Here is a 57,671-nt window from a genome sequence, read left to right as displayed (position 1 = left end):
GTCGCCTTACCGTACCCCCGGTCTGTGCCTGGTCTTTGTCGAGGATGTGACCGAGCATCGTCATCGCGAGCGCTTTCACCTGGCCCGGCTGGACGATGCCACCACACAGCTGGCCAAGGAGGTGGCGGAACATGCCCGCACCGAAGCCCAGCTGTTGCAACTGCAGAAGATGGATGCCTTGGGCAGCCTCACCGGGGGCATCGCCCACGACTTCAACAACCTGCTGACCGGTGTGATCACCAGCCTTGAGCTGATTCGCAAGCGTGTCACCGAAGGCCGAACGGAAAATGTCCCCAAGTACATCGAGGCCGCGCTGGGTTCCGCCAGCAGCGCTGCCGTGCTGACTCACCGCTTGCTTGCCTTCGCCCGTCAGCAACCGCTGGATACTCGGCCGGTGGATGTCAACCAGCACATCCGCTCGCTGGAGGTACTGTTGACGCGGACCATTGGCGAACGCATCACCCTCAATCTGGATCTGTCCGAGCAGTCAGCCATTGCGCTGGTGGACCCGGTGCAGCTGGAAAGCGCCGTGCTCAACCTGGTGATCAATGCCCGCGATGCCTTGCCCAAGGGCGGGCATATCTGGGTCACCACCTGCACGGCGCGGGTCCAGGGCGACCCAAACCTGCGTGACGGGCCTTATGTCTCGGTGACGGTGCGTGACGATGGCTGTGGGATCGACGCGGCGCTACTGGACAAGGTGTTCGACCCGTTCTTCACCACCAAGCCGGTGGGGCAGGGCACGGGCCTGGGGCTGTCGACCATCTACGGTTTTGCCCGCCAGTCGGGTGGTCACGTGGCGTTGCACAGTGTGCTGGGCGAGGGGACCGACGTAACCCTGATGTTGCCCGCGACGGGTGACTGCGCTGTGGCCCCGCACCGTCAGGCAGCAGAAGATGCCCAGGGCAATGGTGAGCGTGTGCTGATTGTCGAGGACATGGCTTCGGTGCGCTTGTCGGTGGCCGAAGCGCTGGCCGACGCGGGGTACCGCTGCACATTGGCATCGACCATTGATGAAGCGCTTGAACAGTTGCGGCAAGAGCCGGGGCCGGATTTGCTGTTGACCGATGTGGGCTTGCCGACCTTGAGTGGGCGCGAGTTGGCGGACATGGCCAGGACCTTCAGGCCCGGGTTGCCAGTTTTGTTCATGACCGGGTATGCCGATGAGGCGCTGGACCGGCAGGCGTTTCTGGGGGTAGGGATGGATATGCTGGTGAAGCCATTCCGCTTGGGTGAGTTGTTGGAGAAAGTCAGGTTGGCGATGGCAGCAGGGCGAGGCTAAAGCCTCAGTTCCGGCGTACGCATACCCCCATCAACGGCCGCCACGACATCAGGGGGTACGGTCTGCCACAGGCGTAAACTGAGCAAGTCCTGCTAGGCACGCCTTCACCGCATTGGGTGATCCTGTCGCTGACCGCATAACCAGGAGCTTGCGCCCGGTGCCCGATATTCCGACTGTCTACGCCAAACGCTTCGATGCCGTGCTTGCTTACATCGATGGCCATCTTGAGGGTGACCTCTCGGTGAACACACTGAGCGAGGTGGCGCATTTTTCGGCGTTTCACTTCCATCGGCAGTTCACCGCCTATGTGGGGGTGCCGGTTGCACGTTATGTGCAGCTGATGCGCTTACGGCGCGCAGCGCATCGTTTGGCGTCCGCTTCGCAATGCTCGGTGTTGGACGCCTCGCTCGAAGCCGGCTTCGACAGCCCCGAGGCATTCAGCCGGGCGTTTCGAAGGGACTTCGGCATGACGCCCAGCGCCTTCAGACGGCAGCCGAACTGGCAGACCTGGCATGCGGTTTTCACTGTTCCCCACTTTTCCAGGAGCATTACCATGCAGGTACGTATCGTCGATTTCGCCGAAGTGCGGGTCGCCGCCCTTGAACACAGCGGCTCTCCCGCGCAGCTCGACGCGAGCGTGCGCCAGTTCATCCAGTGGCGCATGGGCAGCGGGCAGTCACCGGTAGGCGCGAGCCGCACCTTCGGCATTCCCTATGGCAACCCCGACACAACGCCGGCAGAAGAATTTCGCTTTGATCTCTGCGGCGAGATCGACGGGACAGTGGCACCGAACGACTACGGCGTCCGCGAGCTGATCATTCCCGGTGGCCGTTGCGTGGTCGTGCGCCACATCGGCTCGCCTGATCACATCGGCGAGAGCATCTATCCGATCTATCGCGACTGGCTGCCCGGCAGCAACGAAGAACTCCGTGACCACCCGCTGTTCTTTCACTATCTGAGCGTCTTTCCTGAGACGCCGCTGGACGAGTGGCAGACGGATATCTATATCCCGCTGCGGTAGCGCGGGGCGCCGTCAAACGCTGCACAAGGCCGCTCCCATAGATGGCTGCTGGAGTGGGCTGAGGTCATGGCTGCTTCATCATGCCGAGTTCGGCGTCATCCAGCAGGGCTTTGGCCAGGGCGCAGAGGTAGTGCGAGGCCCAGAGCAACTGAGGTTTGTCCTCCATCAGCCCGTCGATGGAAAGGTCGCGAGCGTAGCCCATCAGTTCCGAGGCCTGTTCGCGGGCGGCCCGGCAAGGGATGCCGGCTTCAATGCGAAACAGTGGGTGGGTCTGGTTTTCACCTTGGAAGAAGGTGGTTTGGCCGACGGTGAATCTGTTTTCTTCGGTGGGCATAGTTTGATCTCCCTGAGGTCATAGTTGCCTGGCCTGGCAGGCCAGGCGGATCATGATGCGGATCAGTGCAGTGTCTGCGGATCGGCGGGCTTCTGGATCTGGGCCAGCGCCGTTTCGAGCAATCTGCGCAAGCTATCGAGCTCGTGCATTGACGTCATGATCAGCAGCGACACAGGTGACTTTGGCTGCATCAGCATTGCTTGCTGGGCGACGGCTTCGGCGCATAACGCGTAGTCGGCGGCCATCATCAGCGTGTCTTCCAGGGAGTGGAGGAGGTGGGGTGGATCGGGGACTATCTTCAACATGATTGCTTCCATTTCAGGGCCGTCGCCTTCTGCTGTCAAACAGAGGGTGGCAGCTGTACGCGGGTTGACAGACCGGCGGAAACAACAAGTTCCGGCGCACGCACAGCCGCCATAACGACGAACCGTTTTGTTGTTTACCGTTGCGACCTGTCAAAGTCATGCCGTTGATGTGCAACGACCCACCGAGACTAGAACCCAAAAAAACGGACGGCAACGGAAAACTGGGGCAGAGAGTATCTTTTGGAAATGGCCTACAAGAAAGGGGGCAAATCTGATTATTCGCTGCATTTCGAAACAATCTGTAACGCCTTTATGGCAGAGTTCGGATTATTTCAGACACAAAAAAAGACGCCCAAGGGCGTCTTCTTTTTTGGTGCCGGGTAATCTGAATTGATAGCTTATCATGTTGAAAAATAATAAAAAATATTGGTTTGAAATTCCCTTGGAATACCATTTGGAATACCTGGCAGCTGAAATTGAGCTTAAGGGGGCGAGCAGTGCCTGAGCACTGCTCGAATGTCTTACCAGTCACGCCCGGGATTTTTGATGCGTTCCTTTGCCTCAGCTTTTTCAGCCTTGAGCTGCGCTTTTTTTATCAACCCTTCCAAGGTTTCTGAAATTGTTTTCCCTTGATTTCGAGCGAGGCGGTCAAGCTGCTGCTTCACACGCACGTCGAGCGTGAAGCTATACGCCTTTCTCTCCGCTAAGCCATCCCTGTACTGCTTCTGCCGCCATGCTGCTTTCATATTTTTGATAAGCAGTTCCATGGAAGGGCTATATCGTCGCCCTCTGCTCCACTCAATTATTACCTCTCGCGGGGAGGCGAGTCTGAGCTGGCTATCGATAAACCCCTTCCCCCTCAGGTAATCGACTGCCCATCGAGCCTTCTTTTCATCGAGAAGGCCAAGCCAAGACTGGAACAGCTCCTCTAGCTCGGTACTTTCATTACTACCAGCCCGATTATCGCGCATACAAGGTTACCTAATAGTTAACTGCGATAGGTTACCGAGTTGTGCTACCTAGTTACAACACTTGTAGTGGAACTTGGTTGCGTTACGCCGTAACGAATTTTGGTTTTTTTGGCTTCTTTATGGCGTTACGTTACTGCGTAATGAAGCGTGTTTTAATGTGGCGAAAGGTCATGCGGGCTTGGGTGTTTCCATCCATTTTAGAGATAATTTGCATCCGAATTGACTATTTTTTAGGCATTGCGGGCATGCCAATTGTTATCTGATTTTTCAAGAAAATCGCTTGATCCCAATCAGTCGTCTTCCTTTGCAAGCCGCAAGAGATCCTGAATATGACTGAATGGTCCGCTGCTGGCTGCCGCGTTGTCCTGATAGCAGTTCAGAGCTGCGCTTGGATTAGGCGTCGAGTTTGAGAGCATTTACTCCAGCGGGAGGGGCGATTTCGCTGTGGTCCATAGTCATTCCGCTCGATAGGTCGGGTCTGAGGTTTCATCGTTTTTTTTTACCATTTCTGCAGATCTTCTGAGCCAATTACAGGAGACCGCTCATGAGGATCATTCGTCTGAAAGAAGTCATCGATTCGACCGGTTTGGCCCGGTCGACCATCTACAAATACATGGCGGAAGGCAATTTCCCCAGACCGTTGTCACTAGGCGACCGCTGTGTCGGCTGGGTTGATAGCGAAGTGCACGATTGGATCCTGGCAAGGATAGAGGAGCGCGACTTAGCTAACGGTGCTTAGCCACGAGCGTGGCTAGCTGAAGGAGCCCTGGGCGCAGTGACTGGCTACAGCCAGTCACTGCGCTTATGCCGTTAGGAAGAAGGCATTCTCAGTTAACTCTCTCAACATGCGCTTTCTGTGAATATCACGGCTGGTTCGGTTATGTAGCACCCTATTGTCAGACCAGGCTGGGATTGCTACAGGTGATTGGATCGGGATCTAGTTATATAGCTATAAATAGCTATAAAGATTTCGCCTATCAATTACTAACTATTCAATAGGGGTGGCTGTGAGCTGAGCAGTACCTTCCGGTCTATGAGTAGCGCATAGGTAAAGAAATACACATTTCGTACTTAGTATGGGAATCACCTACAGGTACACAATCATGGCAAAACTAAGCATCAACATTCTGCAGTCTCAGTCTGATACCGCCATCCGAATTGAGCGCCTCATCAGTGCTATTCAGCGTACAGACAACAAAGCCTTCCGAAAGACATATTCGAAGTATGGAGATGAACAGGTCCGTGATACCAAACTGTCCAAGTACTACGGTGGGGTCGAGCAGATGATCACGCTGTTCGAGGGAGATGTGGATTATCAGTACAGCTGGCAGTTGGGGATTTTTCAGCAAGCCTGCCAGGTCATTGGAATTGAGCTCAGTCCATATGGAATTACCTGCTTAAGCGAAGATGAAACTCGCTATCTGAGTGCCAGCGAGACACTGGATGAGCTGACCAAGTGTATCCGTACTTTCCTTGCCAAGAAGAGATTCAAGCGTCGGGAGCATGATCAGCGCTACCTGGCCATTCAGCAAGAGATCGAGATTGGTCGTTACGTAGATGCCGTGCTTGATCGCTACGCCCGTACATGTGTGGTCAGGGTCGACCTGTATTACCGTGCGGAGGCTCAGACGAGATTGCGGGTGGAGCGAGTATTCGACGATCTGAGTCAGCTGATTGCTGAGCGTGAACGCAACCCGATTTTTGAGGGTGAAACTGGCTATATTTGCACCGTTGAGCAAGGTGAGGAGCGTGGGTATCACATCCATGCTGCCTTCTTCTTCAACGGCTCTGAGGTGAGTGCCGATGTCTACAGGGCAAAGCGGATCGGTGGGCTGTGGGAGCACATCACCCGTGGTCGGGGCTACTTCAACAACTGCAACCTTGATAAAGATAAATACCGAGGCAGGCTAGGGGTTGGGCTGATCCATCGGTGGGATCTAAGCGCGCGGAGTAAGGTGCATTACGCCATGCGCTATCTGGTCAAAAACAATCAGCATCTGCGGCTGAAACCGGCAGGTGCTCGCTGCTTGCGTAAAGGGCAGGCAAGAAGGGCCCCCCGGGGTAGTCATCAGTCCACCCCGTAGTGAGCGCGATTAATCTCCGAGGTCCTACAGATGTCTAGTACTGCCTGGGCCCAGACATGTAATTAGCGCTGGTTTGATCTATTTCGTTTGGTTATCATCATTTTTAGTATGACATCTGAGCTGAACGGAAAAAGCCTCCCTCGCATGCCCAATATCGCACTTGAAAATGCTTCGCCCAACCAGCGAGAGCGGCTGTGGCAGATCGACTTTCTGGCGCGTTTTCGTGGCCAGGTGACTCGGCAAGACTTAGTGAGGCGCTTTGGAATCGCGCTGTCTAATGCCACCCGTGATTTCACACTGTATCGCCACCTGGCACCGGACAATCTCGACTACGACCATCGCGAGAAGGTCTATCGAAGCACTCCGGAGTTCCGGCCGCTTTTCGCCTATGACCGCGAGCACACCCTTCAGGCCCTGACCTTGGGGCAGGGCGTGGGGTTCGAAGCTTGTGCTCAAACGATCATGGTTGATGCCGCACCGACGCTCAATCAGCCTGATCTTGAGACTCTGGCTTCGGTGTCTCGTGCCATTTACGCCGGCAAGGCCTTGGCTATTGGTTATGTATCGGTCAGTAGTGGCGAATCCAGCCGAGAAATCGTGCCGCATAGCCTGGTTAACACCGGCCTGCGCTGGCATGTCCGTGCCTACTGCAGAACTCATGCTCAGTTTCGTGACTTCGTATTAACCCGTATCACCCAGGTCCATGAGCTGGATGGCGATGTAGAAACCGCAGCCGAGTCTTGGGAGCGGGATAAAGAGTGGAATCATGAGGTTGTACTGGAGCTGATTCCCCACCCCAATGCTCCGCATATCCACGCCATCGAGCTGGACTATGGGCTGACGCCTGGGCAACCCATTCGAGTGCAGGTGCGGGCCGCTACAGCGGGTTATCTGCTGCGGCGTTGGGGAGTGGATTGCAGCGTGAGTGCCGGCTTAAACCCGGGCGAGTATCAGTTGGCTCTGCGCGAGCCTAAGAGCGTTGCGCTGCAGGCCAACCTCTCCATTGCTCCAGGATTTACCTCAGAGACCGACTGTCGATGACCAGTAACGCGACACAGCAGAAATTTGGCTTCAAGTTTGGCCGCAATGGTGCGCATGCCGCGCGCACCATGATGCTGGCTGAGCTCACCGAGTTGTTCCAAGGCCGCGAAGCTGAGGCGAGTACGGCGCAGTATCAGGAAGACATCGAGCTCTTCAATGTACTGCATAAACCGACAGAAAAGGCCCGTAAGCTGACCTGGCGTCACCTGGTTGATCTATACACGATGGACAAAAACGTCGTGCTATTCCGAGCCTTTCGCCGCTTGTGGGAGAGTGACGCGAGCGCACGCGCCTTGCTGACCTGCCAAATAGCCTTGGCTCGGGACCCACTGCTTAGGCTGTCGCAAGAAAAGGTTTTGTCGCTTGTGCTTGGGCAGTTGTTGCCGCGCGAGGAAATGGAACAGGCCTTTGAGGAACAGTTCCCCGACCGCTACAGCCCGGCAACACTCAAGTCTTTGGCGCAGAACGTCAACGGCACGTGGACCGATGCCGGCTACTTGCAAGGCCGAAGCAAAAAGCGTCGCACCGAGCCTGACATCCGCCCGGTGAACGTCGCCTTTGCGCTGTTTATGGGCTACCTGCAGGGTGCAACAGGTAACCGCCTGTTCAATACCGAGTGGACCAAATTGCTCGGCTGCCGTCAGGAGCGCCTACTGGAGCTGGCTCGTCAGGCCAATCACAGCGGCCTGCTGAATTTCAAACATTCCAGCGAAGTTGTGGAAGTCACCTTCCCCGACCACCTGACCAAGGAAGAGGAGGCTTGGTTGCATGAGTAACCGCCTGAACCGTTTGCTGAAAAGCTACAGCAACCACATTAGCCTGCCGTGGATCAGCGGCTTGGCCAATGAGCAGCGGGTGCTCTTTGCCGTCTACCACAAGGAGGATGAGCTCAAGCTGCGTGCCCGCATCGAAGAATTTCGCCTGGCTACTGAAAGTGCCGGCCACCCCTGGCTGGAGCTGGATATTACGCGCCTGTTTCCAGAGTGGATGGCGCAGCAAAAGTACCGCGAGGATTATTTCGAGGACCCCGACTCGCTCACCTCGAAGTACAAAACCTTTGCTCGCCAGTCCGTCGTAGCACTGGCAGAACGAATCCAGAACCAGGCCGACAGCAACACCTTGGTCGCCCTGGTTGGCTGCGGCACCCTGTTCGGGTTCGCCTCGGTCTCCGATTTCGTCAAGCAACTGGCCGAGCATGTGCCGGGGCGTTTGCTGGTGCTGTTCCCTGGGGAATACGTCAACAACACCTATCGCCTGCTGGATGCCCGTGATGGCTGGGGCTACCAGGCAACGGCCATTACCGCTGACAACTGAATACCGGCAGCAGCTGCCGCTTCGAATTGAATCGCGCATATGCGCACAGGGAGTACGCTCAGGATGTTGAACCGCGAGATTTACGATCTTGACCCGCAACAGAACCGTCTGGAAAACAACGGTGTCGCCGAGGTCAAAGACGACCAATCCCAGCAGGCCCTGAAAACGCTGCGCTACGAGCTGCAGACATTTGTCTGTGATGGCGAGTACCAGGCGGGTCTCGACAAGATCCTCTCTGCCTATCTGCGGAACCTGGGTGACGGCCATGAGCAGCCGGGTGTCTGGATTTCCGGCTTCTTCGGTTCCGGTAAATCGCACCTCGCCAAAATGCTTCGCGCCCTCTGGACCAACCAAAAGTTCAGCGACGACGTTGCTGCGCGCGACATTGCCGAGCTCCCGCAGGAAATCAAAGACTACTTCAAAGAGCTGAGCATCCAGGCCACGCGCTACGGCGGTGTGCATGCAGCCTCCGGTACCCTGGGCGCCGGCGCTAACAACAATGTGCGTCTGGCCCTGCTTAATATCGTCTTCAAGTCCGCCGGCCTGCCGGAGCAATACCACCAGGCGCGCTTTGTGCTCAGGCTGCAAAAGCAGGGCATCTTTGATCAGGTCAAAGCGCATGTCGAAGAGGCAGGGGACAATTGGGAAGACGAGTTGGAAGACCTTTACGTCTCCAGCAGTATCGCCCGTGCCTTGCTAGCCATCGATAGCACCCTGGGTGATGACGTCAAACAGGTGCGCCAGCTGCTGCGCGAGCAGTATCCCAATGTGCAGGATGTGACCAACCAACAGATGGTCGATGCCATCTACGACGCCTTAGCTAAGGATGACCAGTTCCCGCTGACACTGGTTGTGCTCGATGAGGTGCAGCAGTACGTAGGCTCTGATTCGGAAAAAGCCCATCAGGTGCAGGAGGTCGTCGAAACCTGCTGCAAGAGCTCCAAGTTCAAGAGCAAGATGCTGTTCGTCTCTACCGGCCAGAGCGCACTGTCAGGTATGGCCAACCTGCAGCGTCTGCTTGGCCGTTTCCAGATTCCTGTGCAGCTGTCGGATACCGATGTTGAATCCGTGATTCGCAAGGTCATCCTGCGCAAGAAGGCCTCAGCCCGTCCGCAGCTGGAGCAGGTCATGCAGTCCCACCTGGGGGAGATTTCCCGCCAGCTGCGTGGGACCAAGATTGAGCATCACCGCGACGACGAAAAGATCATGCTCGCCGACTACCCGCTGCTGCCCGTTCGCCGGCGCTTCTGGGAAAAGGTCCTGCGCATTGTCGATACCACCGGTACCGCTTCGCAGCTGCGTAATCAGCTCAAAGTCATCCATGAAGCCGCGCAGGCCACTGCGGATCAACCTATTGGTCATGTGGTAGCCGCCGACTTTATCTACAACCAGATTTCGGTCAACCTGCTGCAAACCGGGGTGATCTCCAAAGAAATCGCGGAAACTATCGGTCGCCTGTCAGCCGGCACTGCTGACGACAAGCTCAAGTCCCGCATCCTGGCCTTGGTGCTGTTGATCGGCAAACTGCCCACCGACCCGACGGCCGACTGCGGCGTGCGTGCCACCGCCGAGATGCTGGGTGACCTGCTGATTGATGATCTCAACCAAGGCAAAGAGATCATCCGCAGCCAGGTGCCCAAGCTGCTGCAAGAGCTGGCCGACGACGGGCTGGTCATGGCGATGCAAACCAGCAGCGGTACGGAGTATCGCCTGCAAACCCAGGAAAGTGCCCAGTGGTACGACACCCTGCGCCAGCAAGAGGCCGACTTGCGTGGCAACCTGCAGCGCGTGGAAAACATCCGGGTGGATCTGCTGCACAAGGAGCTGCGCAGCCAGATTGCCAAGGTGCGTCTGATCCAGGGCAAGTGCAACGAGCCGCGCCAGGTTATTGCCTGCTTTGAGCCCGAACTGCCCAAAGACGCCAGCGAGAAAATCTACGCCTGGGTTCAGGACGGTTGGGCCTTGGATGAAAAAAGCTTCACCAGCGAAGCCCGCAGCCGAAACCCCAGCGAGCCGACCATCTTCATTTATGTGCCGGCGCGTAATCGTTCCGAGCTGACCAACGCCATCATCGCTGAGCACGCCGCTCAGGCCACCATCGATAATCGTGGCTTGCCAGGGACCGATGCCGGTAAAGATGCGTATAGCGCCATGCAAACGCGCCAGCGTGAGGCGCATAAGCAGGTGCAAACCCTGTTGAGCGAAATCTTCGACGGTGTGCAGGTCTTGCAAGCCGGCGGTAACGAGGTGGATGGCAACAGCATCAGCGAGCGGGTGGATACGGCCGCCAAGGCCTCCCTGGTGCGCCTGTACCGTGAGTTCGATCAAGCCGACCACCCGGCCTGGGGTAAGGTCTTTGAACGGGCCAGCAAGGACGGTGGGCAGAACGCCCTGGAAGTGCTGGGCTACAAGGACGATGCCGAGAAGCATCCCGTCTGCGCCGCCATCAAGCGCTTTATCGGCGTATCGAAAAAGGGCAGCGAGATCCGTGAGTACTTCCTCGCCGCGCCCTATGGCTGGCCGCAGGATGCCATCGACGGCGCGCTCTATGTGCTGCTCGCCAGTGGCATCCTGATTGCCACCGACAACCGCAATAGCCCGGTCACCGCCAGCACCCTTGAACGCAAGCAGATCACCCAGGCCAGCTTCCGCCCGGAAAGCATCACCATTCGCGTGGCGGAAATGATCAAGATCCTTAGCCTTCTCAAAACCTGCGGCATTGACTGTCAGCGGGGCGAGGAGGCGAGCAAGCTCGCTCTGTTGGCCGAAAAGGGCAGAGAGCTGGCCAAGCGCGCGGGTGGCGCTGCGCCCCTCCCGGTAGCACCGGATACCAAGGTCTTTGACGAGCTGGCGCGTCAGTCCGGCAATGCCCAGCTAAAGCAGGCGCTGGATGAGCAGGAGGCGATCAAGCAAGCGATCAAGGAGTGGAGCGAAACCGCCAAGCTGATTGAAGCCCGTCGGGGTGATTGGACACTGCTGAGCAGCCTGCTGGAGGTCAGCCGTGGCTTGGCCTTCCACGCGACGATTCAGACTGAAGCGGATGCCATCATTCAGCAGCGCTCGCTACTGGATGAGCCCAATCCGACCAGCGCACTGATTAAGCAACTGGTGAGCAAACTGCGCGATGCCGTTCAGTTCCACGTGCAGGCCTATCTGGAGCGGCATGCCAGCTGCCTGGCCCAGCTGCAAGCCGATAGCCACTGGCAAAAGCTGAGCGATGAGCAGCAGCGCGCCATCCTGGAAAAACGCAAGCTGCTGACCTTGGAACAACCCACGTTGAACGATGCCGAGGCCATTCTCGACAGCCTCGGGGAGGTCAGCCTGGAACAGTGGACGGACCGTACCGACTCCCTGGCCAGCAAGTTCGACAGCGCCCGCCTGGAGGCCGCCGAACTGCTGCAGCCCAAGCTGCAACGCATCAACCTGCCGCGCCAAACCTTTGAAAGTGAGGCCGATGTGGATGCTTGGCTGGCCGCGGTCAAGCTACAAATTCTCAGCAAGCTCAATGACGGACCGGTGACTTTCTAATGACCCAAGCCCAACACCGCCAGCCCCTCGACAAAGCCCTGCGCCGGGCGCTGGAAGCCACCGTCATCAAGGCGCGTGATATTGCTGAACAGGCGGCTGCCCAGGCGCTTACGCGCCTGAGCGTGGCGGATGCCAAACCTGCGGATTACCTGAACGATGAGCAGCGCCGCCTGCGTACCCGGCTGCGTGCCCATGGCCGCCAGCTCGGCGATATCAAGCAGGACAATGACAAGCAAAGCATCAACAAGCTGATCACCGAGGTGGCCTACGAGCATTGGCACCGCATGTTATTTACTCGTTTTTTGGAGCAGAACCAGCTGCTGATGTACGACGAGCATTGGTCGCTGACCTTGGATGACTGCTCCGAACTGGTACAAGACCCTGACAGCCTGCGTGATGAGCTGGAGCGTCGTTGCCAAAGTGGTTGGGAGCTGGCCGGCGTACTTGCCTCAAAAATGCTGCCGCAGATCTTCCGCGTTGATTCGCCGGTGTTCGAGCTGGAGTTTGCCCCTGAGCATCAGCGCGAGCTGGAAAGGCTGGTCATTGGTTTGGCGGTAGAGATCTTCAAGGCACAGGACAGCCTGGGCTGGGTCTATCAATTCTGGCAAAGCAAGCGCAAGGACGAGGTCAACAAGTCGGAGGTCAAGATCGGCGCCGACGAGTTGTCACCGGTCACCCAGCTGTTTACCGAACCCTATATGGTCAGCTTCCTGCTGGATAATAGCCTGGGTGCCTGGTGGGCTGGCCAGCACCTCACGGCGGATGACTGGCAAACCGCGCAAAGCGAACAGGAACTGCGTGAAAAAGTTGCCATCCCCGGTATGCCGCTGAGCTACCTGCGTTTTGTCAAAGAGGAAAGGGCTCAGCAGTGGCAGCCGGCCTCCGGCACCTTTGACGCCTGGCCAAAACGGCTCAGTGAACTGAAAGCGCTCGACCCCTGCTGTGGCTCAGGCCACTTCCTGGTGGCTGCCTTCCTGATGCTGGTGCCCATGCGCATGCAGGCCGAGCAGCTGACTGCTCAGCAAGCGATCGATAAAGTACTCAGTGAAAACCTGCACGGCCTAGAGCTGGATCAGCGTTGCGTCGAACTGGCCGCCTTTGCCGTGGCGCTGGAAGCCTGGCGCTTCCCGGATGCTGGCGGTTACCGCAGCCTGCCAGAGTTGCACCTAGCCTGCAGTGGCCTGTCCATCGCCGCCGCCCGCGACGAATGGAAAGAGCTGAGTCGCAAGGCGGGCAAACAGAACCTGACCATTGCGCTGGACTGGATGTACCAGACCTTCAAGGATGCCCCAGTCCTTGGCAGCCTGATCAACCCACGCCGCAGCAAGGCTGCCCAAATTGCCCAGTGGAGTGAGTTGCAGCAACTGCTGGGCGAGGCTCTGACTCAGGACCAGGCCAATCAGCAAGGTCAGGCCGATGGCGAAACCCTTACCCTGAATAATCGCCTGGAAGCCGGCATTGTTGCTCAAGGCCTAGTCAAAGCCGCTGAGCTACTGGCTGGCCAATACACCTGGGTAATCACCAACGTGCCTTACCTGGCGCGGGGCAAGCAGCACGACACCCTCAAGAACTACTGCGAAAGCTATTACCCCGCAGGTAAGAACGATCTGGCCACGGTATTTCTCGACCGTTGCCTGGAGTTCTGTGTGCAGGGTGGCACCGCTAGTATTGTGCTCCCGCAAAACTGGCTATTCCTTACCAGCTACCGCAAGTTCCGCGAGAAGCTGTTGCAGAATGACAGCTGGCATTTGATTGCCCGTATGGGTGAAGGAGCGTTTGAGTCCTCAGCCGCTGCAGGCGCATTCGTTGCGCTGATTACTCTGAGTCGTGGCAATGGAGTGGGGCAGTCGGCGGATCTGCTGCGCAGTGGCGAGCCGGGCAACTGGATTCGTGGAGTGGATGTGTCCGAGCAACACTCTGCGCAAGAAAAGGCAGCTCAGCTCCAGCTAGATGAAATGAAATCCATGCTGCAGGCCAAGCAGCTTGAAAATCCTGATGCGCGGTTGTCGTTTGATGAAGCTAGAGACATCTCGCTGCTTAGCCAATATGCGGATGGCTTGGTAGGACTTCAGACTAGTGATGATCCGATGTTTGTATGCGCCTTCTGGGAACAGTCGGATATTGATCGGGCTATCTGGGAACTTATGCAAGGAACCCCTACTGAGTTAAAGCCTGACGCAGGGATGACCTGGTTGGTTCGGTGGGAACAAGGAAATGGATTATTACTGTCTTTGCCTACTGCTTATCCTACAAAGGGGCTTAAAGCTATTGGCAAAGAAGGTGTGGCTATCCATCGGATGAGGCAATTATACCCGTACACCTACGCCAAGGAGCGCTTTCATCAAAACGTTGCAGTGATAGTCCCAAAAGACGGATCACACCTACTTGCTATTAGGTGCTTCTGCGCTTCTCCTACTTACACCGAGGCCGTCCGGCGAATTGATCAAAAACTAAACGTTACTAACGCCACGCTCGTTAAAGTCCCCTTTGACTTGGAGTACTGGACAAAGGTTGCCGAAGAGCAATACCCCAATGGTCTGCCCCAACCCTACACGAACGACCCCACCCAATGGATCTTCCACGGTCATCCTTGTGGTTCGGTGATTTGGGACGAAGACAGCAAATGGACCGCCCATGGCGAACTGCGCGTTGATGACACCGTGCTGCAAGTGGCGGTGGCGCGTTTGTTAGGTTATCAGTGGCCAGCTGAATTAGACGCTGAAATGGAACTGGCCGCCGAGCAGAGGGCGTGGGTGGATCGCTGTGCGGAGCTGGCAGGGTTTGTCGATGACGACGGCATTGTCTGCCTGCCGCCAGTGCGCGGTGAAAAGGCTGCCGATAAGCGCCTGGATGCCCTGCTGCAAGCCGCCTATGGCGAGGCTTGGACTACGCCGCTAAAAAACCGTCTGCTGGAAACCGTCGGCAGCAAGTCCCTCAGCCTGTGGCTGCGCGACAAGTTCTTCGAGCAGCACTGCAAACTGTTCCAGCACCGGCCCTTTATCTGGCATCTCTGGGATGGCCTCAAAGACGGCTTCAGCGTGCTGGTCAATTACCACAGGCTCGACAAGGCTATCCTTGAGCGCCTGATTTACGTCTACCTGGGTGACTGGATCCGTACTCAGCAAGCAGGTCTGGTCAATGGCGAAGACGGCGCCCAAGAGCGCCTCGCTGCCGCTGAGGTCTTGAAGAAACAGCTGGAAGCCATCCTGGAAGGTGAAAAGCCTTACGATATCTTCGTCCGCTGGAAGCCCCTGGCCGAGCAACCTATCGGTTGGACTCCCGACCTCAACGACGGCGTGCGCTTCAATATTCGCCCGTTCATCTACGCCCGCGACGTCGGCAAAAAAGGCTCCGGTATCCTACGTTGGGCTCCTAACATCAAGTGGGCCAAGGACCGAGGTAAAGACGTCGAATCCGCTCCCTGGTTCACGCTCGGTCTGCAGTACGACGAAAGCGAAGGTGCGCGGATCAATGATCATCACCTGAGCTTGGCGGACAAGCGGGCGGCAAGGAACTAGCTGATGATCAAATCCGTCCACAACTACCCCGTCTCCACCTTGCTCGATATTGAAAGTGGGGTGATCTATGCCATCCCACGCTACCAGCGCGAGTACACCTGGACCCGCGCCCAGTGGGATGCACTGTTTGACGACCTGCTGGATAACGAGGCTAATTACTTCCTCGGCTCGATCATCTGCATCAACCAGTCGCAGGATGCTTTGTCGGTGCAAAGCCTGGAGCTCGTGGATGGCCAGCAGCGTATGACGACGTTGTCATTGCTGCTGGCTGCGATTTACGAAAGCTACAAGGCGCAACCCAATCTGGGCATGGAACAACAGATCGAGCTTTACAACCTTAAGCACAAACTGGTGCTGAAGAAAAAGCCAGATCAGGCCCGGATGATTCCCCAGGTACAGAACAACAACCAGCAGGATTACTTCGCGGTGCTCAACAGGGCTGGGATTTTGGAGGATGTGGAGCTGGTGCCGAATGCAGGTAACCGCCGCGTGCTGAAAGCCTACCGGCACTTTCTGTGGCGCATTGAGCAGTATCTGGTAGGGCTTAATGATCCGGTAGCTAGCCTGCAAGCTCTGCTTGAAAAAGTGAACACCGCCAACTTGGTCAAGATCGAGGTAGCAGGGCATTCCGATGCCTATACTTTGTTTGAGTCGCTGAACAATCGTGGCGTACCGCTAACGGCCATTGATCTGATCAAGAACAAGCTGCTGGCGGTATTGGAGTCCAAGGATCCTGGCTCTATCGACAAACAATATAACCGCTGGAAGAAGGTCATCGATGCTCTGGGTGATGACTACGCGGTGCAGGAGCGTTTTTTCCGGCAGTACTACAACGCGTTCAAGCCGGAGCTGAAAACTATTGTCTCGGTGCCGGTGGCGACCAAGTCGAATCTGATGCAGGTTTATGAGAAGCTGATCGCCCATGATGCTGAGAACTTTCTGCAGGCGATGATTCGGCTCTCGATCCATTACGCGCAGATTGTTGGCTACTGTGCCGTATCGGATCAGCCGAAGTTGTCCCGCCTGCTACTGTCGCTGGACCGTATCCAAGGTGCGGCGGCTTATCTGTTGTTGATGGTGCTGTTTGAGTACCGGGAGGCTTTGGCGCTTGATCATTCTCAGCTAGAGCAGGTTGTTCACTACTTGATTGCCTTCTTTGTGCGCCGCAATACCACCGACCTCCCACCTACCCGAGATCTGACACGCATCTTCATGGATGTGGCTGAGGCAATCATGGCGTTGAGAGGGGATGCTGTTGTCAGTCAAATCAAACATCGTCTGACCGCCGAAAGCGCAAGCGATGAGCAGTTTGAGAAGAGCCTCAAGGGACCAATCTACGAGGACAACAAAGCCGTTTGCCGCTTTGTACTTTGCGCGCTGGAAGAAAACCGTATGACCCGCGAGACGCAGGTTGATCTCTGGGCCTTGAAAGGCAAGCAATACGTCTGGACCATCGAGCACATCTTCCCGCAGGGGGAGAACATCCCTGATACCTGGGTGCAGATGATGGCCAGCGGTGACTCCGCCCTTGCTGAGCAGTACCGTCAGACCTATGCCCATTCTCTGGGCAACCTGACCATCTCTGGCTACAACAGTGCGCTTGGCAACAAGAGCTTTGCCGAGAAGCAGAACCGCGTGGATAGCCAGGGGCGGAAGGTTGGCTACAACAATGGTCTGTACTTGAACCAGGCGTTGGCCAACGAAACCAGTTGGACCGTGGATAAGCTCAAGGTACGAACGGATCTTTTGGTGCAAGAGTTGCTGAAGACGTATCCTCTGTCGGTTTTGTGATTATGTATTCAACCTTGTTTTGACTGGTACGAAGCCAACCGCCAAGGACTACTATGAAACTGATTGACCTGTTGGCCAACGAAGTCCGTGCCAGCGCTGCCTACAACTCTAACGTTCAAGCCGCACCCAACGTCATTCTTTGGACCGATAAGCTGCGCCAGTGGGAGCCAGCCTTGCCCTTGCTTCAGGCTGCCATGCCCGAGCTGATTGTGCTGGGTGACTATGCGCCTGAACGTAAAACCGGACCGGCTATCTGGATCAAATGTGTGGTAGAGGATGTCTTACCTGGCATTGAACTGCCCGCCGACCGTACACCCATTGTCTATTTGCCAGGCCATGAGCGGCGAGATTTACGCGCTATAGCTACGTGCCCGGAGGCGCTCAAGCCGCTGGCTGAGTTGCAGTACCGTGGTTGCTGGTGGATCTACAGCAATTCCGGTCGGGATTGGACGGTGAATGCCTTCCTGATATCTAGCAACGGCGGCGCTGGGCTGGATGTGGCTAAGGATGAAAAAAGCCAACAGGTCATGCTGCGTGTGCTGCCCGAGATTCTTGAAAGCGAACGCGATGAGTTGAGTAATCGCCGTCTGGAGGCAGCGGACTTCAACAAGCTTGTCAGCAGCGACCCGGTTCGAGATTTGCTTAGCTGGATGAATGACAGCCAAGCCAGCCGTGAGCGCTGGGAGCTTGCTCGTTGGCAGGCGTTGGTCGGTATTTGCGATACGGAATACCACTTTCATCCGGAGCAGGATGGCGAACTCACCGCTGCGGAGTTGCTGTGCCAACGCCAGGGCGTTTGGGATTCTGTCTGGCAGCGTTTTGTAGAGTCTTGTGCCCATTATCCCCAGTTACCGCAGTTGCTCTTGAAGGTTCAGGCCGATCTCGCTGCTAGCGGTGACAGCTACCCGTCGATCAATGCCAGTGAAGAACAACAGCTTGAGCGGGATTTAAGCGGGCTACTTCAGCAGGAGCCAGCCAAAGTGCGCTTGGCCATTGGGCAGCTTGAGGCTCGGCATGCTGACCGCCGTGAGTGGGTTTGGTTCTCGCTTGATATGTCCCCCTTAGCTGGGGTGCTACAGCATCTAGGTGAGATCGCGAAAGCCACTTCAACCACCTTCTCAGGTGCTGCCCCAGAGGAAATGGCAAGTCAATACAAAGACCACTATTGGCGGGCGGATGATCATGCCCTACGGGCGTTGGCTTATCCGCTGTCTTCAATGCAGCAGGGATTGGTCCAAGGCATCCTGGATTTGATTTATACCCCGTGGCTAGATGGAATTACATCCAATTTCCAGAACCTGGTTCGCAGCAAGGGCTACCCGGGGTCTGATCAGGTCAATGAAGCTACTGCTGACTATGCCGTAGCGGGAGAGGCGGTTTTCTTTGTAGATGGCTTGCGCTTCGATACGGCTCAGCGCCTAGCTGGCAAACTACAAGGTTTGGGCGATATTCAGCTCGCTTCTAACTGGGCGGCGCTGCCTTCGGTTACCGCGACTGCCAAGGCCGCGGTCACGCCAGTGCATGATCGCTTGACCGGTCGTTTGACTGATCGAGACTTTGAACCAAGTCTGTTGGATGATGATAAAGACTTTTCGGCCCACTATCTGCGCAAGCTACTGCAGGAAAAGGGCTGGCAATACCTGGAAGAAGGGGAGTCAGGCGACCCATCTTCGAATGCCTGGCTGCAGAGTGGTGATATCGATAAGGAAGGCCACGTAAAAGGGCTGAAACTTGCCGCGCGAATCGACATCCTGCTTGATGAGGTTGTGGAGCGGGCTGAGGAGCTGATTGCGGCCGGCTGGCGGAAGATTCGGATTGTCACCGACCATGGCTGGGTCCTGACGCCCAGACCGATGTCGAAAGTCGATTTGCCCAAGCATCTGACAGAGACTCGCTGGGGCCGCTGTGCGGTCATCAAGGACTCTGTTGAAACGGGTTATCAGCAGGTGGGTTGGTATTGGAATAGCGCTGTTAGCATCGCTGTAGCGCCAGGCGTCTGTAGCTTCAAGGCCGGTCAGCACTATGATCATGGTGGTTTAAGTCTGCAGGAGTGTCTAACCCCGGTCATTGAAGTTCGTAGCGCACAACCCGCTGTATCGGTATCTGCAGTTACCGCGACCCTGTCGGATATTCGCTGGTTGGGACTGACCTGCAAGGTACAGGCTGAAACCCAAGCAGACGGCATATTGGCGGTGCTGAGAACGCATCCGGGGGATCCGGATTCGGAAATCAGCAAACGCAAGCCACTCAAAGAATGCAAGTGCAGCCTAATGGTGGATGACCAGTATGAGGGCAGCTCTGCGGTGTTGGTGCTGCTGGATGATCAAGGCAATGTGCTAGCGAAGAAGCCGACATTGGTAGGAGACGAATAAGTGGAAATGGACACGCTGGACCGAAAGGCTGCTGAGGCCTTCGAGGGGTATCTGGTCCGCAAGGATCTGGTCCGAACTTTTGCCCGCCAGTTTCCGGTACCCACCTATGTAGTTGAGTTCATGCTGGGGCGGTACTGCGCGTCCACCAATCCTGAGGAAATCGAAGAGGGGCTGGAGATTGTGCAGCGCCAGCTGTCTTCCAGAACCGTGCGTGCGGGAGAGGAAGAGCTGTTCAAGGCGAGGGCCTACAAGACGGGTTCAGCAAAGCTAATTGATATTGTCAGCGTGCGCTTCGTGGAAAAGGAGGGGGGCTATCTGGCTAGTCTGCCCAGCCTGAACCTGAACCGGGTGCGTATCCCAGACCAGATTGTCGATGATAACGAGCGCCTGTTGACCGGTGGATTTTATGCTGAGGTCACCCTTGAGTACGACGGGGTAATTGCAGAGGAGAAGGGCAACGCCTTCGGTATCTCCGAATTGCGGCCGATCCAGATGTCCAAGCGCAATGTGCTAGATATCATGGCTGAGGCGCGCAGCAACTTCAGCAGCGAGGAATGGCGTGACTTTCTGGTTCGCTCCATCGGCTTGGAGTCCAGCGCTCTGACGCAGCGTGTCAAGGATGCCATCTTGCTACGGATGATCCCTTTCGTAGAGCGCAACTACAATATGGTCGAGTTAGGGCCGCGGGGTACCGGCAAGAGCCACCTGTTTCAGCAAGTATCGCCTTATGCTCACCTGATTTCCGGTGGCAAGGCGACTATCGCCAAAATGTTCGTGAATAATGCGAGCGGCCAGCGCGGCCTGGTATGCCAGTACGACGTGGTTTGCTTTGACGAGGTGAGTGGGATCTCCTTCGATACAAAGGAGGGGATCAACATCATGAAGGGCTACATGGAGTCCGGTGAGTTCAGTCGTGGCAAGGAAAGCATTCGTGCCGATGGCTCGATGGTGTTTGTCGGTAACTTCGATGTAGACGTAGAACATCAGCAACGCGTTGGCCACCTGTTTGGTCCGCTGCCCGCTGAAATGCGCGATGACACTGCGTGGATGGACCGTATTCATTGTTATCTTCCCGGCTGGGATGTGCCGAAGATGAACAAGGATCTAACCACTGATCACTTTGGTTTGGTAAGTGACTTCTTTTCCGAGTGCATGAGCCGGCTGCGGTTTGAGAGCCGCGTATCCGTTATGCAAAACCGTGTTCACCTGGGAGGGGCACTGAGTGGTCGTGACACCAATGCTGTTAACAAGACGGTGTCTGGTTTGCTCAAGCTGATGTACCCCAAACAGGATATGGCAGTCTCCGATGAGGATCTTGAGTGGGCAACCCGCTTGGGCCTTGAAGTTCGTCGGCGGGTGAAAGAGCAGCAGAAACGGGTAGGGGCTGCCGAGTTCCGCAATACCCATTTCAGTTACTTCATCGGCGGTGATGGCGTCGAGAAGTTCGTTGCAACCCCTGAGCTAAGAGCCGACAACGAGATCGGTGACGATCCGTTGGAGCCTGGTCAGATCTGGACCATCAGCGAAGGTGGGGCCGATATTGATGACAATGCCGGCCTGTATCGCATTGAGGTCAATGAGGGGCCGGGTTCTGGGGTGAAGATCCTCAACAACCCCGCACCACCCGCGTTCAAGGAGTCAGTACGCTACGCTGAACAAAACCTGTACTCACGCGCAGGGCAGTTTATTGGTGACCGCGATCCGCGTTCTCATGAGTTTTCCATTCAGCTGCGGGCTTTTGATGCAGCGAAGCGTGGCTCTAAGTTGGGCATGGCAGCGCTAATCGCCATGTGTAGTAGCTTGCTGAAGAAATCCGTCAAGGGCGGGCTAATCGTCGTCGGTGAAATCAACCTAGGCGGCTCCATAGAACCGATCAGCAACGCAGTAAACATCGCCGAACTGGCTGTGGAGAAGGGCGCCAGCGCATTATTGATGCCGGTGACCGCGCGCCGCCAGCTCTACGATCTCTCGGATGACATGGCCACCAAGATCGACATCCAGTTTTACCAGGATGCACGTGATGCTTTGTTTAAAGCGGTTGTGGAGTGACCGCTTAGCCATTTGTGATCTAGCGTTGAGACAAAAAAAGAAGAAGCTAGCCCACACCAACGTGAGCGGCCAAATGGCCGCTCACGTTGGTGTGGGCTGTTTACCGCGGGGTATGTTGTTCTGGGTTCCGCAGCCGAGCGAAGATCCAGCAAGCCAATATCACCGCGATCAAGAGTGGCGGAAAGCGCACCATCAAAATCACCAGCAGCAAGCTTGCCAAGGAGCCAGCAAGGATGCCGGCGAACACGACCACCGCTGCGAAGGTGCGTAGCAATATCTCCATGCAGCCTCCTTACAGGTAGCCCTGTTCTGCCAGCGAAACACAGCCTTCTTGGCCCACCACGATATGGTCTAGGGTTCGCACCCCAACCAGATCCAGTGCCTCCTTCAGTTTGCGGGTAAGGTTGCGATCCGCCAGGCTTGGCTCGGGATCTCCAGATGGGTGGTTGTGCACCAGGATCATTGCAGCGGCGTTGTGCTCTAGAGCTAACTTCACGACCTCGCGTGGGTAGACGCTGGCGCCGTCCAGGGTGCCCCGGAAAAGCTCGTGAAAGACGATGACGCGGTTTTTGCTGTCGAGCATGAGTAGGGCGAAAACTTCATGTTCATACTCGGCCAGCAGGGCTTGCAAGTGGCAGGTTACCTCCTTGGGTGATGTCAGTGCACGTCCTCGACGCAGGCGCAGATTCGCCAGCTGGCGGGCCATCAGCAGAATGTCGGTTTCGGTGACCGGCGACTCGACTAGGTAGGTGCCGGTCGAGTCACTGGCCTTCAGCTTGTGCAGTCGCATGCTGGGCTCCTTGGTAATGATCCAGCAGTGGGGTATGGCGCAGGGCTTGCGCCTCCAGCTTTTCGGCCAGGCTGTTTTTCACGGATCGCTGGGGAGTCTTGGCGATAGGGGATTGGCTCTCCTCGACGGGGTAGAACTCCTCGACGATGGTGCCGGCGTCTTCCTCGCTGTCCTCGAACGCGCCATTGGCGAAGCCACGCTGCGCCGCTTCATCCAACGCAGCTTGATCGAAGCCTGCTGCTTTCCGCTTCGCATCGAGCTCATTGGCGGCTTGTAGCCCCTCAGCCATGTCCATACCGCCGCGTACTGTCAGGTCGACGTAGAAGATCGGCGTGCCATGACTCTGACGAGTCGACTTGCCACGTAGGCGCAGCTCCAGCGGCAGGCACGCCAAACGGTTGCCGGAAATGGCCTGGAAGTAATACAGCCGGGCAGCTAGCGTGCGGATGCTGTTGAAGCCGGTGGTGCGGAACACAAAGCTACCTAGCGGATCCTCATCGCCAATGATCACGTTTAGCCGTCCGTAGGGCCTACAGGCATTACCCTTGGCCAGTGGGCAGGCATCCGGCGAAGGGCAGGGCAGAGACTGCATACCTTCTTGAGTGACGCGCTTGCAGGTCTCACCATTGCCCACGCACAGCGGTCGTCCGGACTGTCGATCAAATAGGGTGTAGTCGGCACGAAGGTTCAGCTCAGGCTCGTTGAACAGCAGGCGCACCGGAATGCTTCGCAGTTTGTCGTCCTTACCCTGACGAAGCCCGTCGTTGAGAGGGTGCAACAGCCAGCCGTCCTTGGCTTGTACCTGGGAGGTGATGGTGAACTGGTCATCCTTCTCCGGCAGACGCTTGCCATTTTTCTCGATGACCTTACCGATGGAGATGCGCCCGAGCACTGGGGGCGTCAGGGCTAAGCCTTTCAGCATGGTGGTTCTCCTGAAAATGAAAAAAAGCCAGCCACGCAGCGCGAACTGCATGAACTGACCAAGGGGGATGGAGTGAGGAATGTGAAAATCAGCCGACCAGGAAGTGCCGAGCACCAGCTTTCAGTAGTGGGTACTTGGCCTGCAAGTAAGGCTTGTCCTGGAGCAGTTGAGCGACATTAAGGCCGACGCTGTCCTTGGCTTTGCGCCAACTGACATAGCCGCCGGTGAACTCTGCCCGGCTGGCGTCGCCCATGGCCTGCTGTAATATCTGCTTGAGCTCGGCCTCGCGCTTTTCCTTGTCGGCAATCGACTGGCGGACGGCCTTGAGCTCGATGAAGGCAGCGCTCAGTCCGGCATGGTCACTGAAGTCTACGACTTGGCCGTTGTCCTCCGGATAAAGGCAGCGCAATGCGGATTCAGCAGAGGCGGTGCCATCGGTTGGCGGTGGCGTATCGGTCTCCACGTACTGCCAAAACTTGCGCTCTAGTTCGATCAGGCGCGTGATGAGTTGTTCGTCCCTCTCAATTCGATGGACCTCCAACGTCTGACCGCCGAGCAGCACCGCCACATCTGCAGCCTGTTTGCCGGTGACGGCGAGTTGGTGCATCACTTGAAGCTGAACATACTCGGGGACGCCCTCTTTCCAGAGGCGTGCCCCGTTTATTCCGACGGTCTTGCATTCGAGGATCTGCACATCGTCGGCACCGATCACCTCGCGGTCGATGTTGGCGAGCATCCAAGGCAACTCCGGATCCGAATGCTGCAGCACGGCGTTGATGCGACGGACTTTATGCCTGGTGCGTTTGCTGTAGTGCCAGGCCACGATGGGCTCGAGCATATTCCCCCAGTACATCGGGCTTTCCTCATCGTGGGGATTGGCCTTGGGCATGCCGGCATCGCGATCGGTTTTCTCCAGCCACAGCTCCAGCTGGGACTTGTAGGGATTCAGGCCTATGGCAGCGGCTGCATCCGAACTGCCGATGCCTTGCTTGCGTATCTGCAGCCAGTCCTCGCGAGGCAGCTCCTTGGTGCTGACCAGGCGCAGGGCTGGGCGTTTCTTGGTGGTGCTGCCGTTCAATGACGTTGCTTTCATGGTATTCACCTGCAGATATAAGAAGGCCCGATCAGCACAAGGCTGACCGGGCGCGAGGATTGAGGTGAGTGAGGGTTAAGCGGCGAGCTGCAGCGCAGCATCCAGGGCGCGTTGCTTGATTTGCGCGCCCTGGCCGAACCAGGCCGAGTCCATGCGGTACTCGTTGCTGCGCGCACGGCGCTCGTGGTCGACGTACTCGGTCACGGCGTTGAGCAGGCCCCAGGCGGTACCGCGCGCCGAGTCCAGCTGGCTGCCGCGACCACGACCTTCGTACAGCTCCTGAACCTTGCGCAGGGCGCGCTCGTTGGGCAGTTGCTCCGGCAGTACTCCGGTCGGACTGGTCTCGCACATCACGGTCATGAAGAAGCCCAATGCCTCATGCCACTGCACCTTGCGCTCAGCCAGGGCACGCATGCGGTGCATGAAGTCGTCCCATTGCGAGACGGCGATACCGAGTTGCTTCTTCACCGCCTTCGGATCGAAACGGGTGTTGTGCGGCACCTTGATCGCCCGGCAGGTGCCATCCAGGGCGATGGTCAGGGTGTTGTTGCACACGACGCGCACCGTGGTTGGTGTGGCTGTGGTGGCCAGTGTGCCGTCGCAGGAGGTCGCCAGCAGCAGATAGCCATTCACCTGGTCGTTGCCCTTGAGCGCCGCGCCTTGCCCAGTACGCGCCAGCGCCCAGAACTTGCGCCCACCCTTGAGCACGCCGGCCGTTTCCAACTCGTAGCCGGAAACTTCGGTGAGGTCACGATAAAACTCGAGTACCTCTCGGGGCTGCACCGTGTGATAGCGCTGAGAGACCACCGACAGCGGCGCCTTGCTGTCGGATCGATAGAGCACCTTTTGCTCGGGGAAGGAGTGGATCGCGCCCAGGTGGCCGATAGCATCCGATTTGAAATGCACGGGGCTTTCCAGAATCTGCCAGTCCATTCCAGCTTCGCGTTGCCAGACTTCGATAGGTTGCTTCTGACTGAGCGGATTACCCAGGCCATGCCACGGGGTAGTGCCAGCGTAGGCCATGGTTTCGATGAGATGTGCCATGTGGGTGATTCCTTTAGTACGGGCAGGCATAAAGCGCTGCGCGAAGCGCAGCACCGGACGTATAAATGAAAAGAGAAAGGGCCAATCAGGTCGGCAGGTTGAAGCGATGACCGCATTGCAGGCAGAGGTTGTGGGCCAAGACGTGGCGATCGAGTGATTCACCTAGCTGAGCGCCAAGCACGCAGCCACCGACACCGCCGGCCAGGCCGCCCAATATGGCGCCTGATACGGAGCCGAGGGTGATGCCGACCGGTCCTGCGATAGCACCGATGGCTGCGCCAGTCTGACCGGCAGATAGGGCCGCGCTGACGCCACGCGCAACACCGCCTACGGTGCCTATGGTCGCACCGACTTTCATAGCGTGATGGAAGGAGGCGATTCTAGGGGAGTGGCAGAGAGGGCATTGCAACGACATGGGGGTGAACCTCAATGGTGATGATGTCGTTGGGGTTATGTGTGATTGAAATTTTTTTGAGTCGATTTTTTGCTGAGTATCTTTCTCACGTCTGTCCGATCGGTGACCTCACTGTTGATTTCTATAGCAATTCATCAGCATTTAAAGGGCCAATTCGCCACTTTTGCTGAAAGAGTAAACGTGCCAAAGAGGAGAGCGTCCGAGGATAAATACAGACTTGAGTTGATGGCGGGCTAATGGCCATCATTGCGTCGGTTAGATAATCAAGAAATCCCTTTACAAGCCGATGACCTCACCAACATTGCGCGTGTTTCAACAGGAGTAGTTGATGAAAGCCCCCCTGATCAAAGACATGGAAACCGCTGTAGCCGGTGTGCTCAAGATCTCAGCCGAGCTGAAGACTCGTAGCAACCCCCGCCCAGCCTTGGTCTCGATCCTGCGCAAACTGCGCATTGCCCGCGAGCTATCTTCGGTCTACTACATCTGCGTAGCCGGCAGCCAAAGTGCCGGCAAAACTCGTCTGATCCGCGAACTTTACGCTCTGGGCGAGGGCTGGCTTGCAGACAACCAGGGTCGCGGCGAGCGTATCCCGGTGTTCATCCTCGAAAAGGACTGCGACACCCCCTACGCCGTAGTCGTCAAGTACGACGCCCAAGGCAACGAGCAAGAAGAAACGATCTCCAAGGAGGCGTTCCGAGCGCTGATCAGCGGCTACGACAACTCCGGTGACCTCGACTGCCTGTTCCCCAAGCTCTACGTGCCACGCCGCTACTTCGACGGACAGCGTTGCGGCTTCGTACTGCTCCCAGGCTACGAAATGCTGAATCCGGAGAACGTCGAGTGGCAGGGCCTCATGCGCCACACCCTGGTGCATTCCTTGGGCAGCATCCTGGTCACCGACCGCACCCGCGTCGCCGACAACAGCCAGAAGCAGATTCTCAACGATCTGGTCGCCCGCTACTTCCCCGATCGCAAACCCGCCATCGCCGTCACCAAGACCGAAACGCTTACTCCTGAGCAAATGGATGAATTGGCCGGCACCGTGGCCGAAGTTTTCCAGATCCGCTCTGACGAGCAAGACCGTGTGATCTTCACCGGCGTTGGCGACGAGGCCTACCGCTCTGCCTGGACCAGCCAACTCATCGAAGTCATCAACAAATATGCGCTGTCTGCAGGCGGTTCGGACGCAGGTCGTCTGCGGGAGCTGGAGAAGCTACTGGACACGGAACTGGCAACGGTCAAGGCTGCGTTGGAAAGTGAGATGGACGCGCAGAGCATCAGTGAACACCTGACCGAGCGCCAAGCCGAGCGGATGCGAGAGGTGTTTACCAAGGCGTCGGAGCGCTACCGGAACCGTTATGCCAAACGGCTGCGCGAGCACACTAATAGTTACCTGGGCCAGGTCAAAGACATCGCTGAGAAAAAATACAACGAAGAAGAAGAGGGCTTCACCAACAAGCTCAGGCACGCGGCGAACTTCCTCACGTTGCAGTCCGGTGAAAACGAGACTCGTTTCAGGTCGCGAATTATCGACTGCTGGTGCAACGGCACCAACACTCTTCAATCACCGCTGGAATCCGATTACTTGGCCATCTCTGATATGTCCGCGAAAGAGCTCGGCATTCAGGAAATCAAACCTACGGCGCTCGCTGCGATCAAGCACGAAGGCTTGAACAAACTGCTGGGTTACGAAGGTGCCTCTCTCGAAGTTCCTGCGGTGGGTACTCAAGAGCTGCAGCATGATCTGCGCCTGCTGCTTTCCAAGGGTAGTACTACCACCAAAGACGTCGAGCGATTCAAAGCGAAGCATGTCGAAGAGGTGCTGAAGGCGCTGCCCGCGATGACTATGGAGTACTTCCGCCTCAATCAGGCAGTTGCCATACGTACCCCTGAGTTGGCCCGCACCGAACTGGAAGCCTTCGACTTCGGCAAGCTTGCCTCGTCCATCCAGCAAGACCTCCCCAAGGTCACCGCATCGGCCAAACCGCTGCTCAATACCCTGGCGGCAATCCTCGCAGTGGACGTGGTCATCGACGGCTCCATCGACACCATCCCCGCCATCGCGGGCACGCTGACGGGCGGTCAGACTGCTGCTTCGCTGGGCGCTTCGTTGTCCATGGCCGCTGCGGGCGCGATCACCCTGGGTTTCATCGCCTATCGCGGTGCTACCGAAATTCAGCGTTATGATGCGGCGCGCAAGGGCTTCATCGCCGAAAGCCTCAACCAGTTCGCCGAGGCCCATATCAAGAAGGGCCTGGAGCTCTACGACGACCTGATGGAAACCCTCGAAGAGCGCCTGGTGCGCAACCTGCGGGTGGCCTATGGCCTGGGCGCCGACCTCACGGTAAAAGACGCACTGGCACGTGGGTTGACGCGCCTGGAGCACGCTCGGGTGAACCTGGTCAAAGCCATTGATGAGGCGCAAAGCCGCCATGTGGCTTGAGAAGTACAGCAACCGCTATCGCTGGGCCTATGACGCGTATCAGCGTTTCATCGGCGAGGTAGATCCAAGCCTGGCTGGAGACTTCAACCGCTCCAGCCATGTGACGGTCGCCGTCTATGGTGCGACCCAGGTCGGCAAGACCACGCTGATTCTGGACTTGCTGGGTGTGACCGGCGAGGCGTTGGAACGTGCTTCCAGCGTATTGCGGGGCGACCAGCGTATGGGCAAGTCTTCGACGGCCTGTGCCATTCGTTACGGCCGTTCGAAGGATGATTACTGGTACATCGGCGACAACAGTGGTGCGCTGGATGATGAAGCCGCGAGGGTGCAGTTTTCCGCGATACGCACCGAGCTGGAGGAAGGTAGAGCACAGTCCGTGGACGTGTTGTCCGTGCGGCTGCCATCAATGTTCTTCGAGCAAGGAGGAGGGGATGCGCTGAGTCTGGATCTGCGCATTCTCGATATCCCGGGCATCAATGCGGTCAACGAAGCCGAGCAGGCCCAGGTCGCGCGGGTGGCGGAGAAGTATGTGGCCACGGCCGATCTGATCTTGCTGGTCGGGCGTGCAGATGACTTGGGCTTCCTTCATCCCAACAAGCTCAAGTTGGCGGCGTTGGGAGACTGGATGCTGCAGCCCAACCGCTATCGGGTGGTGCTCTCCTATACGTTCTCGCCTGCCAGCTTCAAGACCTGGTTCGGCCAAGACGAGCGAACGCTTCAGCAGGTCAGGGCCAAGCTCTACCAGGAGCTGGGTACCCATGACTACAAACCGCCCAAGTCGGTCGAGGCGATGTTGTACCCACTGGAGTTCGGCGACTCGCTGCGAAGCCTGGGGGCGACGCCTGAATATCATCAAGCAGCCGTTACATTGATTCAGCAATTACGACGCGAGCTATTGGCAAGCATCACCGAGTCGGCCAGCCCCTACGGCCGGCTCGCGTCCGCGTTCAAGATGAAAACCTTGATCGATGCCAGGCTTGATCGAGAGCAGGTTCATTACGAGGAGCACAGGAAGGGGCTGGAAGGCGACCTCCAGCATGAACTGAATGCGTTGAAGCAGGCTGAGGGGCTATTGAGTGGCTGTCAGGAAGAAAGCGGCACGCTCGTTCATCACAGGCGTCGCCTGAACCGTTACCGGAAACTGTACAAGGGTAGTGATGTTCGTGGCTTCTTCGTTCAGCCTCTGCCGAATACTACCGAATCAGTCAGTGCCCTAAAGTTGGTTGCCATTCAGTTCGAAAACGGGATCCAGGCGAAATGGAAGGCAATGTGCGAACGTCACGCCCATCGTCAGGCCCATGTTCGGCTGGCTGAGCTTTCGCCACCCGCAACCACTGCGCTGAGCAGCTTCTATCAGAAGATGGACGGGTATCTCACCGACGGTTACTGGTGGTCCAGCGAGAACTTCCGTTCTGACCGGAGCATGCTTCTTGGAGCAGCTGTGAAGGTGGTGGATGCCTATGCCGAAGCCGCAAACTTGGAAATTAAGAAGTACTTTGAGCATCAGGAGAGTGGCCTGGAACGTAAGTATTCGGACTACAAGCGGCGGCTTGACGTCATGAAAAGAACCGTTGCAGAGCGTCAGCAAGCGGTGGAGGACATACAAGGCAAGCGCTATCACCTTGAACAGGCTCACGCGCAATTCAAAGCCCGCATGCAATTCAGCATGGACCACTCGCACAAGTTCGAACAATACATCCTCGAAGCTTTCAAGGCCGAGCTCGATCGTGTCCGGGAAGCCATCCGCCGTCCGCTCAGTGCGCTGGAGCAGATCTACGACATGTTCTACCTGCATGTACTGCTGGGCGAACTAGACAAAATGCTGGAAGGGAAGAAGTTCTGATGGAACGATCCGATTTGGATGCCGAAATCGCGGCTGCTGATCAAGAGCTGTCAGCGCTGCTGGAGAAGCATATCAATGTACCGGTGAAGCGGAGCATTGAAGAGGTGAGCGGCGGCCTGTCGCTCACGCTCAAGGGAGACTTCGAGGCCTGTGTTCTCAGCTTGCGGTCGGAGCTGAAAAAGCTGAACAGTGCCTTCGAAGAGTTGGGTGATGATCTTGGCAGTGTTCACAAGGTGTCCAAGCGCGTCGAGACATTGGTTCAGCAGGCTGAGGGGGCGCAAGACAGCCGGTTCGAGAGGGCTGGCGCGCAGGTTGCCGAAAGCGCTCGTCAAATTTCCGAAGGGATCGCCGGTGTAGAGGAGCGCCTGAGCAAGCTCGGCGCAGCACAACTGCATCACCTGAACACCGCGCTGAAAACTTTGGCCGCAGACTTTCAAGCTCAGCGCGCTGAAAGCCGCGATGCTCAACAGAAGTCGTTGGTCAAACTGGATGAGATCGCGTCAGCGATTGCAGCGCAGCAGACTGAGGCGCAGGCGACGAATGTTGTATCCAGGCGGCGCTTCATCTGGACGTGCGTGGGGCTTGCGGTGAACTTTGGAGTGCTTGTAGCACTTTTGGCCAAGGCGTTCCTGTAGAAGCTTCACAGGTGCCCGGCACAGTCGCGGCACCGGTGCATTGCAGTCGGATCGTCACCTTTCCTCTTCTTGAACCGGTCAAGGACAGCCCGTCGTGAGTTCCTCAAACGTACTTTCTTCCCCTGATGCTACTGCGCAACGCCTCGTAGACGAAGACGAACAAGCGCGCCAAGCTGACCTGCTTGGCCAGGTCGCCTTCGCTGATACAGCCTGCGCACCTAAGGCGGTTGCGGTCATCTGGAGCTTCATCCGATCCTACGACCAGCATCACAGCGAGATGTCACTGGATCAATGGCTCACCCAGGAATTCAATAAGTATCCGCATCTGTGGCAAGGCAACGCCGAAGTCGAGACTGTCGCGCGCTCGTTGATCAACTCCATCTCGCGCACCAACCAGCACAAAGCGTCATTGCAACGAAACCTCGACAGGGGAAAGAGCGCGGTCAATTGGTTGGCCAGAGAGCTGGAACAGGATGCTCAGAACAATCCCGAGTTGAACCTGAGCGAGTACGCGAGCCAGGTGCAGGGGATGCTGGCGTCAGCCAATGTGTCGCTGGCGCAGACGCTCGAGCCGGGTGTGCGTCATTCCACAGTGTCTGGCGATATGACCCATGCACCTTCGTCGATTCTTGCCGAAACCCAGGTGACCAATTGGGACGAAACATCCCGCTTGGAGATTTCCAAAGAGATCAACAAGCAAGCGCTGTTGAATGCAGCCCTGAACGCGTCGTATCACGGCGCGCGAATTCTCGGACAACGCACCTGGAATTGGCTGCGTGGTGAAGAAAACGAACCTGCCAGCGCGGCAATGCAGGCGTTTTTCAATAGCTCGCTGAAGTCGGCCGACCATGTTGGTGCACAGGTTGCAGTTTCTGGCGGGGTGATGGTCGCAGCAAAAAGCGGCTGGTTGAGCTTCTTCAATGGCACTTCCGCCGAGGAGGTCGCGATCACGACTTACGTTGGCCTGGAGCGGGCCAAAGCCCTGTACAAGCTCGGGGAAGGCGGCATTCTTGCGGATACCGCGATCAACGCAATCGAGCACACAACCATGGTGGCTGCCCGCTCATTGGCTCAGGTTGTGGAACAGAAAGGCGCTGAACTGGGAGCTCAGTGGGGGGCTACTTTAGGCGCTGTGTTCGGTCCCGGTGGTACGGCTATCGGTGGCGTTGTGGGTGGTGTCGTTGGCCGTGCGGCAGGGAGAGCCGTCGGTACACTCATCGAACAGGGTGGAAGGAAGGTTGTCGAGGTTGCTAAGAAGGTGGTTCGCAGCGTGGTGAGTACAGTCAAGGAAGTGGGAGCGAAGGTTGTTGGCGGCGCGATAAAACTCTTCACATCGCTGTTTGATTGAGGCTGAGTGATGACCGATAAAAAGGCTTTCGAAACCCAGTTGGAAGACCATTTCCTCGCTGGAGCTCCCGCCATCTACATTCAATCGGCCGAAGAAGCACGTGTCGATCAGTTGCTGCTGGGACTCAAGGAAAAGGCCAACCTCAAGCGCATCCACGAATGGAACCTTGGCTATGGCTGGGTGCATGTCGACAACAAGCTCCCGCTGAGTAACCTCGACTCAAGTAAAACGGAGCTGGAGCACGCTCTGTTGGCGTTGTTGGACGTGGATCTGGAAGAGACGCTGATCGTCATCAAAGGTGCTCGGTTGGCCCTGGAGAACAATACGCTTGCGGTGGCCCGGCTCAAACAGTTGTTGAATTCGATCGAGCGCAACTATGCAGGCGAGTGTTCGGTCATTCTGGTCTCGGAAGCGGTGTGCATCCCCGCGTCGATCGAGGCCCAGGTTACGTTGCTGCCGTTGCCTCTACCGAGCCGCACTGAAATCAAAGCGATGCTGGCCGAGGCTGAGTCTCGCGGGCAGCTCACCGTTCCGGATCACCTGAGTGACCTGGCCGTTTCTGGCCTGAGCGGGCTGACCTCCAGCGAAATGGCTCAGCTACTGAGGATGGTTGCGCGCCAGACCCAGACCATCGATGAACAGTCGTTGAATACGATCCTCCACGAGAAAGAGCAGATCATCGTCAAGAGCGGTGTGCTGGAGATGGTACGGGTCGATGTCGGCGTCAGCGATATCGGTGGCCTGGAAAACCTGAAGCAATGGCTTGAGCAACGTTCGACCATTATCCGCCGCCTGGACGAGGCAACGAGGCAGGGCGTCAAAACGCCCAAAGGCGTGCTCATCGCAGGCATGCCTGGCTGCGGCAAATCGCTCACGGCCAAGGTAGCTGCCGGTTTGTTCCAGCTGCCGCTGTTGCGTCTGGATATCGGTTCTCTGCTGGGTAAGTACGTGGGGGAGAGCGAGCATAACATGCGGCGCGCGCTCAGCATGGCCGAGACTGTCAGCCCCTGCATCCTGTGGGTAGATGAGCTGGAGAAAGCGTTTGTAGGCATGGGCGGTGGGAATGCCTCGGAGGTGACTGCTCGTCTGCTGGGCTATTTCCTGACCTGGATGCAGGAAAAGACCGGTGCCGTATTTGTCATCGCCACCGCCAACGACATCACCGCACTGCCCCCGGAATTGCTGCGCAAGGGGCGCTTTGACGAGATCTTCTATGTCGGCTTCCCCAACCCTGTGGAGCGAGAAAAAATCCTGAGCATTCATCTGGATAAATCGGGGCAGCAAGTCGCTGACCTGGAAATGGATGAGCTGGTGAATCTCTGTCGGGATTACTGCGGTGCCGACATCGAGAACTCGATCAATGAGGCCGTAGCCAACGCCTTCATCGGCGGAGGGGCATTGACGCAGCAGCATCTGAAGGACGCTATTCAGTCCACCATTCCTTTGCGCGAAACCTTGCGCGACCAGGTCGGCAAGTACGAGGAGCTATTCGAGAAACTGAAGCTGCGCCCGGCATCCGAGTATCAGGGGCTGAGCGTGGCGCAGATGATCAAGATGGCTGCTGACCCTAACCATGTGAAGCGGGAGGAGGTAGCCCGTAATCCTGATTGCCCCGGTGATCAGTTGGAGAAACTCTCCATGGATGCACAGCGCAGTGTGGCGGAGGCGGTCTATACAAATCCGCGGTGTCCTGAGCACGTGCTGTCGATTCGGCTCAATCTCGTCAAGGGTCAACCGCAGTATGACCATGGGATGTTCAAGCTGGCTTGCTTGAATGGCAATGCGCCGCAAGATTTGCTGATACGCATGATCGATGAGGATGTACTCGACGATGATTTACGTGCGTCCTTGGCGGCCTGTGCCAAAGGCGAAGCCCTCCAGTTCAAGTTGGCTCGCGACCGTCTTGCTTCGGTTGTTGCTGGCCTGATCTTGAATCCCTCGCTACTGAACAGTGTGAAGTCCAAGTTGCTTGAGGAAGGCAAAAGCAGTGTGAGGCAAGCGTTCGCCAAGCACCCTGGTTTGACTGAGGATGAACAGCGCTCGCTGCTCAGTAATGCGAGCCCTGCACTCAGGGGGACCCTCAGCAAAAATCCCAAGCTGTCTGCCGCCTTGCAACTGAACCTCGCTAACGATCCTGATCCGGATGTAAGAGAGAAGCTGGCCAGCAATCCTTCGCTGATCAAAGAGGCTCAGCAAATCTTGGCCGAGGACGGCAGTTATCAGGTCAAGCGAGCACTGTCAGACAATCCAGCCCTATGCCTTGATCACGAGCAAAAAATGAAGTTCAAGAAGCACATAATGGAGACCAGGCACCTGGGTGGGAGTGGAGGTGGTTTTTTCTCCAGCATTCATCGCAGTTTTTAGCAGTACCCACCCGTGAGCCAGGCTTGCGCTGGCTCACGTTCACATCCGGGATACTTCAGCCCTCGGGCGCCACTCCCAGCAGCATCTGAACCTGACGCCGCAGTTGCCCCACCAGCTCACGTTCAGCGCGCAACTCGGAGCGCAGTTCATTGTTCTCGTGCTCGTGAATCCGAGCGATGCGCTGCACATCCCGATCGTTTCTGACCACATCCCAGACCTCTCCCATCCGCGAGTGCACCAGCACGAGAACGAGCAGAGTGATGCCGCTTAGGCTCAGCAGTGCGAGCTGCAGGGTTTCCATTTATCGCTTCCTTGAGTAGTGGCTTTTTGCCGTTAAGTGAAACGATATGTCCACTAACGCTACATGTCTATATTGGCTACTTGTACAGGTAAAGGATTGGTGCAGATCCCGTCTGCGCTTGACTGGCGAGTGGATAGGAGGGTGAAGGCAATATGCTATTGTGCAGGCCGCGGATGGCATGGCCTCAAGAGGGAAGCGCTCTCGCAATGGAGATTTTCGACCGCCTGCTTGATACGTATAAATACTTTACATATCTAGCGCGTGTTGATCGTGATTTAGCAGACATGTAGGATTTCACGACACGTCATTTGTCTGGTCGCTACCCGCTGCCAATCATTCAGAGCCCACGATGAAACATAAGCAAAGCATGGATCAAATCCGCTGGGACCTTGCCCTGCGCTACCGCCTGATCGAAACGGTGGTCTGGTGGGAAGGGCGCCTGACTACCAACCACTTGATGCAGTGCTTCGGCATCAGCCGGCAGCAAGCATCGAAGGACATCAACACCTACATCACCGACTATGCCTCGAAGAATCTGGTCTACGACAAGCAGATCAAAGGCTACGTGCCAACCCAGCAGTTCAAACCGTTGTTCATCGACGACAGCGCCAGTGCCTACCTGGACCTGCTCAACCACAACGATGAGCGTGCGCCGCATATCGAAGGGTTGAACCTGGCTTACGCGCACACTGAAGTGTTGAAGGTACCCGATCGCTCAGTGAGGCCCGAGGTGCTGCGGCCACTGCTCAAGGCGTGTCGTGAAAAGCGGCGTCTGGACATCGAGTACGTGTCGTTCAAAACGCCGGAAGTGGAAGGGCGCACTATTGCGCCGCACACGTTGGTGTACACCGGGATGCGTTGGCACGTGCGGGCTTATTGCGAGAAGAACCGTGAGTACCGGGACTTTGTGTTGAGCCGTTTTCGAGGCGAGCCGGAACTGCTCGACGATCAGACGGAAAATGGTGTCGAGCACGACGTGGAGTGGAACACCAAGATCGATGTGATCTTCAAGCCGGACGAGCGCCTGACGCCGGCGCAACGGTCGATCATTGAAGTGGACTACGCCATGACTGATGGGCAGCTTGTGGTCAAAAGCTCACAAGCATTGGCGAAGTACGTAGTGAAACGGTTTCACGTAAATCCGAACCTGCATGACGCCCGCCCTGAAGCCCAGCAGTTGGTGCTGGCGAACCGGGCTGAGTTGAAACTCTGGCTGAGCTTAGACTAAAGCCATCCCTGGTCGACCTCGTGGTTTTGCCAGGCTAGGCATTCAAGCCGATGTATGAGTCATTATGTTCGAGGATAGATACATTGCCGTTGTTTCGGCTACGAGGTTGAGTAAAGCCTCATTAGCGATCACGCTGATCGCTGATGACCGCCTTTGGCCGTTAGGCTGTTGGGACTGCCCACTTTGAGGCAGTGTCAGCGGATCTAAACGACCTCCCTGTGCCGATTTTCTTGGATAGCTGACACTGACAGATTACCCGTCGCTGCTTCCTGGATATGCTCACTCCACCAGATCATCATCGGCCGTCTCCGCTCGATGTAGTCCGCGCGGTTGTAGGCACTGCGAACCTCGTCTTTATCGACGTGGGCAAGTGCTACCTCGATCAATTCGGGATCCCAGCCATGCTCGTTGAGGATGGTGCTGGCCATCGACCGCATGCCGTGGCTGACCAGACGCCCCTCGAAGCCCATTCGTTTTAGCGCCATGTTGGCGGTCTGGCTGTTGCAGTGGGTACGTGGGTTTCGGTCTGCAGGGAACACAAATTCCCGATGTCCACTGTAGGGCTTGATCGCTTCGAGGAGTGCAAGAGCCTGCTCCGTGAGCGGGACAATGTGCGCGCGGCGCTTTTTCATTCGCTCCGCAGGAATCGTCCAGATCTTCTTCTCGATGTCGATATCTGCCCAGCGGGTAGTCGCTGCTTCGACTGGCCGGGTCATGGTGTGAAGCTGCCACTCGATCAGGCAGCGTGTTGTTCTTTTTATGCTGGCATTGGCGATTGCCACCATGAGTTCTTTCAGCTCATCGGGGGGTAGTGCCGCCATGTTTTTCTTTTTCGGTTTCTTGAAAACGGAGCGGATGCCACTGAGCGGGTTTGCGTGAATCAGTCCCGAGTTGACCCCGTAGGTCATGATCTCGTTGAGCCGCTGTGTCAGTCGTTTTACGGTTTCAAGGCTGCCCTTGGTTTCGAGTGGGCGGAGCAGGTTAATGACCTGAGGGGCACTTATGGTCGATAGTGGTGTGTGTCCCAGATACGGAAAGATGTGCAGTGTGAGGGAGCGCCAGATGTCCTCAGCGTAGGCCTGTGTCACTGCATCTTTTTTCAGCTCATACCAGGCCGTCGCCACGTTCTGGAAAGTGTGCTCAGTCGCTGCCTTCTTAGCCTGCTGCACTGCATCCCGTTTCTCTTTGGGGTCGATGCCGTGAGCGAGGAGCTCGCGTGCCTCAACGGTACGCTTGCGGGCTTGCGCCAATGAAATTTCGGGGAAGGTCCCGAGGCCCATGTTGATCCGGTTCTTCGTCACCGGATGTCGGTAGTTGAAGTTCCAGAGTTTAGAGCCATTACTTCTCACTCGCATTTGAAGGCCGTCACCATCGCTTAGGACGTAGTCCTTCTCTTGAGGCTTAGCGGCTTTGACTTTGAGGTCCGAGAGGCGGGTGGCTTGAGCGCACATGCGGTATTCCAAAAGCGGTTTCGGTATTCCAAAAACTACCAGTAGATGGCTTGGAATACCACTTGGAATACCGAATCTCGTAGATCCTGTTGGACGCTATCGGATCCTGATGGCGCTGAAAGCCCCTTATTTACTGGGTTTCAGGCACAAAAAAAGACGTCCGTGGACGTCTTTGATTGATCATTTGGTGGAGCCGGGGGGATTTGAACCCCCGTCCGCCAGTACTCCGCTGTCGGTACTACATGCTTAGCCGTGTCTACTGATTTAATCCGCAGCCGCCCGACGGGCAGGGTGCTTTGGATGAGTTGGGTAAGTTTTAGTCGCTTTGCCCCCAACGTGCTACACGACGATCCTGTTCTGTATGACAATCATTTCGGGTTTACAGGCATCCCCTGATGATTGCTGGAGCCGAAGCTACCAGGAGAGCGGGCTCAGCTGCTTACGCAGCGAGAGCGTAGCCCTCGTAGTTTTCGTCATTGGCAACTATAGAAAGTTGCAACAGTGGATTTACGAGTTCTGTTACCAACTCGGCATGCACCTAGAGTTTCGCTACCGGCGTCGAATCCTGATCGGCCCCACACTAGCTCTTGGCTAACGCACCTTACGGCACGTGAGGCTGAGTATACGCCATTGCGCGGGCGACGTCGACAACCGGTCCCGGTCGTCCGCACTGCGAGGGCTCAAGCACCGCTGCCGCCGGCCGAACCGCCGCCTTTCTCGGTCTTTTCCAGGCGCTCCAGCACCTTGCTGGTGATGGCGATGCAGCCTTTGGTGTCACCTGAGGCCTGGGCGGACTTGGCCTTGTCGACCTGCTCGGTGAGGGCTTTGTCCAGGCCTTCGGAGGTGGCGCCGGCGGTGGCCATGCTGTCGTCGATCTTCTGCAGGTTGGTGGTGCACAGGTCATCGGCGGCGAAGGCCGGGGATGCCAGGAGGGTAGCGGCCGCGAAGAGGGCCGAAAGCGCGGTACCTTTCATGGGTGTCTCCTTTTATGGCCGCTGGGAGGTGGGCCTATAAAGGTGGACTGCCGGGGTTTTGCGAGGGTTCCATTGGGGTTATGGCTTGGCGATATGGCGGTGTGTGGCGGGATGTTGCAGTGGGAAGGTGGGTATTGGCCTGAGATGTTCAGCGTCTGGGAGATCGAGCGCCGCCCGCGCGGCGCATCGCGAGCTCCTACGTTTGTTTCGGGCCAGTGATGCCTGTGACAGGCGCGCGCGACCGCCTTGTTCGTACGACGCGATATCGCGCCATGCGCCCAGGCGTTCGCGCGCAAATCCCCCAGGAATCATTGGCCCGAAACAAACGTAGGAGCGAGCGCAGCTCGCGATGCGCCGCGCGGGCGGCGCTCGATCTCCCAGGCGCCAAAAACATCATGGCGAACTGCGCGGGCGGGTGACGCGGTCTACCAGGTAGACCAGGCCGTGATAGTCGATGCCGCTATGGCTGGACAGGCCGATTTCACAGGTCCGGCTGGTGGAGATACCTTCGCTGCAATACTGCACTGCATCCTTCAGGCTGCGCAGCGAGTGGGCATTGAGCTCGGGTGTGGTGAAGCCCTTGTCGCCGGCGAAACCGCAGCAGTGGATGCCTTCCGGCACCACCACCTGTTTGCTGCAACGGCGTGCCAGGTCGATCAACGCCTGGCTTTCACCCAGATGCTGGGTGCTGCACGTCACGTGCACGGCCACCGGTTCGTCCTGAGGGGTGAACTCCAGCTTGTCGACCAGGTGGGTGCGGATGAAGCGCACCGGGTCGTACAGGTCGAGCCGGGTTTCGCCCAGGTCTTGTACCAGGCGCAGGGTGCAGGGGCTGGTGTCGCAGTAGATCGGGTCGAGGCCGCCGCGGCTGGCGTGGAGCAGGGCGTTGATCAGCTCCTGGCGTTTGTGCTCGGCCTGCTCGGGGTAGCCCTTGGAGGCGAACGGCTGGCCGCAGCAGAGGCTGTCGGCGTTGTCCGGGAACACCACCTGGTAACCGGCCTTTTCCAGCAGGGCGCGGGTCTTGTCCAGCAGTGAGCTTTGCTCGCGGTCGGCGTAGGCGGGGCCCATCACCCGTGAAACACAGGCGGCAAGGTAGACCACGCGGGGCCGGGCATCGTTGCTCGCCGGGCCGAAGGCCATGGTGCGCAGTGGCTGCGGCATGGCCGGGGTCCATTGCGGCAGGCGGCCTTTGCTGGCCTTGCTCAGTGAGGCGCTAAGGCGGCCGAGGCGTGGGGCGCCGAGCAGCTTGCGGGCGGTGTTGGCGGCGGTCAGGGTGAAGCGGGCGCCGCCCAGGGCGGTGTGGAAATGCTCGGCCAGCCAGTCGGCGGTCTTGGCGTGCTCGGCGGCCTGGCTGCGCAGTTTCTTCACCAGCTCGCCGGTGTTGATACCCACCGGGCAGCGCTGGGCGCACAGGCCTGTGGCGGCGCAGGTGTCGATGCCTTGGTACTGGTAGGTTTGCAGCAGCTCGCGGGTGTCGACGCCAGCGCGTTTCTTTGCCTGGATGTCGCGCCACATGACGATGCGCTGGCGGGGGCTGAGGGTCAGGCCTTTGGAGGGGCAGACCGGTTCGCAGAAGCCGCACTCGATGCACTTGTCGACGATCTCGTCGGCGGCGGGCAGCGGCTTGAGGTTTTTCAGGTGGATGTCTGGGTCTTCGCTCAGCACCACGTCGGGGTTGAGGATGCCGTTGGGGTCGAGCAGGCGCTTGAGCTGCCACATCAGCTGGTAGGCGTCATGGCCCCATTCCAGCTCGACGAAGGGCGCCATGTTGCGGCCGGTGCCGTGCTCGGCCTTGAGCGAGCCGCCGAACTCGACGGCCACCAGTTGCGCGACGTCGTCCATGAAGGCCTGGTAGCGCGCGACTTCCTCGGCACTGTTGAAGCCCTGGGTGAAGACGAAGTGCAAGTTACCTTCCAGCGCGTGGCCGAAGATGATCGCTTCGTCGTAGTGGTGCTTGTCGAACAGCTGGATCAGGCGGTTCACGCCTTCGGCCAGTTGCTCGATGGGGAAGGTGACGTCTTCGATGATTACCGTGGTGCCTGTCTGGCGCACGGCGCCGACGGCGGGGAAGGTGTCCTTGCGGATCTTCCACAGCTGGTTGTACACGGCCGGGTCTTCGCTGAACTCGACCTTCTGTTCCAGCGGGTAGTCGGCGATCGAGGCCATGACCAATTGCAGCTGCTCGTGCAGCAGGCTCTGGCTGGCGGCGCGGGACTCGATCAGCAGCGCGCAGGCATTGCTTGACAGGCCTTTGACCCACATTGGCATGCCGGGCATGTTCTGCACCGAGCGCAGGCTGCGGCGGTCGAGCAGTTCCACGGCGGACACTGGCTGGTGCTTGAGCACGGTCACGGCGCGGCAGCAGCTTTCCACGCTGGGGAACACCAACAGGGCGCTGGCCTTGTGCGGGTGGTCGGGCACGGTGTCATAGGTGACGGCGCTGATGAAGCCCAGGGTGCCCTCGGAGCCGACCAGCAGGTGCTGCAGGATATCCAGCGGCTGGTCGTAGTCCACCAGGGCATTGAGTGACAGGCCGGTGGTGTTCTTCAGGCGGTATTTGTGCCGGATGCGCGCGGCCAGTTCGGTGTTGGCGCGGGTTTCGCGGCCCAGGCGCGCCAGCGCTTCGAGCAGTTCGGCGTGGCTGTTTGCAAAGGCCGCGACGCTGGCCGGGTCTTCGCTGTCCAGGCGGGTGCCGTCGGCCAGCACCAGGCGCAGGCCGGCGAGGGTGTGGTAGGTGTTCTGGGCGGTGCCGCAGCACATGCCGCTGGCGTTGTTGGCGACGATGCCGCCGATCTTGCAGGCGTTGATCGAGGCCGGGTCGGGGCCGATCTTGCGCCCGTACGGGGCCAGCCAGGCGTTGGCCTGGGCACCGATGACGCCGGGTTGCAGGCGGATCTGCTTGCCTTGGCCACGGATCTCACGGCCGTTCCAGTTATCGCCGAGCACGATCAGTACTGAGTCGCTGATGGCCTGGCCGGAGAGGCTGGTGCCGGCGGCGCGGAAGGTCACCGGCACGCGTTCGCGCTGGGCCAGTTGAATCAGCCCGACCACTTCGTCCTCGGACTCGACGCGTACAACCAGCTTGGGGATCAGCCGGTAGAAGCTGGCGTCGGTGCCGAAGGCCAAGGTGGAGGTCGGGTCGTCGAAACGGCGTTCGGCGGGGATCAGGCGCTCGACATCACGCAGGAACGCAGCGGGCAGGCTCATGCAATCTCCTCGCGGGGCCGCGGCGTCTGGTGCGCGGCGTGCCCCGGTCATTCAGGCGGTACTGTAGAGGGGCGCTCAGGCGCCCAGTTCGCGGACCAACGACTCGCGGGTGATCTCGCTGATCGACTTGGCGCCGGTCAGCACCATGGCCACGCGCATTTCCTTCTCGAACAGTTCGAGCAGGTTCTTCACCCCGGCCTGACCATGCACGGCCAGGGCCCAGAGGAAGGCGCGGCCGATCAGCACGGTGTCGGCACCGAGGGCGATCATGCGCACCACGTCGAGGCCGCTGCGGATGCCGGAGTCGGCGAGGATCTTCAGGTCGCCTTTGACGGCATCGGCAATCGCCGGCAGGGCGCGGGCGCTGGACAGCACGCCGTCGAGCTGGCGGCCGCCGTGGTTGGACACGACGATGCCGTCGGCGCCGAACTTGACCGCGTCACGGGCGTCGTCGGCGTCAAGGATGCCCTTGATGATCATCGGGCCGTCCCAGAATTCGCGGATCCACTCCAGGTCCTTCCACGAGATCGACGGGTCGAAGTTGTTGCCCAGCCAGCCGATGTAGTCGGCCAGGCCCGTGGGGTTGCCACGGTACTTGGAGATATTGCCCAGATCATGCGGGCGGCCCATCACGCCAACATCCCACGCCCACTCGGGGTGGGTCATGGCCTGCAGCACGCGGCGCATCGGGCCGTTCGCGCCGCTCATGCCGGAGTGGGCGTCGCGGTAGCGGGCGCCGGGAACCGGCATGTCGACGGTGAACACCAGGGTTTTCACGCCAGCGGCCTTGGCCCGCTCCAGGGCGTTGCGCATGAAGCCGCGGTCCTTGAGCACGTACAGCTGGAACCACATCGGCCGGTCGATGGCGGGTGCCACTTCTTCGATCGGGCACACCGACACCGTCGACATGGTGAACGGAATGCCGTGCGCCGCCGCGGCGCGAGCCGCCTGCACTTCGCCACGGCGGGCGTACATGCCGGTGAGGCCGACCGGGGCCAGGGCCACGGGCATGCTCAGGGTTTCGTCGAACAGGCGGGTGGAGAGGCTGAGCTCGGACATGTTCTTCAGCACGCGCTGGCGCAGGGCGATGCTGGCCAGGTCCGAGACGTTGTGGCGCAGGGTGTGCTCGGCGTAGGCGCCGCCGTCGGCGTAGTGGAAGAGGAAGGGAGGCAGCTTGCGTTGGGCCGCGGCGCGATAGTCGGTGGAGGCGGAAATGATCATGGATTCTCGCAGCGTGGGTTGAAGGAGATGCCGGGCGCGTCTGGGCGCCCGGCCCCTTTCACTTTAGTGATGAACCAGCATGCCGGTCAGCCAATAGGCCTGGATCAAGGTGATCAGGCCGACGATGGTGGCGAAGAACAGGCTGTGCTTGACGGTGAAGCGGAACAGGTCGGATTCCTTGCCGACCAGGCCGGTGGCGGCGCAGGCCACGGCGATCGACTGCGGCGAGATCATCTTGCCGGTCACGCCACCGCTGGTGTTGGCCGCAACCAGCAGGGTGTCGTTGACCCCGATCTGGTGCGCGGTGGTTGCCTGCAGCGAGCTGAACAGGGCGTTGGACGAGGTGTCGGAACCGGTCAGGAACACGCCCAGCCAGCCAAGGAACGGCGAGAAGAACGGGAACGCGGCGCCCGTGCCGGCCAGCACCAGGGCCATGGTCGAAGACATGCCCGAGTAGTTGGTGACGAAGGCGAAGGCCAGCACCATGCCGATCGACAGGATTGGCCAGCGCAGCTCCCAGAAGGTCTCTTTGAAAGTGGTCAGACCAGTTTTGAAGTTGATCTTCAGCACCCACATGGAGATCAGCGCCGAGAGGAAGATCGCGGTGCCGGTGGCAGAGATCGGGTCGAGCTTGAACACCGCTGGCATGGCAGTCGGCGCGGTGACGATCGGCGCGGTCTTGATCACCAGCTGGTCGAGGTGCGGGATGGCGAAGTTGAACACGAAGTTGTACATCGCGCCGCCTGGGGCGAAGGCCGCCTTGAACGGCTTCAGGGTCCAGATGGTGACCAGCACGGTGAGGATCAGGAACGGCGACCAGGCCTTGAAGATCTCGCCGAAGCTGTACGGGGTCGGCTGGCTGCCGCTTGGCTGTACCACGGCGGCGCCGACGCTGCCTTTGGCTTCGGCGAACGCGCGCTTGGGCTGCCAGACTTTCAGGAACAGCGTCAGGCAGATCAGGCTGGCCAGGGCCGAGGTGATGTCCGGCAACTCAGGGCCGATGAAGTTCGAGGTGAAGTACTGGGTCACGGCGAAGCTCAGGCCGGCGACCAGGGCAGCGGGCCAGGTTTCTTTCACGCCGCGCAGGCCGTCCATCATGAACACCAGCCAGAAGGGTACGAACAGCGACAGCAGCGGCAGCTGGCGGCCGGTCATGGCGCCGATGTGGAAGGCGTCGATGCCGGTAACCTGGCCGGCCACGATGATCGGGATGCCCAGGGCGCCAAAGGCTACCGGTGCAGTGTTGGCGATCAGGCACAGGCCGGCGGCGTACAGCGGGTTGAAGCCCAGGCCTACCAGCAGCGCAGCGGTGATTGCCACCGGGGCGCCGAAGCCGGCCGCGCCTTCGAGGAAGGCACCGAAGCAGAAGCCGATCAGCAACACCTGCAGGCGCTGGTCGTCGGTGATCGACAGTACCGAGCTGCGGATCACTTCGAACTGGCCGCTCTTGACCGTGAGTTTGTACAGGAACACCGCGGCAACGATGATCCAGGCAATCGGCCAGAGGCCGTAAAGGAAGCCATAACCTGCAGCAGCCAGGGCCATGTCGACAGGCATCTGGAAGGCGAAGATCGCCACCAGGATCGACAGGGCAAGTGTGATGCTGCCAGCCACGTGGCCTTTGAGGCGGAACACGGCCAGGGCCAGGAAGAAGAACACGATAGGGATGACCGCCGCCAGCGCGGACAGGCCGAGACTACCAAGCGGGGTATAGAGTTGTTGCCAGGTTTGCATATGGGGTGGCCCCTAATTGTTGTTGGTCAGGCACTGGCATTGGATAATTGGTAAGACCAATTTACAATGGCTGGTCGCTAGGTTAAAAGCGCTGTCGTGGGTGTGTCAATTTGTCCCGTGCAAAACTTTGGTCGTGGGTCGATGAACGGGCGCTTGGAGCCTTGTGAAAATCGTCGGTGATACGTGCTGGCGCGGCGTGGATCGGCGAGAATAGACGCCCCCTGAAATTGGCCGGGGGTTTGTGGAGAGCATGTGATGGTTTTTGATCAGGTCCGCCAACGGCGCCTGTCCGACGACATCGTCGATCGGTTGGAAGGGATGATTCTGGAAGGCACGCTGACCTCCGGGCAGCGGCTGCCGGCGGAGCGTGTCCTGGCCGAACAGTTCGGTGTGTCGCGCCCGTCACTGCGTGAGGCGATTCAGAAGCTGGTGGCCAAGGGGCTGCTGGTGAGCCGCCAGGGGGGTGGCAATTACGTAGCCGAATCGCTCGGCTCGACGTTCAGCGACCCATTGCTGCAGTTGCTCGAGCAAAGTGCCGAGGCGCAGCGCGACCTCCTCGAGTTTCGCCATACCCTGGAGGCGTCATGTGCCTATTACGCGGCCCAGCGAGCCACCGAGCCGGATCGTGCGCGCCTGAAGGCAGCGTTCGATACCTTGCAGGATTGCTACGCGCGGGCTGACGAGGTGACGCGGGCGGAGGAGGGCGCGGCCGATGCGCGCTTCCACCTGGCGATTGCCGAGGCCAGCCATAACGCGGTTTTGCTGCATACGATCCGTGGCTTGTTCGACCTGCTCAAGCGCAACGTGGTGACCAACATCGGTGGCATGTATCAGCAGCGCACGGAAACACGCGACATGCTGATCAGTCAGCACCGCGAGTTGTACCTGGCGATTGTCGAGGGCAGGGCGGAGGATGCGCGGGAGGTGTCCAGCCGGCACATTCTGTATGTGCAGGAGGTGCTGGAAGAGGCGCAGGACGAGGCCCAGCGGGTGGCGCGAGCGGAGCGGCGCAGCGGGCGCTAAGCTCGGTGCTGGATTCTTCGCGGGGCAAGCCCGCTCCCACAGGTGCAGCGCTGAATTTGAATTCGACGCTATCTCTGTGGGAGCGGGCTCGCCTGCGAAGAGGCCGGAACAGGCTTAAGAAGATTTACTCTTCCTTGCCCTTGTTCCGCACCGCACGCTGCAGCTCGCGGTTGGAGTCGCGTTCGCGCATGGTGTCGCGCTTGTCGAACTCCTTCTTGCCCTTGCCAAGCGCGATCTCGCACTTGATCAGGTGCTTGCTCCAGTACAGCGCCAGGGCCACGCAGGTGTAGCCCTTCTGCGCCACGGCAGCCTCCACGCGCTCGAGCTCGCGCTTGTTCAGCAGCAGCTTGCGGGTACGCGTGGGGTCGGCGATGACGTGGGTGCTGGCGGTTGTCAGCGGGGTGATGTGGCTGCCGAACAGCCAGGCTTCGCCATCCTTGAGCAGCACGTAGCTGTCGGTCAGGTGCGCCTTGCCGGCCCGCAGGCTTTTTACTTCCCAACCGGACAGGACCAGTCCGGCCTCGAACTTGTGTTCGATGAAGTAATCGTGTCGCGCCTTTTTGTTTTGCGCGATGGTCCCGGTCGGATGTTTCTTTTGTTTAGCCATAGGGGCGGCATTATAGGCAAGTCATCACGTGGTCGGCTATGGGATTTCGGTGTGCTTGAGCCACTGCAATGAATACCGGACAATACAAGGCCTGTTCTATGCACAGAACCTGTTTTCGGCACGCTGCGAAGCGCCGCCAACCAGCCTTGGAAGTGACGCCTGGATGACTACCCATATTCAACGCTCCGCCCTGCTGCCGTACCCTGCCCAGGCGCTCTACGATCTGGTCAATGATGTGGCCAGCTACCCTGAATTTCTGCCCTGGTGCTCGGCGTCGACGGTGATCGAGGCCAGTGGCACGCACATGCGGGCGAAGCTGGAAGTGGCCAAAGGCGGCATGAGTCAGCAGTTCGTCACCAGCAATGTGCTGGTGCCGGGGCAGTCCATCGAGATGAACCTGGAAGAGGGGCCGTTCACCCAGCTGCATGGCCTGTGGGTGTTCAAGCCACTCGGTGAAAAAGCCTGCAAGATCAGCCTGGACCTGACCTTCGACTATGCCGGGGCGATCGTGCGAGCCACGCTGGGGCCGCTGTTCAACCAGGCGGCCAATACCCTGGTGGATGCCTTCTGCCAGCGTGCCAAGCAGCTCAATGGTTAAAGTCGAGGTGGCCTACGCTACGGCCGAGCGCCAGTGGCTGTTGGCCTGTGACGTGCCGGATGGGACGACCGTGCGTGAAGCGCTACGCCTGTCCGGGATTGCCGTGCAGGTTGGCGGGCTGGATGTCGAGCAATGCCCTGTGGGCATTTTCGGCAAGCAGGTAGCGGACGCGCACGAGCGCCTGGTCGAGGAGGGTGATCGCCTGGAAATCTACCGGCCCCTGCTGCTCGACCCCAAAGAGGCGCGCAGGCAGCGCGCTGCACAGGCCAAGGCCAAGCGCTAGCTGAACTGGCTGGCAATAAAAAGCCCGGACCATGGTCCGGGCTTTTTCATCTGGCCGGCAATTACTGCGGCGAGGTTTCCAGCGGTGCCGGTGTCGGCACTGGGGTGGTCTCGATGGTGTCGATCTCGCGCTGGATGGACTCTTCCGTCGAGCCTGGCTTGGCGGGTTTTTCTACCGGCTGCGGCTTGGCCTGCTCTGGCTGGGTGCTCGGGCTGACAGTTGTGTCGCTGCTGCCGCCGAGGATTTCCTGGTCGCGGCTTACGCCTGGCATGAAATCGCCGGACAGGCTGACCAGTTGGTCGCTGTCGTTGAAGAAGATGCTCATGCGTTCCTGCTGGCGTTTGCCGCCACCCGGTTGCAGGCTGTACAGATAATCCCAACGGTTGGTGTTGAAGGTGTCCTGAAGCAGCGGGTTGCCCATGATAAACCTTACTTGCCGACGGGTCATTCCGGGGCGTAATTGGTCTATCATGTCTTGCGTGACGACATTGCCCTGCTGGATGTCGATTTTGTAAACCCCGGGAAACGAGCAACCGGCGAGTGCGAGCAGTCCCGCGAGGGCGAGGCTGTTTAGCAAGAGCTTGGTGTTTTGCATCGGTGGGCGACTTCCACTATCTTGGCTGGACAACGTAAACCCCGATCATACCCGTATTAAGAGAAGCTGCGAAGCAGCATCGGCGAGAAAGCTGACCATGGTTGAAAATAGCGAATTGCGCAAAGCCGGTCTCAAGGTGACACTGCCTCGAGTCAAGATCCTTCAAATGCTCGACTCTACCGAGCAACGTCACATGAGCGCCGAGGATGTCTACAAGGCGCTGATGGAGGCTGGCGAGGACGTCGGTCTGGCAACCGTCTATCGCGTACTGACCCAGTTCGAAGCGGCTGGCTTGGTGGTACGCCACAACTTCGACGGTGGCCACGCGGTGTTCGAGCTGGCTGACGGCGGTCACCACGACCATATGGTCAACGTGGATACCAGTGAAGTGATCGAGTTCATGGACGCTGAAATCGAGCGTCGCCAGAAAGAGATCGTGGCCGAGCATGGCTACGAGCTCGTGGACCACAACCTGGTCCTCTATGTGCGTAAGAAAAAGTAACGATTTAGCGCGTTATGAATGACAAAGGCGACCTTCGGGTCGCCTTTGTGCGTTTGGGGCAGGCAGAAAGATGCACTGCTTCTACCGGCCTCTTCGCGGGCAAGCCCGCTCCCACAGGATTTCGGCAGGCTTAAGGCCTATGAAGGTCCTGTGGGAGCGGGCTTGCCCGCGAATTGGGCGAAGTAGATCTCAAGCCTTGCCGGAAACCACCATCTTGCGCGCATGGGCCAGGGATTCCTTGGTCAGGTCGATGCCGCCCAGCATGCGGGCCACTTCCTCGACCCGCTCGCGCTTGCCCAAGCTAGCCACTGCGGTGTGGGTGGTATCGCTGTTGCGCACCTTGTGCACGAACAGGTGATGGTGACCCTGTGCGGCCACCTGTGGCAGGTGTGTCACGGTCAGTACCTGCCCGCGCTCGCCCAGGCGGCGTAGCAGCTGGCCGACGATTTCGGCCGTCGGGCCGCCGATGCCGACATCCACTTCGTCGAACACCAGAGTGGGAATGCGCGAGGTCTGCGCCGTGATTACCTGGATCGCCAGGCTGATACGCGACAGCTCGCCGCCGGACGCCACCTTGGCCAGGCCCTTGAGCGGCTGCCCGGGGTTGGCACTGACCAGCAGTTCGATCTGCTCCAGGCCGTGCGGTGACAGGTCGTTGCCTTCATTGGGCGTGAGTTCGATGCAGAACCGGCCGCCCGGCATGCCCAGGCGCTGGATTTCCTGCTCGACCGCGACGGCCAGCTGCTTGGCTGCCTGCTGGCGCAGGGCGCTCAGCTCCAGTGCCTTCTCTTTATAGTGCTGGGCAAAGGCGTCGAGCTCCTCGCCCAGGCGCTCGATCGACTCGTCGCTGGCGTTCAGGCCTTCCAGTTCGTCCATCAGCTGTTGCTGCAGGTGCGGCAGCTCGGTGGGGTGCACGCGGTGCTTGCGCGCCAGCGTATAGATTGTATCCAGGCGCTCTTCCAGGGCTTGCAGACGCATGGGGTCGGCATCGAAGTTGTCGAGGAAGCGGTTGAGTTCGCCCATCGCTTCTTCTACCTGAATCTGTGCGCTGGCGATCATGTTCGCGGCCTCGCCCAGCGCGCGCGGGGCGTTCGCTGCGGCGCCGAGGCGGTTGAGGCTGGAGGTGAGGGCGCTGAGCACGTTGCCCGAATCGCTCTCGCTGCACTGATCGATGACCTGGCGGCAGATGCCGAACAGGGCTTCGGCGTTGGTCAGGTTCTTGTGCTCCTGCTCCAGTTGCTCCAGTTCGTTTTCGCCCAGGCCGAGGTTATCGAGCTCTTCAAGCTGATAGCTGAGCAGCTGGTGGCGGGCGCGTTGCTCGTCGCCGGAATTGCTCAGCCGCTCGAGTTCCAGGCGGGTCTGGTTCCAGCGCTTGGCGGCAAGTTGCACCTGGCGGGCCAGGTCGATGGCGCCGGCGTATTCGTCCACCAGGCGGCGGTGGGTGTCGGTTTTGAGCAGCGACTGGTGTTCATGCTGGCTGTGGATGTCGATCAGCAGCTCGCCCAGCGCCTTGAGGTCGCCAAGCGGGCAGGGGGTGCCGTTGATGTAGCCGCGGCTGCGGCCTTCGGCGGTGATCACCCGGCGCAGGATGCACAGCCCGTCGTTGTCCAGGTCGCGCTCGGCCAGCCAGGCATGGGCTTCGGGGATGTCCACCAGGTCGAACGTGGCAAGGATGTCCGCCTTGTCGGTGCCGGGGCGCACCACGCCACTGTCGGCACGGTCGCCCAGGGCCAGGCCGAGGGCGTCGAGCATGATCGATTTGCCTGCACCGGTCTCGCCGGTGATGACCGACATGCCGCGGGCGATTTCGAGGTCGAGGTGCTCGACGATGGCGTAGTTGTGAATGGACAGGTGCACCAGCATGGGGGCGGCTCCCGAAGTTCAGGTCTGGTTATTTATACAGTACTTTTTTCAGCCCTGCCAATGCCCTCTGGCGGATTCTGTTGCGGCCTGCAAAACCCACTTGCCCCTTGAAGCTGGTTTTTCCGGCCCCATATAGCCGGCAGACACGGCGAGCTTTGCTCGTACAACAGAAATTGCCCAGGAGAGAACCCATGGCTGACGAACAGCTGAATGAGAAAGACCTTAATGCCGAAGAGGCTGGTGCACTGGATAACGGCGCCCGCGTTCAGGAGCTCGAGGAGCAGCTGGCCGCCGCCAAGGATCAGTCCCTGCGTGTCGCTGCAGAAGCGCAGAACAGCATTCGCCGCGCTGAACAGGAAGTCGACAAGGCCCGCAAGTTCGCCCTCGAGAAGTTCTCGGGCGACCTGCTGCCGGTGATCGACAGCCTGGAGATGGCCCTGACCCACCTCGACCCTGAAGACGAGCAGGTCAAGAACACCCGTGAAGGTGTCGAGCTGACCCTGAAGATGTTCCAGGACACCCTCAAGCGCTACAACCTCGAAGCCATCGACCCGCACGGCCAGCCATTCAATGCCGAGCACCACCAGGCGATGGCCATGCAGGAAAGCGCCGACGTCGAGCCGAACAGCGTGCTCAACGTGTTCCAGAAGGGCTACCTGCTCAACGGCCGCCTGCTGCGCCCTGCCATGGTGGTGGTGAGCAAGGCGCCGGCGGCCCCGCAACCTTCTATCGATGAGAAGGCTTGAAATCTGTCGGGGCATCCCCATCTAGGTGTCAAGCGTTCAAGTATTACCGCAGTTGGCCAGAAGTAGCCGCTGCCACCAAATTCAAGTTTCGGGAGAGATAACATGGGCAAAATCATCGGTATTGACCTGGGGACCACCAACTCGTGCGTCTCCATTCTGGAAAACGGTAACGTCAAGGTCATCGAAAACGCCGAAGGCGCGCGTACTACCCCTTCGATCGTGGCCTACGCCAACGACGGCGAAATCCTGGTGGGTCAGTCGGCCAAGCGCCAGGCTGTCACCAACCCGCACAACACCCTGTTCGCAGTGAAGCGCCTGATCGGCCGCCGCTTCGAAGAAGACGTCGTGCAGAAAGACATCAAGCTGGTTCCCTACAAGATCGTCAAAGCCGGCAACGGTGACGCCTGGGTAGAAGCCGCCGGCAAGGAAATGGCACCGCCGCAGATCAGTGCCGAAGTCCTGAAGAAAATGAAGAAGACCGCCGAAGACTACCTCGGCGAGCCCGTTACCGAAGCGGTCATCACCGTTCCGGCGTACTTCAACGACAGCCAGCGCCAGGCTACCAAAGACGCCGGTCGCATCGCTGGTCTGGACGTGAAACGTATCATCAACGAACCGACCGCTGCTGCGCTGGCCTACGGCATGGACAAGGCCAAGGGCGACCACACCGTCATCGTTTATGACCTGGGTGGTGGTACCTTCGACGTTTCGGTCATCGAAATCGCCGAAGTCGATGGCGAGCACCAGTTCGAAGTACTGGCTACCAACGGCGACACCTTCCTGGGTGGCGAAGACTTCGACATGCGCCTGATCGACTACCTCGTCGACGAGTTCAAGAAAGAGTCCGGCATGGACCTGAAGAACGATCCACTGGCTCTGCAGCGCCTGAAAGAAGCCGCTGAAAAGGCCAAGATCGAGCTGTCCTCCGCTCAGTCGACCGACGTCAACCTGCCGTACATCACTGCAGATGCCACCGGTCCCAAGCACCTGAACGTGAAGATCTCCCGCGCCAAGCTGGAGTCGCTGGTCGAAGACCTGGTCAACCGTACCATCGAGCCTTGCCGCATCGCCCTGAAAGACGCCGGCATCGACGCTGGCAAGATCGACGACGTGATCCTGGTCGGCGGCCAGACCCGTATGCCAATGGTGCAGAAGGCCGTTGCCGACTTCTTCGGTAAAGAAGCGCGCAAGGACGTCAACCCGGACGAAGCCGTGGCCATGGGTGCTGCCATCCAGGGCGCCGTACTGGCCGGTGACGTGAAAGACGTACTGCTGCTGGACGTCAGCCCGCTGACCCTGGGTATCGAAACCATGGGCGGCGTGATGACTGCGCTGATCGAGAAGAACACCACCATTCCGACCAAGAAGTCGCAGGTGTTCTCGACTGCCGACGACAACCAGAGCGCCGTGACCATTCACGTGCTGCAAGGTGAGCGTAAGCAGGCTGCGCAGAACAAGTCGCTGGGCAAGTTCGACCTGGCTGACATTCCGCCAGCGCCACGTGGCGTGCCGCAGATCGAAGTGACCTTCGACATCGATGCCAACGGCATCCTGCACGTGGGCGCCAAAGACAAGGCCACTGGCAAGACCCAGTCGATCGTGATCAAGGCCAACTCCGGCCTGTCGGACGAAGAAATCGAGCGCATGGTGCGTGACGCCGAGGCCAACGCCGAGGAAGACCGCAAGTTCGAAGAGCTGGCCGCTGCCCGTAACCAGGGTGACGCGCTGGTGCACTCGACTCGCAAGATGGTCGCTGACGCTGGTGACAAGGTCACTGCTGAAGAGAAGACCGCGATCGAAGCCGCCGTGGTTGCCCTGGAAGCCGCTGTCAAAGGCGACGACAAGGCTGCCATCGACGCCAAGGTCGAAGAGCTGTCCAAGGTTTCGGCTCCGGTTGCTCAGAAGATGTACGCCGAGCAGCAGGCCGAACAGCCTCAGGGCGGCGCCCAGCAAGCCGAGCCGGAAGCCAAGCACGATGACGTGGTTGACGCCGAGTTCGAAGAAGTGAAAGGCGACGACAAGAAGTAATCGTTGCATGCTGTCGACCCGTTCACCGGCGTGTGCCGGTGAACTGGTAGGATGTCGCCGCGCGGGGGCTTGCTCCCGCGTTGGTGTATCTGGAATTCGAGATTTTTTACAGCATTTGTCCGGGCCATTCGTGGCTTGCAGGCAGGTGCTGATGGCGCGGCGCAGATGCCAGACGCCCCACAAGGTGCAAATGACCTATGTCCAAGCGTGATTATTATGAGGTCCTGGGTGTCGAGCGCGGCGCCAGCGAAGCCGACCTCAAAAAGGCCTATCGCCGCCTGGCGATGAAGTACCACCCGGACCGCAACCCGGGCGATAAAGAATCGGAAGACAAGTTCAAGGAAGCCAACGAGGCCTACGAAGTACTGTCTGATGCGAGCAAGCGTGCAGCGTTCGACCAGTACGGCCACGCCGGCGTCGACCCGAGCATGGGTGGCGGTGGTGCCGGCTTCGGTGGCGCCAACTTCTCCGACATTTTCGGCGACGTGTTCAGCGACTTCTTCGGTGGTGGTCGCGGCGGTGGCCGTGGCGGTGCCCAGCGCGGCAGCGACCTGCGCTACACCCTGGAGCTGAACCTGGAAGAAGCGGTGCGTGGCACCACGGTCAGCATCCGCGTGCCAACGCTGGTCAACTGCAAGCCGTGTGACGGCTCCGGCGCCAAGAAGGGGTCGACCCCGTCGACCTGTCCGACCTGCGGCGGTATCGGCCAGGTGCGTATGCAGCAAGGCTTCTTCTCGGTGCAGCAGACCTGCCCGCGTTGCCATGGCCAGGGCAAGATCATCACCGACCCGTGCACCTCGTGCCACGGCGAAGGCCGTGTCGAGGAATACAAGACCCTGTCGGTCAAGGTGCCGGCGGGTGTCGATACCGGCGACCGCATTCGTCTGTCCGGTGAGGGCGAGGCGGGCACCCATGGTGGTCCGACCGGCGACTTGTACGTCGTGATCAACGTGCGTGAGCACGAGATCTTCCAGCGTGATGGCAAGCACCTGTACTGCGAAGTGCCGATCAGCTACACCGATGCCGCCCTCGGTGGCGAACTGGAAGTGCCGACCCTCGATGGTCGCGTGAAACTGAAAATTCCGGAAGGCACCCAGACCGGCAAGCAGTTCCGCTTGCGTGGCAAGGGTGTGGCGCCGGTGCGTGGCGGTGGTGCGGGTGACCTGCTGTGCCGTGTGGCGGTGGAAACCCCGGTCAACCTCAGCCGCCGTCAGCGTGAATTGCTCGAAGAGCTGCGCAGTTCGCTGGAAGGCGACAGCTCCCATTCGCCCAAGGCCAGTGGCTGGTTCGATGGCGTGAAACGCTTCTTTGGCGATCTTTGACAAGGAATAGGCTATGCGACGTATTGCGGTAATGGGCGCAGCAGGGCGGATGGGCAAGACCCTCATCGAAGCTGTGCAGCAAACCCCTGGTGCGGGGCTGACGGCGGCAATCGATCGCCCTGACAGCTCGCTCGTCGGTGCTGATGCCGGTGAACTGGCGGCCCTCGGCCGGATTGGCGTTCTGCTGTCCGATGACCTGGCCAAGGTCGCCGACGAATTCGACGTGCTGATCGATTTTACTCATCCGTCAGTGACCCTGAAGAACCTGGCCTTCTGTCGCAAACACGGCAAGGCGATGATCATCGGCACCACCGGTTTCAGCGTCGAGGAGAAGCAGTTGCTGGCCGAAGCGGGCAAGGATATCCCGATCGTGTTCGCGGCCAACTTCAGCGTGGGCGTCAACCTCAGCCTCAAGCTGCTGGATATGGCGGCACGGGTGCTGGGCGATGATGTCGACATCGAGATTATCGAGGCGCATCACCGGCACAAGGTCGATGCCCCTTCAGGCACCGCGCTGCGCATGGGGGAAGTGGTTGCCAATGCGCTGGGGCGTGATCTGCAGGAAGTGGCGGTCTACGGCCGTGAGGGGCAGACCGGCGCGCGTGATCGCAAGACCATCGGTTTTGCCACTGTGCGTGCCGGCGATGTGGTGGGTGATCACACTGTGCTGTTTGCCGCTGAAGGCGAGCGCCTGGAAATCACCCACAAGGCCTCCAGCCGCATGACCTTCGCCAAGGGTGCGGTGCGTGCGGCGCTGTGGCTGGATGGGCGCGAGCCGGGCCTGTACGACATGCAGGACGTGCTCGAGCTGCGCTAAGTCGTTCAAGCGGTGCTGGCCTGTTCGCGGGTAAACCCGCTCCCACGGGATTTATGCAGGGCTCAGGCGCTGTGCGGCCCCTGTGGGAGCGGGTTTATCCGCGAAACAGGCGACGCCGATGTCAGTCTGTCGCAATCATGTGTCTTGGAGGCACATATGCGGTAGACCGAAAACGCACTTTTCTGTAAGCTACAGCTTTAGTGTGTCCACTAAAAGCGCGCAGCGAATTGAATTCAGCACATAAAAGCGGGGTGACGTGTCCATACGTCACTCCGCTTTTTTGCAACCTGCGATCGCCCTTTCATGCTTGATTTACGGGAGGTCTTCTTGACAAAGCCAGCCATACTCGCCCTTGCCGACGGCAGTATTTTCCGCGGTGAAGCTATCGGTGCCGACGGTCAGACCGTTGGTGAGGTGGTATTCAACACCGCTATGACCGGCTACCAGGAAATCCTTACAGACCCTTCCTACGCGCAGCAAATCGTTACCCTGACCTACCCGCACATCGGCAACACCGGCACCACGCCGGAAGACGCCGAGTCGAACCGTGTCTGGTCCGCTGGCCTGGTCATCCGTGACCTGCCGCTGCTGGCCAGCAACTGGCGTAACACCCAGTCGCTGCCTGAGTACCTCAAGGCCAACAACGTCGTCGCCATCGCCGGCATCGACACCCGTCGCCTGACCCGTATCCTGCGCGAAAAAGGCGCTCAGAACGGCTGCATCCTGGCTGGTGACAACATCAGCGAAGAAGCCGCCATCGCTGCTGCCCGCGGCTTCCCTGGCCTGAAGGGCATGGACCTGGCCAAGGTCGTTTCCACCAAGGAGCGCTACGAATGGCGCTCCAGCGTGTGGGAACTGAAAACCGACAGCCACCCGACCATCGATGCTGCCGACCTGCCGTACCACGTGGTCGCCTTCGACTACGGCGTCAAGCTGAACATCCTGCGCATGCTGGTCGCCCGCGGCTGCCGTGTGACGGTGGTGCCTGCCCAGACCCCGGCCAGCGAAGTGCTGGCGCTGAATCCGGATGGCGTGTTCCTGTCCAACGGCCCTGGTGATCCGGAGCCATGCGACTATGCGATCCAGGCGATCAAGGAAATCCTCGAAACCGAGATTCCGGTATTCGGCATCTGCCTCGGTCACCAGCTGCTGGCCCTGGCCTCCGGCGCCAAGACCGTGAAGATGGGCCATGGTCACCACGGTGCCAACCACCCGGTCCAGGACCTGGACACCGGCGTGGTCATGATCACCAGCCAGAACCACGGTTTCGCCGTTGACGAAGCCACCCTGCCGGGCAACGTCCGCGCCATTCACAAGTCGCTGTTCGACGGCACCCTGCAGGGTATCGAGCGCACCGACAAGTGCGCGTTCAGCTTCCAGGGCCACCCTGAAGCGAGCCCAGGCCCGACCGACGTCGCGCCACTGTTCGATCGTTTCACCGATGCCATGGCCAAGCGCCGCTGAGCATCCTGCATCAAGGCCCCGGGCCGGCTCGCGCCGCGCCCGGAAGCGCCTGACCCAGATTGTTCAAGACGGCTTGCCGACTGACCCGCGGATTTGAGTGACAACCATGCCAAAACGTACAGACATCAAAAGCATCCTGATTCTCGGCGCTGGCCCGATCGTGATCGGCCAGGCCTGCGAATTCGACTACTCCGGCGCCCAGGCCTGTAAAGCCCTGCGCGAGGAAGGTTTCCGCGTCATCCTGGTGAATTCCAACCCAGCCACCATCATGACTGACCCGGCCATGGCCGACGCCACCTACATCGAGCCGATCAAATGGCAGTCGGTGGCCAAGATCATCGAAAAAGAGCGCCCGGACGCCGTACTGCCGACCATGGGTGGCCAGACTGCACTGAACTGTGCCCTGGACCTGGAGCGCCACGGCGTTCTGGAAAAGTTCGGCGTCGAGATGATCGGTGCCAACGCCGACACCATCGACAAGGCCGAAGACCGTTCGCGCTTCGACAAGGCCATGAAGGACATCGGTCTGGAGTGCCCGCGCTCCGGTATCGCCCACAGCATGGAAGAGGCCAATGCGGTCCTCGAGAAGCTCGGCTTCCCGTGCATCATCCGTCCGTCGTTCACCATGGGCGGCACTGGCGGTGGTATCGCCTACAACCGTGAAGAATTCGAAGAAATCTGCACCCGTGGTCTGGACCTGTCGCCGACCAAAGAGCTGCTGATCGACGAATCGCTGATCGGCTGGAAGGAATACGAGATGGAGGTGGTCCGTGACAAGAAGGACAACTGCATCATCGTCTGCTCCATCGAGAACTTCGACCCGATGGGCGTGCACACCGGTGACTCGATCACTGTCGCACCTGCGCAAACGCTGACCGACAAGGAATACCAGATCATGCGCAACGCCTCGCTGGCGGTGCTGCGTGAAATCGGTGTGGAAACCGGCGGTTCCAACGTGCAGTTCGGTATCTGCCCGAACACCGGCCGCATGGTCGTGATCGAGATGAACCCGCGCGTTTCGCGTTCGTCCGCCCTGGCTTCCAAGGCCACCGGCTTCCCGATCGCCAAGATCGCCGCCAAGCTGGCCATTGGTTACACCCTCGACGAACTGCAGAACGACATCACCGGCGGTCGCACGCCAGCGTCCTTCGAGCCGTCGATCGACTACGTCGTCACCAAGCTGCCACGCTTCGCTTTCGA

General features: G+C 58.9%; 46 protein-coding genes and 1 other RNA gene (2 of these 47 running past the window's edge). 28 read left to right on the top strand and 19 right to left on the bottom strand.

The features are described from left to right. Positions 1-1,282, top strand: partial view of a PAS domain-containing hybrid sensor histidine kinase/response regulator gene (locus tag OCX61_RS23945; RefSeq protein ID WP_261941659.1) — the 3' portion only. The gene continues 668 nt to the left of window position 1, outside the view; the window shows 1,282 of its 1,950 coding nt (coding positions 669-1,950); the start codon falls outside the window, past its left edge; its stop codon occupies positions 1,280-1,282. A gap of 157 nt (positions 1,283-1,439) precedes the next feature. Beyond that, positions 1,440-2,303, top strand: coding sequence for an AraC family transcriptional regulator (locus OCX61_RS23940; protein WP_410011090.1), 864 nt, complete (start codon positions 1,440-1,442; stop codon positions 2,301-2,303). A 64-nt stretch (positions 2,304-2,367) separates the two neighbouring features. Here OCX61_RS23940 and OCX61_RS23935 read toward each other — a convergent pair whose 3' ends face one another. The 3 genes from OCX61_RS23935 to OCX61_RS23925 form a co-directional block, all read right to left on the bottom strand. Continuing rightward, the gene (locus OCX61_RS23935; RefSeq protein ID WP_261941658.1) at positions 2,368-2,637 is read right to left on the bottom strand and encodes a DUF3077 domain-containing protein; all 270 of its coding nucleotides are present in this window, start codon (positions 2,635-2,637) and stop codon (positions 2,368-2,370) included. Between the two features lie 62 nt (positions 2,638-2,699). Next, entirely contained in the window at positions 2,700-2,942 is a 243-nt protein-coding gene (locus tag OCX61_RS23930) for a hypothetical protein (protein WP_152955912.1), read from the bottom strand. A gap of 521 nt (positions 2,943-3,463) precedes the next feature. Beyond that, positions 3,464-3,709 (bottom strand): hypothetical protein, encoded by a 246-nt coding sequence (locus OCX61_RS23925; protein WP_172828381.1) that lies wholly within the window; start codon positions 3,707-3,709, stop codon positions 3,464-3,466. Positions 3,710-4,457: 748 nt separating this feature from the next. Between OCX61_RS23925 and OCX61_RS23920 the strand changes: the two genes are divergently transcribed. The 10 genes from OCX61_RS23920 to brxL all read left to right on the top strand — a co-directional run bounded on the left by OCX61_RS23920 (position 4,458) and on the right by brxL (position 21,610). Continuing rightward, positions 4,458-4,652, top strand: a complete 195-nt coding sequence (locus tag OCX61_RS23920; protein ID WP_196184090.1) for a helix-turn-helix transcriptional regulator — start codon at positions 4,458-4,460, stop codon at positions 4,650-4,652. 364 nt (positions 4,653-5,016) lie between these two features. After that, the gene (locus OCX61_RS23915; RefSeq protein WP_261941657.1) at positions 5,017-5,997 is read left to right on the top strand and encodes a YagK/YfjJ domain-containing protein; all 981 of its coding nucleotides are present in this window, start codon (positions 5,017-5,019) and stop codon (positions 5,995-5,997) included. 144 nt (positions 5,998-6,141) lie between these two features. Next, on the top strand, positions 6,142-7,038 hold the full coding sequence (locus OCX61_RS23910; protein ID WP_261941656.1) for a helix-turn-helix transcriptional regulator: 897 nt from the start codon (positions 6,142-6,144) through the stop codon (positions 7,036-7,038). Next, entirely contained in the window at positions 7,035-7,814 is a 780-nt protein-coding gene (locus tag OCX61_RS23905; protein WP_261941655.1) for a DUF1819 family protein, read from the top strand. Before OCX61_RS23910 ends, OCX61_RS23905 begins: the two co-directional genes overlap by 4 nt. Then, complete coding sequence (locus OCX61_RS23900) at positions 7,807-8,352, top strand: BREX protein BrxB domain-containing protein (protein ID WP_161892242.1); 546 nt, start codon at positions 7,807-7,809, stop codon at positions 8,350-8,352. The genes OCX61_RS23905 and OCX61_RS23900 overlap by 8 nt, the downstream gene beginning before the upstream one ends. Positions 8,353-8,415: 63 nt before the next feature. Continuing rightward, complete coding sequence (brxC, locus tag OCX61_RS23895; protein ID WP_261941654.1) at positions 8,416-11,880, top strand: BREX system P-loop protein BrxC; 3,465 nt, start codon at positions 8,416-8,418, stop codon at positions 11,878-11,880. Next, positions 11,880-15,398: an Eco57I restriction-modification methylase domain-containing protein gene (locus OCX61_RS23890; protein WP_261941653.1), complete on the top strand. Its 3,519-nt coding sequence runs from the start codon at positions 11,880-11,882 to the stop codon at positions 15,396-15,398. The genes brxC and OCX61_RS23890 overlap by 1 nt, the downstream gene beginning before the upstream one ends. 3 nt (positions 15,399-15,401) lie before the next feature. Next, the gene (locus tag OCX61_RS23885) at positions 15,402-17,189 is read left to right on the top strand and encodes a DUF262 domain-containing protein (RefSeq protein ID WP_261941652.1); all 1,788 of its coding nucleotides are present in this window, start codon (positions 15,402-15,404) and stop codon (positions 17,187-17,189) included. Between the two features lie 53 nt (positions 17,190-17,242). Further along, positions 17,243-19,561: a BREX-1 system phosphatase PglZ type B gene (gene pglZ / locus OCX61_RS23880; RefSeq protein ID WP_261941651.1), complete on the top strand. Its 2,319-nt coding sequence runs from the start codon at positions 17,243-17,245 to the stop codon at positions 19,559-19,561. A 6-nt stretch (positions 19,562-19,567) separates the two neighbouring features. Then, positions 19,568-21,610, top strand: coding sequence for a protease Lon-related BREX system protein BrxL (brxL, locus tag OCX61_RS23875; RefSeq protein ID WP_261941650.1), 2,043 nt, complete (start codon positions 19,568-19,570; stop codon positions 21,608-21,610). A gap of 100 nt (positions 21,611-21,710) precedes the next feature. On the opposite strand, the gene OCX61_RS23870 is transcribed toward brxL, so the two are convergent. From OCX61_RS23870 to OCX61_RS23845, 6 genes are all read right to left on the bottom strand, one after another. Continuing rightward, positions 21,711-21,893 carry a hypothetical protein gene (locus tag OCX61_RS23870; RefSeq protein WP_261941649.1) on the bottom strand — a complete coding sequence of 61 codons (183 nt, stop codon included), beginning with the start codon at positions 21,891-21,893 and terminating at the stop codon, positions 21,711-21,713. 9 nt (positions 21,894-21,902) lie between these two features. Next, positions 21,903-22,400: a RadC family protein gene (radC, locus tag OCX61_RS23865; RefSeq protein WP_261941648.1), complete on the bottom strand. Its 498-nt coding sequence runs from the start codon at positions 22,398-22,400 to the stop codon at positions 21,903-21,905. Next, the gene (locus OCX61_RS23860) at positions 22,372-23,322 is read right to left on the bottom strand and encodes a recombination directionality factor (RefSeq protein ID WP_261944358.1); all 951 of its coding nucleotides are present in this window, start codon (positions 23,320-23,322) and stop codon (positions 22,372-22,374) included. The genes radC and OCX61_RS23860 overlap by 29 nt, the downstream gene beginning before the upstream one ends. Positions 23,323-23,410: 88 nt before the next feature. Next, a complete protein-coding gene (locus OCX61_RS23855; protein WP_261941647.1) occupies positions 23,411-24,415 on the bottom strand; it encodes a YqaJ viral recombinase family nuclease in 1,005 nt (334 codons plus the stop codon). Between the two features lie 75 nt (positions 24,416-24,490). Further along, positions 24,491-25,459 (bottom strand): TIGR03299 family phage/plasmid-derived protein, encoded by a 969-nt coding sequence (locus OCX61_RS23850; RefSeq protein WP_261941646.1) that lies wholly within the window; start codon positions 25,457-25,459, stop codon positions 24,491-24,493. Positions 25,460-25,544: 85 nt separating this feature from the next. Beyond that, on the bottom strand, positions 25,545-25,817 hold the full coding sequence (locus tag OCX61_RS23845; protein WP_230397044.1) for a hypothetical protein: 273 nt from the start codon (positions 25,815-25,817) through the stop codon (positions 25,545-25,547). Positions 25,818-26,202: 385 nt separating this feature from the next. Here OCX61_RS23845 and OCX61_RS23840 point away from each other — a divergent pair, with 385 nt between their 5' ends. The 5 genes from OCX61_RS23840 to OCX61_RS23820 all read left to right on the top strand — a co-directional run bounded on the left by OCX61_RS23840 (position 26,203) and on the right by OCX61_RS23820 (position 34,507). Beyond that, entirely contained in the window at positions 26,203-28,317 is a 2,115-nt protein-coding gene (locus tag OCX61_RS23840; RefSeq protein ID WP_261941645.1) for a hypothetical protein, read from the top strand. Then, positions 28,307-30,160: a dynamin family protein gene (locus OCX61_RS23835; protein WP_261941644.1), complete on the top strand. Its 1,854-nt coding sequence runs from the start codon at positions 28,307-28,309 to the stop codon at positions 30,158-30,160. Before OCX61_RS23840 ends, OCX61_RS23835 begins: the two co-directional genes overlap by 11 nt. Then, positions 30,160-30,795 carry a hypothetical protein gene (locus tag OCX61_RS23830; RefSeq protein WP_261941643.1) on the top strand — a complete coding sequence of 212 codons (636 nt, stop codon included), beginning with the start codon at positions 30,160-30,162 and terminating at the stop codon, positions 30,793-30,795. The genes OCX61_RS23835 and OCX61_RS23830 overlap by 1 nt, the downstream gene beginning before the upstream one ends. Before the next feature lie 94 nt (positions 30,796-30,889). Further along, the gene (locus OCX61_RS23825) at positions 30,890-32,143 is read left to right on the top strand and encodes a DUF1269 domain-containing protein (protein ID WP_261941642.1); all 1,254 of its coding nucleotides are present in this window, start codon (positions 30,890-30,892) and stop codon (positions 32,141-32,143) included. 9 nt (positions 32,144-32,152) lie between these two features. Next, entirely contained in the window at positions 32,153-34,507 is a 2,355-nt protein-coding gene (locus tag OCX61_RS23820; protein ID WP_261941641.1) for an AAA family ATPase, read from the top strand. A 55-nt stretch (positions 34,508-34,562) separates the two neighbouring features. Here the strand turns inward: OCX61_RS23820 and OCX61_RS23815 are convergent, their stop codons facing one another. Next, on the bottom strand, positions 34,563-34,808 hold the full coding sequence (locus tag OCX61_RS23815; protein WP_261941640.1) for a hypothetical protein: 246 nt from the start codon (positions 34,806-34,808) through the stop codon (positions 34,563-34,565). 349 nt (positions 34,809-35,157) lie between these two features. Here OCX61_RS23815 and OCX61_RS23810 point away from each other — a divergent pair, with 349 nt between their 5' ends. Further along, positions 35,158-36,036 carry a helix-turn-helix transcriptional regulator gene (locus OCX61_RS23810; protein ID WP_047595825.1) on the top strand — a complete coding sequence of 293 codons (879 nt, stop codon included), beginning with the start codon at positions 35,158-35,160 and terminating at the stop codon, positions 36,034-36,036. 203 nt (positions 36,037-36,239) lie between these two features. Here the strand turns inward: OCX61_RS23810 and OCX61_RS23805 are convergent, their stop codons facing one another. From OCX61_RS23805 to OCX61_RS23780, 6 genes are all read right to left on the bottom strand, one after another. Next, positions 36,240-37,487 carry an integrase domain-containing protein gene (locus tag OCX61_RS23805; protein ID WP_261941639.1) on the bottom strand — a complete coding sequence of 416 codons (1,248 nt, stop codon included), beginning with the start codon at positions 37,485-37,487 and terminating at the stop codon, positions 36,240-36,242. 185 nt (positions 37,488-37,672) lie between these two features. Then, positions 37,673-38,064, bottom strand: a transfer-messenger RNA (tmRNA) gene (ssrA, locus tag OCX61_RS23800). 103 nt (positions 38,065-38,167) lie between these two features. Then, positions 38,168-38,461 (bottom strand): PA2433 domain-containing protein, encoded by a 294-nt coding sequence (locus OCX61_RS23795; RefSeq protein WP_261941638.1) that lies wholly within the window; start codon positions 38,459-38,461, stop codon positions 38,168-38,170. Between the two features lie 393 nt (positions 38,462-38,854). Next, positions 38,855-41,668: an FAD-binding and (Fe-S)-binding domain-containing protein gene (locus OCX61_RS23790; protein ID WP_261941637.1), complete on the bottom strand. Its 2,814-nt coding sequence runs from the start codon at positions 41,666-41,668 to the stop codon at positions 38,855-38,857. Between the two features lie 75 nt (positions 41,669-41,743). Next, positions 41,744-42,889 carry an FMN-dependent L-lactate dehydrogenase LldD gene (gene lldD / locus OCX61_RS23785; protein ID WP_261941636.1) on the bottom strand — a complete coding sequence of 382 codons (1,146 nt, stop codon included), beginning with the start codon at positions 42,887-42,889 and terminating at the stop codon, positions 41,744-41,746. A 63-nt stretch (positions 42,890-42,952) separates the two neighbouring features. Next, positions 42,953-44,623, bottom strand: a complete 1,671-nt coding sequence (locus tag OCX61_RS23780) for a lactate permease LctP family transporter (RefSeq protein WP_085677194.1) — start codon at positions 44,621-44,623, stop codon at positions 42,953-42,955. A 255-nt stretch (positions 44,624-44,878) separates the two neighbouring features. Between OCX61_RS23780 and OCX61_RS23775 the strand changes: the two genes are divergently transcribed. Further along, on the top strand, positions 44,879-45,646 hold the full coding sequence (locus OCX61_RS23775; protein WP_261941635.1) for an FCD domain-containing protein: 768 nt from the start codon (positions 44,879-44,881) through the stop codon (positions 45,644-45,646). Positions 45,647-45,770: 124 nt separating this feature from the next. On the opposite strand, the gene smpB is transcribed toward OCX61_RS23775, so the two are convergent. Continuing rightward, entirely contained in the window at positions 45,771-46,253 is a 483-nt protein-coding gene (gene smpB, locus OCX61_RS23770; protein WP_003249914.1) for an SsrA-binding protein SmpB, read from the bottom strand. A 163-nt stretch (positions 46,254-46,416) separates the two neighbouring features. On the opposite strand from smpB, the gene OCX61_RS23765 reads away from it, so the two are divergent. Together OCX61_RS23765 and OCX61_RS23760 are read left to right on the top strand one after the other, a co-directional pair. Further along, a complete protein-coding gene (locus OCX61_RS23765; protein ID WP_261941634.1) occupies positions 46,417-46,851 on the top strand; it encodes a type II toxin-antitoxin system RatA family toxin in 435 nt (144 codons plus the stop codon). Next, entirely contained in the window at positions 46,844-47,134 is a 291-nt protein-coding gene (locus OCX61_RS23760) for an RnfH family protein (protein ID WP_261941633.1), read from the top strand. Before OCX61_RS23765 ends, OCX61_RS23760 begins: the two co-directional genes overlap by 8 nt. A gap of 61 nt (positions 47,135-47,195) precedes the next feature. Here OCX61_RS23760 and OCX61_RS23755 read toward each other — a convergent pair whose 3' ends face one another. Next, the gene (locus OCX61_RS23755) at positions 47,196-47,729 is read right to left on the bottom strand and encodes an outer membrane protein assembly factor BamE (protein ID WP_261941632.1); all 534 of its coding nucleotides are present in this window, start codon (positions 47,727-47,729) and stop codon (positions 47,196-47,198) included. Between the two features lie 97 nt (positions 47,730-47,826). Between OCX61_RS23755 and fur the strand changes: the two genes are divergently transcribed. Further along, a complete protein-coding gene (gene fur / locus OCX61_RS23750) occupies positions 47,827-48,231 on the top strand; it encodes a ferric iron uptake transcriptional regulator (RefSeq protein WP_046788147.1) in 405 nt (134 codons plus the stop codon). A gap of 189 nt (positions 48,232-48,420) precedes the next feature. Here fur and recN read toward each other — a convergent pair whose 3' ends face one another. After that, positions 48,421-50,094 carry a DNA repair protein RecN gene (gene recN, locus OCX61_RS23745; protein ID WP_261941631.1) on the bottom strand — a complete coding sequence of 558 codons (1,674 nt, stop codon included), beginning with the start codon at positions 50,092-50,094 and terminating at the stop codon, positions 48,421-48,423. 191 nt (positions 50,095-50,285) lie between these two features. Between recN and grpE the strand changes: the two genes are divergently transcribed. The 6 genes from grpE to carB all read left to right on the top strand — a co-directional run. Next, positions 50,286-50,840 carry a nucleotide exchange factor GrpE gene (grpE, locus tag OCX61_RS23740; RefSeq protein WP_261941630.1) on the top strand — a complete coding sequence of 185 codons (555 nt, stop codon included), beginning with the start codon at positions 50,286-50,288 and terminating at the stop codon, positions 50,838-50,840. Between the two features lie 102 nt (positions 50,841-50,942). Beyond that, a complete protein-coding gene (gene dnaK, locus OCX61_RS23735) occupies positions 50,943-52,868 on the top strand; it encodes a molecular chaperone DnaK (RefSeq protein WP_261941629.1) in 1,926 nt (641 codons plus the stop codon). Positions 52,869-53,065: 197 nt separating this feature from the next. After that, on the top strand, positions 53,066-54,190 hold the full coding sequence (gene dnaJ, locus OCX61_RS23730) for a molecular chaperone DnaJ (protein WP_261941628.1): 1,125 nt from the start codon (positions 53,066-53,068) through the stop codon (positions 54,188-54,190). A gap of 13 nt (positions 54,191-54,203) precedes the next feature. Then, positions 54,204-55,007, top strand: coding sequence for a 4-hydroxy-tetrahydrodipicolinate reductase (dapB, locus tag OCX61_RS23725; protein ID WP_016501648.1), 804 nt, complete (start codon positions 54,204-54,206; stop codon positions 55,005-55,007). A 327-nt stretch (positions 55,008-55,334) separates the two neighbouring features. Then, positions 55,335-56,471, top strand: a complete 1,137-nt coding sequence (gene carA / locus OCX61_RS23720) for a glutamine-hydrolyzing carbamoyl-phosphate synthase small subunit (protein ID WP_261941627.1) — start codon at positions 55,335-55,337, stop codon at positions 56,469-56,471. A 106-nt stretch (positions 56,472-56,577) separates the two neighbouring features. Beyond that, on the top strand, positions 56,578-57,671 hold the start of the coding sequence (gene carB / locus OCX61_RS23715; RefSeq protein WP_261941626.1) for a carbamoyl-phosphate synthase large subunit. It continues 2,128 nt past the right edge of the window; the window shows 1,094 of its 3,222 coding nt (coding positions 1-1,094); it begins with the start codon at positions 56,578-56,580; the stop codon falls past the right edge of the window.

The sequence above is a fragment of the Pseudomonas sp. LRP2-20 genome (assembly GCF_024349685.1).
In the GTDB taxonomy this organism is placed as follows: domain Bacteria; phylum Pseudomonadota; class Gammaproteobacteria; order Pseudomonadales; family Pseudomonadaceae; genus Aquipseudomonas.
This window is presented reverse-complemented; position numbering and strand designations above follow the sequence as displayed.

Coding starts and splice junctions, on each gene's coding strand:
- OCX61_RS23840 (WP_261941645.1), top strand. CDS start 26,203: ATGAAAGCCCCCCTGATCAAAGACATGGAAACCGCTGTAGCCGGTGTG.
- lldD (WP_261941636.1), bottom strand. CDS start 42,889: ATGATCATTTCCGCCTCCACCGACTATCGCGCCGCGGCCCAACGCAAG.
- OCX61_RS23805 (WP_261941639.1), bottom strand. CDS start 37,487: ATGTGCGCTCAAGCCACCCGCCTCTCGGACCTCAAAGTCAAAGCCGCT.
- OCX61_RS23935 (WP_261941658.1), bottom strand. CDS start 2,637: ATGCCCACCGAAGAAAACAGATTCACCGTCGGCCAAACCACCTTCTTC.
- OCX61_RS23835 (WP_261941644.1), top strand. CDS start 28,307: ATGTGGCTTGAGAAGTACAGCAACCGCTATCGCTGGGCCTATGACGCG.
- pglZ (WP_261941651.1), top strand. CDS start 17,243: ATGAAACTGATTGACCTGTTGGCCAACGAAGTCCGTGCCAGCGCTGCC.
- OCX61_RS23810 (WP_047595825.1), top strand. CDS start 35,158: ATGAAACATAAGCAAAGCATGGATCAAATCCGCTGGGACCTTGCCCTG.
- recN (WP_261941631.1), bottom strand. CDS start 50,094: ATGCTGGTGCACCTGTCCATTCACAACTACGCCATCGTCGAGCACCTC.
- OCX61_RS23925 (WP_172828381.1), bottom strand. CDS start 3,709: ATGGAACTGCTTATCAAAAATATGAAAGCAGCATGGCGGCAGAAGCAG.
- OCX61_RS23820 (WP_261941641.1), top strand. CDS start 32,153: ATGACCGATAAAAAGGCTTTCGAAACCCAGTTGGAAGACCATTTCCTC.
- OCX61_RS23900 (WP_161892242.1), top strand. CDS start 7,807: ATGAGTAACCGCCTGAACCGTTTGCTGAAAAGCTACAGCAACCACATT.
- OCX61_RS23870 (WP_261941649.1), bottom strand. CDS start 21,893: ATGGAGATATTGCTACGCACCTTCGCAGCGGTGGTCGTGTTCGCCGGC.
- OCX61_RS23915 (WP_261941657.1), top strand. CDS start 5,017: ATGGCAAAACTAAGCATCAACATTCTGCAGTCTCAGTCTGATACCGCC.
- OCX61_RS23890 (WP_261941653.1), top strand. CDS start 11,880: ATGACCCAAGCCCAACACCGCCAGCCCCTCGACAAAGCCCTGCGCCGG.
- OCX61_RS23885 (WP_261941652.1), top strand. CDS start 15,402: ATGATCAAATCCGTCCACAACTACCCCGTCTCCACCTTGCTCGATATT.
- OCX61_RS23775 (WP_261941635.1), top strand. CDS start 44,879: ATGGTTTTTGATCAGGTCCGCCAACGGCGCCTGTCCGACGACATCGTC.
- OCX61_RS23920 (WP_196184090.1), top strand. CDS start 4,458: ATGAGGATCATTCGTCTGAAAGAAGTCATCGATTCGACCGGTTTGGCC.
- fur (WP_046788147.1), top strand. CDS start 47,827: ATGGTTGAAAATAGCGAATTGCGCAAAGCCGGTCTCAAGGTGACACTG.
- dnaK (WP_261941629.1), top strand. CDS start 50,943: ATGGGCAAAATCATCGGTATTGACCTGGGGACCACCAACTCGTGCGTC.
- OCX61_RS23790 (WP_261941637.1), bottom strand. CDS start 41,668: ATGAGCCTGCCCGCTGCGTTCCTGCGTGATGTCGAGCGCCTGATCCCC.
- OCX61_RS23905 (WP_261941655.1), top strand. CDS start 7,035: ATGACCAGTAACGCGACACAGCAGAAATTTGGCTTCAAGTTTGGCCGC.
- OCX61_RS23765 (WP_261941634.1), top strand. CDS start 46,417: ATGACTACCCATATTCAACGCTCCGCCCTGCTGCCGTACCCTGCCCAG.
- brxC (WP_261941654.1), top strand. CDS start 8,416: ATGTTGAACCGCGAGATTTACGATCTTGACCCGCAACAGAACCGTCTG.
- OCX61_RS23850 (WP_261941646.1), bottom strand. CDS start 25,459: ATGGCACATCTCATCGAAACCATGGCCTACGCTGGCACTACCCCGTGG.
- OCX61_RS23795 (WP_261941638.1), bottom strand. CDS start 38,461: ATGAAAGGTACCGCGCTTTCGGCCCTCTTCGCGGCCGCTACCCTCCTG.
- OCX61_RS23845 (WP_230397044.1), bottom strand. CDS start 25,817: ATGAAAGTCGGTGCGACCATAGGCACCGTAGGCGGTGTTGCGCGTGGC.
- OCX61_RS23855 (WP_261941647.1), bottom strand. CDS start 24,415: ATGAAAGCAACGTCATTGAACGGCAGCACCACCAAGAAACGCCCAGCC.
- OCX61_RS23780 (WP_085677194.1), bottom strand. CDS start 44,623: ATGCAAACCTGGCAACAACTCTATACCCCGCTTGGTAGTCTCGGCCTG.
- dapB (WP_016501648.1), top strand. CDS start 54,204: ATGCGACGTATTGCGGTAATGGGCGCAGCAGGGCGGATGGGCAAGACC.
- grpE (WP_261941630.1), top strand. CDS start 50,286: ATGGCTGACGAACAGCTGAATGAGAAAGACCTTAATGCCGAAGAGGCT.
- OCX61_RS23860 (WP_261944358.1), bottom strand. CDS start 23,322: ATGCTGAAAGGCTTAGCCCTGACGCCCCCAGTGCTCGGGCGCATCTCC.
- dnaJ (WP_261941628.1), top strand. CDS start 53,066: ATGTCCAAGCGTGATTATTATGAGGTCCTGGGTGTCGAGCGCGGCGCC.
- OCX61_RS23930 (WP_152955912.1), bottom strand. CDS start 2,942: ATGTTGAAGATAGTCCCCGATCCACCCCACCTCCTCCACTCCCTGGAA.
- radC (WP_261941648.1), bottom strand. CDS start 22,400: ATGCGACTGCACAAGCTGAAGGCCAGTGACTCGACCGGCACCTACCTA.
- smpB (WP_003249914.1), bottom strand. CDS start 46,253: ATGGCTAAACAAAAGAAACATCCGACCGGGACCATCGCGCAAAACAAA.
- brxL (WP_261941650.1), top strand. CDS start 19,568: ATGGACACGCTGGACCGAAAGGCTGCTGAGGCCTTCGAGGGGTATCTG.
- OCX61_RS23830 (WP_261941643.1), top strand. CDS start 30,160: ATGGAACGATCCGATTTGGATGCCGAAATCGCGGCTGCTGATCAAGAG.
- OCX61_RS23815 (WP_261941640.1), bottom strand. CDS start 34,808: ATGGAAACCCTGCAGCTCGCACTGCTGAGCCTAAGCGGCATCACTCTG.
- OCX61_RS23760 (WP_261941633.1), top strand. CDS start 46,844: ATGGTTAAAGTCGAGGTGGCCTACGCTACGGCCGAGCGCCAGTGGCTG.
- OCX61_RS23755 (WP_261941632.1), bottom strand. CDS start 47,729: ATGCAAAACACCAAGCTCTTGCTAAACAGCCTCGCCCTCGCGGGACTG.
- OCX61_RS23910 (WP_261941656.1), top strand. CDS start 6,142: ATGCCCAATATCGCACTTGAAAATGCTTCGCCCAACCAGCGAGAGCGG.